This is a genomic window from Streptococcus sp. 1171_SSPC (assembly GCF_001069335.1).
Lineage (GTDB): Bacteria > Bacillota > Bacilli > Lactobacillales > Streptococcaceae > Streptococcus > Streptococcus xiaochunlingii.
On sequence record NZ_JWAK01000044.1, the window covers coordinates 70,901 to 114,069 of the forward strand.

44 protein-coding genes and 1 other annotated feature are annotated in these 43,169 nt (G+C 38.7%); of the genes, 10 read left to right on the plus strand and 34 right to left on the minus strand.

Annotated elements, in window-relative coordinates; genetic code table 11:
* Positions 1-132: 132 nt before the first annotated feature.
* From ADF75_RS09255 to ADF75_RS09330, 16 genes are all read right to left on the minus strand, one after another.
* Entirely contained in the window at positions 133-1,494 is a 1,362-nt protein-coding gene (locus ADF75_RS09255; RefSeq protein WP_048789912.1) for a bacteriocin secretion accessory protein, read from the minus strand.
* 27 nt (positions 1,495-1,521) lie between these two features.
* On the minus strand, positions 1,522-3,675 hold the full coding sequence (comA, locus tag ADF75_RS09260) for a peptide cleavage/export ABC transporter ComA (RefSeq protein WP_048789913.1): 2,154 nt from the start codon (positions 3,673-3,675) through the stop codon (positions 1,522-1,524).
* A 544-nt stretch (positions 3,676-4,219) separates the two neighbouring features.
* On the minus strand, positions 4,220-4,687 hold the full coding sequence (locus ADF75_RS09265) for a hypothetical protein (protein WP_048789914.1): 468 nt from the start codon (positions 4,685-4,687) through the stop codon (positions 4,220-4,222).
* Positions 4,680-5,234 carry an ImmA/IrrE family metallo-endopeptidase gene (locus tag ADF75_RS09270; RefSeq protein WP_048789915.1) on the minus strand — a complete coding sequence of 185 codons (555 nt, stop codon included), beginning with the start codon at positions 5,232-5,234 and terminating at the stop codon, positions 4,680-4,682. Before ADF75_RS09270 ends, ADF75_RS09265 begins: the two co-directional genes overlap by 8 nt.
* 542 nt (positions 5,235-5,776) lie before the next feature.
* Positions 5,777-6,088, minus strand: coding sequence for a hypothetical protein (locus tag ADF75_RS09275; RefSeq protein WP_048789916.1), 312 nt, complete (start codon positions 6,086-6,088; stop codon positions 5,777-5,779).
* A 152-nt stretch (positions 6,089-6,240) separates the two neighbouring features.
* On the minus strand, positions 6,241-6,657 hold the full coding sequence (locus ADF75_RS09280) for a sigma factor-like helix-turn-helix DNA-binding protein (RefSeq protein WP_048789917.1): 417 nt from the start codon (positions 6,655-6,657) through the stop codon (positions 6,241-6,243).
* A 74-nt stretch (positions 6,658-6,731) separates the two neighbouring features.
* Complete coding sequence (locus ADF75_RS09285) at positions 6,732-7,094, minus strand: phage replication protein (protein ID WP_239665215.1); 363 nt, start codon at positions 7,092-7,094, stop codon at positions 6,732-6,734.
* Positions 7,095-7,135: 41 nt separating this feature from the next.
* Positions 7,136-7,354, minus strand: coding sequence for a hypothetical protein (locus tag ADF75_RS09290; protein ID WP_048789918.1), 219 nt, complete (start codon positions 7,352-7,354; stop codon positions 7,136-7,138).
* 175 nt (positions 7,355-7,529) lie between these two features.
* A complete protein-coding gene (locus tag ADF75_RS09295) occupies positions 7,530-8,354 on the minus strand; it encodes an ATP-binding protein (protein ID WP_048789919.1) in 825 nt (274 codons plus the stop codon).
* A 15-nt stretch (positions 8,355-8,369) separates the two neighbouring features.
* Positions 8,370-9,161 (minus strand): DnaD domain protein, encoded by a 792-nt coding sequence (locus ADF75_RS09300; protein WP_048789920.1) that lies wholly within the window; start codon positions 9,159-9,161, stop codon positions 8,370-8,372.
* A complete protein-coding gene (locus ADF75_RS09305; protein WP_048789921.1) occupies positions 9,148-9,429 on the minus strand; it encodes a hypothetical protein in 282 nt (93 codons plus the stop codon). The genes ADF75_RS09300 and ADF75_RS09305 overlap by 14 nt, the downstream gene beginning before the upstream one ends.
* A complete protein-coding gene (locus ADF75_RS09310) occupies positions 9,422-9,763 on the minus strand; it encodes a DNA-binding phage protein (RefSeq protein WP_048789922.1) in 342 nt (113 codons plus the stop codon). The genes ADF75_RS09305 and ADF75_RS09310 overlap by 8 nt, the downstream gene beginning before the upstream one ends.
* Positions 9,744-10,073, minus strand: a complete 330-nt coding sequence (locus ADF75_RS09315) for a hypothetical protein (RefSeq protein WP_048789923.1) — start codon at positions 10,071-10,073, stop codon at positions 9,744-9,746. Before ADF75_RS09315 ends, ADF75_RS09310 begins: the two co-directional genes overlap by 20 nt.
* Positions 10,074-10,090: 17 nt before the next feature.
* Positions 10,091-10,576 carry a hypothetical protein gene (locus tag ADF75_RS09320; protein WP_048789924.1) on the minus strand — a complete coding sequence of 162 codons (486 nt, stop codon included), beginning with the start codon at positions 10,574-10,576 and terminating at the stop codon, positions 10,091-10,093.
* Positions 10,577-10,767: 191 nt separating this feature from the next.
* Complete coding sequence (locus tag ADF75_RS09325; protein WP_048789925.1) at positions 10,768-11,394, minus strand: Rha family transcriptional regulator; 627 nt, start codon at positions 11,392-11,394, stop codon at positions 10,768-10,770.
* 14 nt (positions 11,395-11,408) lie between these two features.
* Entirely contained in the window at positions 11,409-11,627 is a 219-nt protein-coding gene (locus ADF75_RS09330) for a helix-turn-helix domain-containing protein (RefSeq protein WP_048789948.1), read from the minus strand.
* A gap of 154 nt (positions 11,628-11,781) precedes the next feature.
* Here ADF75_RS09330 and ADF75_RS09335 point away from each other — a divergent pair, with 154 nt between their 5' ends.
* From ADF75_RS09335 to ADF75_RS09345, 3 genes are all read left to right on the plus strand, one after another.
* Positions 11,782-12,738: a helix-turn-helix domain-containing protein gene (locus ADF75_RS09335; RefSeq protein WP_048789926.1), complete on the plus strand. Its 957-nt coding sequence runs from the start codon at positions 11,782-11,784 to the stop codon at positions 12,736-12,738.
* A gap of 69 nt (positions 12,739-12,807) precedes the next feature.
* Positions 12,808-13,572, plus strand: a complete 765-nt coding sequence (locus ADF75_RS09340) for a type II toxin-antitoxin system PemK/MazF family toxin (protein WP_048789927.1) — start codon at positions 12,808-12,810, stop codon at positions 13,570-13,572.
* 306 nt (positions 13,573-13,878) lie between these two features.
* Positions 13,879-15,045, plus strand: coding sequence for a tyrosine-type recombinase/integrase (locus tag ADF75_RS09345; protein WP_048789928.1), 1,167 nt, complete (start codon positions 13,879-13,881; stop codon positions 15,043-15,045).
* 88 nt (positions 15,046-15,133) lie between these two features.
* Here the strand turns inward: ADF75_RS09345 and rpsD are convergent, their stop codons facing one another.
* The 9 genes from rpsD to ADF75_RS09390 form a co-directional block, all read right to left on the minus strand.
* The gene (rpsD, locus tag ADF75_RS09350) at positions 15,134-15,745 is read right to left on the minus strand and encodes a 30S ribosomal protein S4 (RefSeq protein WP_003009175.1); all 612 of its coding nucleotides are present in this window, start codon (positions 15,743-15,745) and stop codon (positions 15,134-15,136) included.
* A gap of 582 nt (positions 15,746-16,327) precedes the next feature.
* Positions 16,328-16,600, minus strand: coding sequence for a Veg family protein (locus tag ADF75_RS09355; RefSeq protein ID WP_006595358.1), 273 nt, complete (start codon positions 16,598-16,600; stop codon positions 16,328-16,330).
* Positions 16,601-16,603: 3 nt separating this feature from the next.
* On the minus strand, positions 16,604-17,959 hold the full coding sequence (dnaB, locus tag ADF75_RS09360; RefSeq protein WP_048690975.1) for a replicative DNA helicase: 1,356 nt from the start codon (positions 17,957-17,959) through the stop codon (positions 16,604-16,606).
* A gap of 24 nt (positions 17,960-17,983) precedes the next feature.
* Complete coding sequence (rplI, locus tag ADF75_RS09365; protein ID WP_048690977.1) at positions 17,984-18,436, minus strand: 50S ribosomal protein L9; 453 nt, start codon at positions 18,434-18,436, stop codon at positions 17,984-17,986.
* Complete coding sequence (locus ADF75_RS09370) at positions 18,433-20,409, minus strand: DHH family phosphoesterase (RefSeq protein ID WP_414716342.1); 1,977 nt, start codon at positions 20,407-20,409, stop codon at positions 18,433-18,435. The genes rplI and ADF75_RS09370 overlap by 4 nt, the downstream gene beginning before the upstream one ends.
* A gap of 213 nt (positions 20,410-20,622) precedes the next feature.
* Positions 20,623-22,536: a tRNA uridine-5-carboxymethylaminomethyl(34) synthesis enzyme MnmG gene (mnmG, locus tag ADF75_RS09375; protein WP_048690979.1), complete on the minus strand. Its 1,914-nt coding sequence runs from the start codon at positions 22,534-22,536 to the stop codon at positions 20,623-20,625.
* Positions 22,537-22,544: 8 nt separating this feature from the next.
* On the minus strand, positions 22,545-23,000 hold the full coding sequence (locus ADF75_RS09380) for an NUDIX hydrolase (RefSeq protein ID WP_048789930.1): 456 nt from the start codon (positions 22,998-23,000) through the stop codon (positions 22,545-22,547).
* Between the two features lie 137 nt (positions 23,001-23,137).
* Positions 23,138-24,259 carry a tRNA 2-thiouridine(34) synthase MnmA gene (mnmA, locus tag ADF75_RS09385; RefSeq protein WP_048789931.1) on the minus strand — a complete coding sequence of 374 codons (1,122 nt, stop codon included), beginning with the start codon at positions 24,257-24,259 and terminating at the stop codon, positions 23,138-23,140.
* 204 nt (positions 24,260-24,463) lie between these two features.
* Positions 24,464-24,991, minus strand: a complete 528-nt coding sequence (locus ADF75_RS09390; protein WP_048789932.1) for a LysM peptidoglycan-binding domain-containing protein — start codon at positions 24,989-24,991, stop codon at positions 24,464-24,466.
* Between the two features lie 230 nt (positions 24,992-25,221).
* On the opposite strand from ADF75_RS09390, the gene sdaAB reads away from it, so the two are divergent.
* From sdaAB to ADF75_RS09405, 3 genes are read left to right on the plus strand one after another with little or no spacing between them, the layout of a single operon-like run.
* Complete coding sequence (sdaAB, locus tag ADF75_RS09395; protein WP_048789933.1) at positions 25,222-25,893, plus strand: L-serine ammonia-lyase, iron-sulfur-dependent subunit beta; 672 nt, start codon at positions 25,222-25,224, stop codon at positions 25,891-25,893.
* A 9-nt stretch (positions 25,894-25,902) separates the two neighbouring features.
* Positions 25,903-26,775: an L-serine ammonia-lyase, iron-sulfur-dependent, subunit alpha gene (gene sdaAA, locus ADF75_RS09400; protein ID WP_048789934.1), complete on the plus strand. Its 873-nt coding sequence runs from the start codon at positions 25,903-25,905 to the stop codon at positions 26,773-26,775.
* 3 nt (positions 26,776-26,778) lie between these two features.
* Positions 26,779-27,405 (plus strand): HAD hydrolase-like protein, encoded by a 627-nt coding sequence (locus ADF75_RS09405; protein ID WP_048789935.1) that lies wholly within the window; start codon positions 26,779-26,781, stop codon positions 27,403-27,405.
* A gap of 165 nt (positions 27,406-27,570) precedes the next feature.
* Here the strand turns inward: ADF75_RS09405 and ADF75_RS09410 are convergent, their stop codons facing one another.
* The 7 genes from ADF75_RS09410 to yfmF all read right to left on the minus strand — a co-directional run bounded on the left by ADF75_RS09410 (position 27,571) and on the right by yfmF (position 33,992).
* Entirely contained in the window at positions 27,571-28,209 is a 639-nt protein-coding gene (locus ADF75_RS09410; protein ID WP_048789936.1) for a LysM peptidoglycan-binding domain-containing protein, read from the minus strand.
* 171 nt (positions 28,210-28,380) lie between these two features.
* A complete protein-coding gene (locus ADF75_RS09415) occupies positions 28,381-29,175 on the minus strand; it encodes an energy-coupling factor transporter transmembrane component T family protein (RefSeq protein ID WP_048789937.1) in 795 nt (264 codons plus the stop codon).
* The gene (locus ADF75_RS09420; protein WP_006595345.1) at positions 29,168-30,010 is read right to left on the minus strand and encodes an energy-coupling factor ABC transporter ATP-binding protein; all 843 of its coding nucleotides are present in this window, start codon (positions 30,008-30,010) and stop codon (positions 29,168-29,170) included. Before ADF75_RS09420 ends, ADF75_RS09415 begins: the two co-directional genes overlap by 8 nt.
* Positions 29,995-30,822, minus strand: a complete 828-nt coding sequence (locus ADF75_RS09425; RefSeq protein ID WP_048789938.1) for an energy-coupling factor ABC transporter ATP-binding protein — start codon at positions 30,820-30,822, stop codon at positions 29,995-29,997. Before ADF75_RS09425 ends, ADF75_RS09420 begins: the two co-directional genes overlap by 16 nt.
* Positions 30,823-31,362 carry a CDP-diacylglycerol--glycerol-3-phosphate 3-phosphatidyltransferase gene (gene pgsA, locus ADF75_RS09430; protein ID WP_006595343.1) on the minus strand — a complete coding sequence of 180 codons (540 nt, stop codon included), beginning with the start codon at positions 31,360-31,362 and terminating at the stop codon, positions 30,823-30,825. It lies immediately after the preceding gene.
* 96 nt (positions 31,363-31,458) lie between these two features.
* Complete coding sequence (gene yfmH, locus ADF75_RS09435) at positions 31,459-32,745, minus strand: EF-P 5-aminopentanol modification-associated protein YfmH (protein WP_048789939.1); 1,287 nt, start codon at positions 32,743-32,745, stop codon at positions 31,459-31,461.
* A complete protein-coding gene (gene yfmF, locus ADF75_RS09440) occupies positions 32,742-33,992 on the minus strand; it encodes an EF-P 5-aminopentanol modification-associated protein YfmF (protein ID WP_048789940.1) in 1,251 nt (416 codons plus the stop codon). The genes yfmH and yfmF overlap by 4 nt, the downstream gene beginning before the upstream one ends.
* A 152-nt stretch (positions 33,993-34,144) precedes the next feature.
* Between yfmF and yaaA the strand changes: the two genes are divergently transcribed.
* A complete protein-coding gene (yaaA, locus tag ADF75_RS09445) occupies positions 34,145-34,510 on the plus strand; it encodes a S4 domain-containing protein YaaA (RefSeq protein ID WP_048789941.1) in 366 nt (121 codons plus the stop codon).
* 1 nt (position 34,511) lies between these two features.
* The gene (gene recF, locus ADF75_RS09450; protein WP_048789942.1) at positions 34,512-35,600 is read left to right on the plus strand and encodes a DNA replication/repair protein RecF; all 1,089 of its coding nucleotides are present in this window, start codon (positions 34,512-34,514) and stop codon (positions 35,598-35,600) included.
* Between the two features lie 81 nt (positions 35,601-35,681).
* Here the strand turns inward: recF and guaB are convergent, their stop codons facing one another.
* Together guaB and trpS are read right to left on the minus strand one after the other, a co-directional pair.
* A complete protein-coding gene (guaB, locus tag ADF75_RS09455; protein WP_048789949.1) occupies positions 35,682-37,163 on the minus strand; it encodes an IMP dehydrogenase in 1,482 nt (493 codons plus the stop codon).
* 166 nt (positions 37,164-37,329) lie between these two features.
* On the minus strand, positions 37,330-38,355 hold the full coding sequence (trpS, locus tag ADF75_RS09460; RefSeq protein WP_048691007.1) for a tryptophan--tRNA ligase: 1,026 nt from the start codon (positions 38,353-38,355) through the stop codon (positions 37,330-37,332).
* A 51-nt stretch (positions 38,356-38,406) separates the two neighbouring features.
* Positions 38,407-38,632 (minus strand) — a binding site (T-box leader).
* A gap of 143 nt (positions 38,633-38,775) precedes the next feature.
* Here trpS and ADF75_RS09465 point away from each other — a divergent pair.
* Together ADF75_RS09465 and ADF75_RS09470 are read left to right on the plus strand one after the other, a co-directional pair.
* Positions 38,776-40,398, plus strand: a complete 1,623-nt coding sequence (locus ADF75_RS09465; protein ID WP_048789943.1) for an ATP-binding cassette domain-containing protein — start codon at positions 38,776-38,778, stop codon at positions 40,396-40,398.
* 61 nt (positions 40,399-40,459) lie between these two features.
* A complete protein-coding gene (locus tag ADF75_RS09470) occupies positions 40,460-43,048 on the plus strand; it encodes a YfhO family protein (RefSeq protein ID WP_048789944.1) in 2,589 nt (862 codons plus the stop codon).
* Positions 43,049-43,169: the final 121 nt, after the last annotated feature.

A 43,169-nucleotide genomic window follows, 5' to 3' on the forward strand; every position in this document is an offset into this window, starting at 1 on the left:
AGTTGAGTAGGGCTGTAAAAGCTGATGAAATCAGCGTGGTAGAGCCCAGTCAACCACTGCGTCTTGCTCGATAATCCAAAGACAATTGAGAGGCTAGGACTTTTGTCCCAGCCTCTTTTATGTTATGTTTCTTTAGTTCCCTGCTCCTAAAAATTGATCCACAAAGAAACTGAAGTAAGATTTTTCTCCTGTGATCAGGACACACTTCCCTTCCAAACCGTATCGTAGGAGTTTGGCCTCCTGATCCTTGAGACGAAGAACTCCCTCTATTTTGAAAAAGTTCCCCTGTTCTGTTCGAGTGGCACTCGAAGCAATTGAGCTAATACGGGCCTCTAGCGTAATTGGTTTTTGTTTACTTCCCTGTGTGCTAAAGCGAATCCGATCACCTACATGAATCGTTGCTATATCTTTTGAAGGAATATAGGTGACAATCTTGACTTCTTTTTCTTTCTGAATGAGAGGATAAACTTGAGCCAAAGGAGTACCTTCCGCTACAATACTTGCTCCTTTTGTTTCATCATTCAAATGAATCACCCCTTCATTCTTGGCTAGAATCCGAGTCTTCTGAAGAAGATTTTCTTGTGTTTTTAACTTACTGTCTAAATCTGCAATTTGCTGAGAAAGAAGCAGTAAATCTTGTCCAACTTTACTCAGCTGTTGAGCTTTCAGAGAGGCTATTTGACTATCTAAGCTGGTCGAAAAAGCTTGTTGGCTTCCAGATCCCGCATATTGGATGCGATAATTAGAAATACTCGCCTCTAACTGCTGGATTTGACTATCTAGCTGACTGATAAAAGAAGCTTGTGCTTGAGCGTTTTCTTCTCCATGTGGTTGCTGAGCGTAACTCTGGTAGAGAGAGTAAAGTGGATGAGTCGCATCCAGACTTCTTCCCTCTAGTAGAGCTGATTTTAGACTATGGTAATCAGTTAATCGCTTCTCTTGGTCTTGGATAGCTTGGCCAATTTCTGCTTGACTGGAACTTGCACTGGCATTTTGAGAAGCAATGGTTGCATTTTGTTGATGGGCTTGCGCTTGGAGAATCGCTATTTGTTGCTGGTAATCCTTAAACAGCTGGTCATACCCAAAATGCTCATTTCCTGTAAATTGGCTCTCCCCGGTCTCAATGCTCGTTTTCAACAATTTTAATTGTTCCTCCTGTTTCTTTAAGAGGTCGAGCTGTTGCGTTAAGCTCATCCCTTGTTGCTTTTCCTGATCCCCTTGGTATTCTACCAAGATTTCTCCCTTCTTAATCTCTTTATTTTCCTTCAAATGGTTGACTTGAATGGGAGAATTACTCGTTGACTGGATTTGGTCCACCACGCGCGTAGCTTCAATCGTCCCACGACTAGACAAGGTCACTTCCTTCTTGGCAAAGACAGAGAAGCCTACAACAAACAATAGTAAAAGAAAACAAGGGACTACCCATAAACTAGCAAAATTATGGAAACGTTTCTGATAGAATTCTGCACTTTCAAAATATTTTTCGTTCATCATACTTTCTTTTTTTCTCCTAGTCCTCTCTTAACAAGTAACCAAATGGCTGTAATAGCCATTCTTTTTCAGCAGTTCTTCATGGCTCCCTTCTTCTTTCAGACGACCTTGGTCCATGAGGAAGACTTTTTCAGACCGTTCTGCAATCGTTAACCGATGGGCGATAAAGATAATCGTTTTGTCTAAGGCCATCAAGCGGTCCACAATTTTCTTCTCCGTCAAGATATCCAGGCTGCTGGTCGCTTCATCCAAAATCAAAATCGGAGCGTCCGTTAATAAGGCACGCGCCAAGGCAATCCGTTGCCGTTGACCACCAGAGATTCCCATGCCATCCGTAGTCAATTCCGTTTGGTAATTGAGAGGCATACGCTCAATGTCTTCTCGAATTCCTGCGATTTCAACAGCGCGCAAGATATCTTCCTGACTAGTTCCTTCCCGCGCTCCCAGTAACAAGTTCTCTAAAATCGTACCATTAAAGACATAGGGCTGCTGGGGTAAATAATTGATTTGCTGGCGAAGCAAGGTCTTATCCACTTGCTGGATATCCGTTCCTCCCAGACGAATCGTCCCTTTATTGGGTTGGTAGAAATTCACCATCATCTTAGCTAGCGTGGTTTTTCCAGAACCTGAAATACCAACAAAACTTACCTTGCTCCCTTTTTTGATCGTGAGACTGATATCGGTAAGAACGTTAGCTCCAAAACCGTACTTGTAGTCCACTCCCTCAAAAACCAGATCACCATCGAGAGCCTCACGATCTTGAAGAGGCTTCTTCTCTGCGAACTCAGAGTCTATCAAATAGACTTCATTCAGACGGGTATTGGCCACTCGGGCTGCTTGAAGTTTGGTTTGGAGGTTGATCAAGTTCTCTAAAGGGCCTGTGAAATAAACAAGGAGAGTGTTGTAGGTGATCAACTGCCCCAAGCTCAATTCTTGCTTCATGACCAAATGAGCTCCCAACCACAAGACCAAGACATTCAAAATCAACTGGGCCAAGTGCTTGAGCCCCTTTTGTAGACTCTCCGCCTTGCTCATGGCAAAGGACTTCTTGAGATAGTCCACAAATTCTGAGTCAATCTTTTGATAGCGGCTCCGCTCACTGGTAAGAGACTTGATGGTTTCGATCCCATTGATATCTTCGATGATGGAAGAAGACAAAACACTATTAGCTTCCATGGTTTCATTATTTAAGCGCTCAAAAGGCTTCATAAAGGCAAAAATAATGACCGCATAAATCGGTAGCAAGAGAATAGTCAAGAAAAAGAGGTGAGCATTTTGGCTAAACAGGACTACTGATAAAATCAAAACAATAGACAGATCCAAAAAGATTGAGAGCAGCGTACTAGCCAGAGCATCGATAATGCGGTTGGCATCTGTAAAACGTGACACCACTTCTCCTGTCCGTCGAGTCGCAAAGAAACTCATAGGCAACTGAAAAACATGCTTAATATAGGATAGAATGACATCAATAGACAAGCGTTGGCCTAAAACAAGAAGCAAGTAATCTTGCGCATAGGTCAGGACTTGCTGTAAGATGTAAACCACGATCAACCCTAGTGAAATCACACTCAGCGTCTGCTTCATCTGATCAGGCACATAGGTATCAATAATCGATTGTAGGTAGTAAGAACCCACAATATTGATGAGGGTCACCAATAACGTTGCAAGAACAATATGCAGAACCAATTGCCGCTGTTTAAACAAAAGAGGGACAAAATCTAAAAGCCCATTTTTCTTTTCTTTACTTGGTTGATAGGCTGGAGTCGGGGCCAAGGCAATGACAATCCCTGTCCATTCCTTTTCAAACTCCTCGATCGTCAATTTGGTCATCTTTACCTTTGGATCTGGATCGGCTATGTAAAGATGCTTTTTATCTTTCTTATAGACTACGTAATAATGAGGGAGACGCCCATCCTTGATCACGTGGACAATCAATGGATAGGTCACTCCTTCCAAGTCAAAAAGTGTGCGATCTGCTCGGAAGGCGCGTGTCTCAAATCCCAACTCCTCAGCCACCTTGACCAGACCTAAGGCGGTCGTTCCATCTGCAGTCGTTTTTGCCTTCTCCCGCAGACTGGCCAAAGAATAGTATGAGCCATAGTAGCCAAAGACCATGGCCAAAGCAGCAACACCGCAGTCTCTCATATCAACTTGTTGGCGATAATGTTTTTTCTTAAATCCCATAAGAACCCTTTCCAATCGTTTGTTTCATCTTAACAAAATGGACAATCTGAGAAGAAAAAATCGCTATTTTGTTTATTATTTTAGGTATTTGGTCACAAAAATCTCCAAATCAGGAGAGTTGTTATTTATTTTGTAAAAGAAAAACCGCCTATTTTTACAGGCGGACATTTCTTTCTATGAAGTAAACTTAGGGAGCAAATAACTGAACAAACCCAGAAATCGAGGATTGAAGACAAAACAAAAAGCCCACTGTTGTAGGCTTTCTGCAAGTTTTTTCTTAAAATTAAAGCATTTTGTTGTATTGTAAAAATTTGATGGCGTAAGAGTTCTTTACAAGCCATTAACCCATGATACATAAGGGTTCTATGATAATTCTATTTTCTTCTATTCTCTTAGATTTTCTTGATATATAAGCAAAAGTCTAAGCAAAAATAGAGCTTTTCAGCTCTACTATTTTACGAGTTCAGCAGGCAAGATCTAGCACCCTCGCACGGTGCTTTTTTAGTTATCCTCTTAAAACAAAAAACCCCAACCTTGGTTAGGGTTAATCACTCACTCTTTTAATCGTTCTAATATAATCTGCCGTCTCCTTTGTACTGCTAAAGACATATTTGAAAACTATCGTAGCCAATCCAATAATATTAGCAACAAAAGTAACAGAAATTGCGATAAGCACTGGACTTTCAGGTATATACTTTCTGCAAACAACTAAATAACCGAATAACAGAGTGATAGCTACTATCGAGTAAATTACTGCTCCTAATGCTATATAAGTCGCTAGGGTTCGAAACTTCCTCTTCTGGTTTTGTTCCTCTTCTAGCACCTTTCTCATCTCTTTTATATGTGTTTCAAACGCCTGACGATCATCAAAAGTGTTATCAGAAGCATCGTTGTCAAGTATCTGCTGTCTTACATCTGCATCCGAAGGAAACTCACTCTGCTCTTGAGATGAACCAGCATCCTGATTTATTTGTTCTACCCACTCATAGTATTCTTGATTTTCATTACTCATTTACCGCCTCTTTCACTTTTTTCCATCGGTAATAGGCAGCGGGGTTTGAAATCTTGAATTTCTCAGATATTTCAGATATTTCTACTTCTTTATCTTTATTTTCAATCGTCGGTAGAAAATCCAATACATTTTTAAGGGGAGCTAAAAACTCTGCCGCGAAGTTATCTGCCTGTCTTTCACGTTGCTTTTCATCTTCTGTCAAATAAACTTCTTTACGATAAGATATTTCTACTAATTCATTTGGGAGCCTTTTCCCAGGAAGCCATCTCCAATGCAATAAAATATGTCCTAACTCATGAGCAATTGTAAAGCGTTGACGACGATCACTTTGCAATCCATTTACTACAATTTCTGGCAAACCATTCACTACATGCGCATAACCACTTACTTCCTCGTCACTTTTAATATGTGACATATCAGAATATTTTACTTTTATACCAAATTGTTCAACAGCAGCCTCAATATCGGTAATTACTTTGTCTAGTGCTAATGCTGGATATTTTTCTCTCAACAAATCAACAAATTGTTCATACAACTTTTCACCCATATATACCACCTCTTTTCTTAAGTTATAAGTAAAGTAATCCGCTTGTACAATAATTGTACATTATTTACGATGGTTATTCAATAATATTTCACCAAATTTATTCCATATTAATTCAGCAATGTCCTATATACTAATTTCGATCATCAGAAAATCCTTATTATTAATATTTCAAAAGATCATTAAAAAAATTAGAACATCTATCGGGATTAGTTCCTTTTTGTATTTCTAAAAATGGTAGGCTACCGCGCACCTATGGGTGCTCGATGTCCTACCACCTACTTGAATTATATCATATTTTATACACGTTTCACATTTTAAAAGTCTTTAAAAGAATTTTTAACACAAAAAAGGCGCGTGCTTTTGATATACCATATCAAAAAATGGTAGACAACCGCGCACCTATGGGTGCTCGACCGCCTACCACATAGTTAAATTATAGCATATCTTGACCGTTTTTTCATGTCTATATAAATTAGACCATATCACCCCCTGCTTTATTATTCGTAAAAGAAAAGAAAAAGCACTCAGATTTCTCTAGGTGCTTAATATTCATAGCCGATTTCTTTTTTTATTTTGTCAAATTCTTGCTTCACTTTCGTGTCGGATATATAGCTTTCAGCAAGTGGACCATAACCAACTCCTTGAGGGTTAGCTAAAATACTTTTTACATTATCAACATCTTCCTCAATGTAGTTATCCGAAAAGCTCATCCACTTATAAAAAGAATCTAAAAGGATTTCAACAACAAAAACTTTTCTCTCTTTATCAACTAGAGCGCAACGGCCGTCTGTTAGTGTAACTAGAATGTTGTTACGACTGTCGTCTATACCTATGATTTTATTTAACTCGAACAATTTGTAACCTTCTTTCACAACAAGATAAATAGAAGAGGTAATGGTGTTTCACAGTGTAATTATATCCTTTTTGATAGATTTTTGTTTCTCCAAAAAGGGAATTTTTCGTACAAAATAGGGCGCGTCCTCTTTCTGAATGAAGTATAGCCCCGTTATTTAATAACAGGGGCTAAAATAGCCTCTAAATTACGAATTGCGCTACTTTTAATATGGCTGATAGTGCTTGCCGAACGGTCTAGCGTTCGTGCTGTCCTTTCCCTTGAATAACCATGAATATAGAAATACCTTAATACAAGTTTCTCTAGTGGATCTCCCAGCCTCTCAATCGCTTCTACTGTTTCTGTTCGCTCATCTAGTAACTGCTCAAGTTTCTGATAGATTTGATCTGATTTATCGATTATACTGATATTTAATTCTTCCGTTTTGTTCCCTCTCTTTGTCCTTATTAGATCATGGGAAAGAACCTGTCCTTTTAGAACTAATGACTTTAACGCTATCAATTCATTATTTAACGTTTCTACGTCTGTCTCATAGTTTTTCAAGCGATCTAAGCGCTGTTTTGCGTTCATATTTCATCTCCTATCATAACCATTTCTCGTGGTTCGCTCTAGGTTCAAACCTAGACTACTAAAACAAAATGTTTTTAATATCCTTTGTTTATTTCAAGTTCTAGGGCTTCTATCCGTGTTTTAAGATCTTCTATCTCCATGCCCTTGTATGCCATCTCCAGAATCGTTTTACAAGCCTGTACCCTTGCGTATGGGCTTGCTTTTGTATTGTCTGCTACTTCATACAAAACCTCTACAGCCCTCCCGCTCGCTTGTAATAGCATACTTGTAGAACGTTTGAGCATTTCCTGTCTTAATCGTGAGTATTCTGCAGAAAAGTCTTTATTCTTCAAATACCTATAAGCGGTTTTCTTTGTTATTCCTGCTCTTTCTATCGCCTTATCCATAGTAGGCTCACTCACAAGTGCTATCAAGAACAACTCTTGTTTTGGTTTCAAGTTTGTAATATTTAACACCTCCTATCAATTCAAAATTTAGATTATTCTTCGCCTGTTACTTTTATAACGTCATTTGAGTTTATCCATTCTTTAAACTCATTCTCATTTTTAAAAACTATTGTCTTATCATGTGATCTTAAACTTTTTGGATAATCATTTTCTTTTTCGTCCCACTCTCCCAGCCATACCTCAATAGTTGTATGCTTGTTTTTATCTCGCTGTATGGTTTCCAGTCGTTTCAATCTCTTTGATAGATCCATTTTCTGCACCTCTTTTTTACAAACTAAGGCGATCACCAAAGATCTAAAGATCTAAGAGACCGCCTATTGTTTATATTCCTATTTTACGGTGTCATTTATACCCAGTTTGTAGTATTTCTTGCTATTCTTCATTTTTGGGATAAGCTCGATTTATTAACTCCTGCTTTGACTGCTTTTAGAAGTTGCGTTTCATTCTCTTATCTTTAATGCCTGTCATTTTGAATACATTTCCCTCTGACTGTTTACCTATTCGACTGACTAGCTTTTTATTATATATCCTCGCCAACTCTTGCCCGTTATGGTTAGTATTGATGATTGTTGTTTCTCGTTTGTCAAAGACTTTGAAAAGGAAAGTTTGAATCCAGTTATTCGCTTCGATCTTCTGACTGTTCATTGTACTTTCTGTTCCTAAATCATCAATGAAAAGGAAGTCAACCTCTGTCAATAGCTTTACAGCGTCATGCTCTGTAAAATCGCTATTTTTATATTGCCAGCCAGATTGAATACGAGTGACTATCTCTGATATGCTGACAAATAACACGCTCTTAGGCTCTCCCTTGGCCTTGTAACCCTCGTTTAAAGCTCTGGCCATGGAATAAGTCAAATGACTTTTTCCCGTCCCAGAATCGCCCATAAATAGCGTATTCCCTTTCATACCGTCTAGATATTGTTTAGCTTGATTGATAGCGAACTCCTTGGCCTTGTGTTCCTCTTTTGTCTCTACTTTGAAAGTGCTAAAAGAGGCCTCTCTCAGCTCATTTGACACCGTACTTTCACGCGCTAGCACATCATAGGTTGAATAGTCCAGATTATGCCCTAAGGCTTTTTCTATGCCCTCTATCTCTGTCTTTTTAATATCCTCCCTAGTACATTCCATGCAGTAGGAAGATGTACAACCATCTGGCTTTTTAAATTGTACAAGGTTAATCTGATGAGTTGGACAAAACTCATCAGTGACCTTTATCTTTTCATTGAGCTGGTCTGCATTCAGTAATTTCATTGTTTCCCCTCTCCGTCAGTAGGTAAACGGGTCTTGAATATCATCGTCAGACTGACCTTGTTTCTTTTTCTGAAACTGTCTCTGTTCGTCTTCGACTTGTACCATGGTTCTAATGCCGTTATTTCTCCAGTTCTTGAGTATTGAATTGATATAGCTAAAAGATCGCTTGCTGTTATCTGCCGCCTTGTCTATGGCAGTCTTGATAACCTCTAGCTCCATACCGTCAAGAGTGAGGTAGTCGATCAATATCTGGTACTGTTGTCCGTCTATAATCCCTATGCGCTTTTGGTAGTAACTAGAAATTTCAGTAGCAGAGGGTTTTTTATCTATCTCTTCTTCTAACTCTATCTCTTTCTCTATCTCTATCTCTATCTCTATCTCTATCTCTGTTGGACACGAGTTGGATTTTTTCCTTTTATTTTGGACAGTGTCCAATTTAGCTTGTTTTCTCTGTTCTCTTTTATAACCCGCCCAGTTTGTTTCACTTTCTATCATGGCTTTGGCTTGGAGTAGTTCAGCGTTTTTATCTCCATCTACTTGGATCAGACCGCATTTTGTAAAATAGGCCATAGTCATTTGAATATCATCTTCGGACACATCTAACTTTAAAGCCAATTCTTCAGTCAGTTCATTAAAGTACCCCTCATAGTACAGAATGCAGTCACTTTCTAAACTTTCTAGCATTAAGCGGATATATATCACTGTCATAGTATAACCGCCTGGCGTGTTTTTAAGCCGCTTGATAAAAATATTGTCAAAAAACTTTTTATCAACTTTCAGCCAAAAATAGATTTTAGTCTTTGCCATTTTCCACCCCCAAAAACTTCCAGATGTCAGAAACTCTATAATAGATCTTCCTAGTATCTTCTAGCGGGGGCTGGTAGCGTCTTAGACCTGCATTTTCCCACTTTTGTAACGTCTTATATTTTATGTCCAATTCTTCCATAGCTACCTGAGCCGAAATCAAACCCGTTAATCGTGGTTTGATTGTATCACGCGCCCCCAAGTAATTCTCAACAAGATCTAAAACGCCATGAGCTAGCTCTTGCTCGCTCTCTTTACTGAGACTAAACATATTCATTATCTCCTTTCAGTAATGGCTTATAGCTCTCTAAATCAGCATTTAAAAGGACAGTTAGACGCTTCTGCTCCTCTTGTACTTGGTTATAGAAGGCCTTTGCACCGTCCAATAGCTCTTCCTGATTGGCTGGGATAAAATACCCTCTAAAAGCTCCATTACGTACACCGACGATAGGAATGCTATAGCGCGTGATCAGACGGCTGATAATATCCTGTACTGTTCTTTCTGATAACTTGGTAATTAGGCTGATTTCTGCCCCTGTAATTGAGTGCTCAGCCCCTACTTTTATTAATTTTAATACTCGCTTGTCATTTACGGTTAGGCTCATTCATTTCCCCCTTACCAGCTTTATTTACAAAGGTTATTTGCCCATTCATTACGCCATAAAGTATGGTTTCTTGATTTTCCATGATTGTATCTATAGTACTTTGGATAATACCCATTACCTGTTGATCTATCTGTGTAAAAGATAATAAGCCTCTGGTTACTGCTAATTTTTTCGCATCACTCAAACACATATTTAGAAAAATCTCTTTAGTAAAATATGGCTCATCTGGCATTTTTTCAGGGTTAGGATACAATTTCAGGACGCTGTCTGAACCGTATCCATTCGTTTTATTTAGGTCTGTTGCTACCATAGCCTTAGCCTCGTTTCTTATCTCTTGTGTGTTGCATTGCTACTGATAACTGCTACAAATTGCCCTATATTTCGTTCACGTTTTTCTTGACGGTTTGAATTAGGTAAATTTTGATTAGTGTCTTTCATGATTTCTTTGAAAGTTTTTGTTGATTCTAAATATAGATTTTCTGTATAAGTTACATATTCCTGTTGCTCTTCTTCGGTCTTAAAGAATGTTTGTGCTTGTCTTTTGAAAAACGCTTGTCGCATTGCGTCCATTTCAAAAATACCCGCGTGGAAAACCATTCCTGTAGTGCTTTTAGAAATGTTCTCAATTTTTTTGCTATCGTTTAGTTCTGGCAATTCTAACCAAAGTAACCTTGCTAGATCTTCCTTTAGGTCTCCTAATTGACCTGATAAAAGTGATAATCTATGTAAATTATTCTCTTTCCCAATTTGACATAGTTCTTTACCGATATTGTTCATTTTATTGCTTAAAATTTCATAAGTTGTTTTTGTCATAATAGTTTTCTCCTCTTTTGTACCCTCTGTACATCTCTTTACGTCTTATACCCCAATATGCTATAATCTAGGTATAAATCTTTACTAAAACCTCTTTAATAATAGCTTGCCTGCTTTTTGTTGATTTCGTTTTAGTGATAGTGTGAAAGGCTCTGCGGTGTGGTTATTGCTAAGCCTTTTTTTTGTTGCGATCACGCGCTTTCTAGGCGTGTTTTTTTATTTCTGAATATCATGGCCTTTATTTCCTGATAGCTCATATTTAAGCTAATCATAGCTATCGCCATATCCTCAAATGCTTGGTACTGTTCCAACTCCTCGCTGGTCAAACTATCAATGCCATTGTAGCCCCCACGTTCTTCTACTAACTGCTTAGCGTTCCTGTCGGTCACTGCCTTTAGTAGTAAGTTATTCATGGTGCTGTGCGCGTGCTTTGGTGCTTGTTCCCAGTTTTCAATGCTATCATGCAGTGTTTTTCTTTTTGGCTTTTCTAGAGCCCTCTGCATACGAAACTTAGAAAGCTCCTCTCGCATTTCAAAGAATGCTTTGACTAGGTTCTTTTTAAACTCTTTGACGGGTTCGGTGTTTCGTAAATAAGTGATAAGCAATGTTGCTTGTTGCTCATTCAAAATATAGTCCCGTACATTTTGCCCGCTCTCTGAAGGTGAAATTTTAAATTGCACCTTTCCAAAGCTCTCAAAGTCCTCTCGGTGTTTATTCAGCAAAATTTTTAAATGTCTGTGCTTAACTTCTGCACATTCTGCCACAATACTGCTTAGCGTATACGGTTCTTTCTTGCCGTCCATGTAGACTAGTTCCATTGGTCAGCTCCTTTCTATTTTAGTACTATTTTTTTCGTACTTTTTCCTAAAAAAATAAAATCCATCGGAACATTATAAAGAGCACTCAACTCCTGTAATAGATCTAGCGGAATTTTAGTGCTATCTTTTTCGTACTTCGCTATAGTCTGAAAACTTCTGTTAATTGTTTCACCTACCTCACGAAGTGTGAAACCTGCTGATATACGTGCACCTCTTAAGGTTATTTGTTTCATGAAAAACATTTCCTCCTAATTTTTGTTATCTTAATTGTACTATTTTTTTCGTACTTTGTCAACGGATTTCAAAAAAAGTTTTATTTTTTTCGTACTTTGTGTATCTGTTTGTGTTATAATCTATGTATAACTTAGAGTTAAGGAGTTAGAAAAGATGGCTAAAAATAGTCCTCAAGATATTAAAAATAGAGAGTATTTCTCTAGTAGGTTAAACCTACTTTTGGAACAAAAAGGGATTAGACAAATTGACCTCCATAACTCTCTAAATATTCCCAAAAGCACAATCACTGGATATGTTAAAGGGAAATCATTACCTACTGCTGGAAATTTACAAAAAATAGCGGACTTTTTTAATGTCAAAAAATCTTTTTTGGATCTTAGATTTATCGATACTATATCTACCAGTTCCTTAAGTGAATTACTAGATAACGATAAAGAATCTGAAGTATTTGAAATGATCTTCAATAAGATTGATGAAATACTCAATTTTGACAATGACCAGATGGATATTGAATATATCGAGGGGAAATTAGCATTTAATCAAAGTGTTTTTGGTCGTGTTCTCCAGTCATCGATTATAAACCCTGGAATTGTTGAAATTTTCAAAGATCTCGATCTTTCTGACAGTTCAGAAAAGAATGAAATGCTATTGACAACAAAACAACGAGAAGCAAGAGAATACGCTTATAAAAACGTACTATCTTTAATCACGCATGAGTATATATCTCGCTTAAAAAATGTTATTTTTCGTGAAAAAGAATTGAATACCTCGTATATTCATTCAGAAATCTCTAACCTCATTAATAGCCTGAATAATAAAATTGATAGTTACGGTAATGTCATTCTTGAGGTGAATGAAATAATTGAAAAAATAGGTACAAAAGATCGCAATATCTTGGGGTATAGTTTACGAAAAAAAATCGCTTCTGCTCAATCTGAAATTAATCAGCTCATTTACAATCATGATCAAGGTGGCATAGGTATCTCTAAAAATCATATATATATTGAAAAAAATGATATTATCGATACTATTGAATATGATTATTATAAGGATATTCAAAATCACTTAAATGATTTAAGAAAAAATATTGAGGAACACTTTAGCAACTAACCCACGCTCCACAATATTTAAACCATCGGCGAAGTCGTAGGTCTAGGAGATTTAAAAAAAGAGGGATAAATGACAATACAAAACAAACAGATTTTAAAGGCTTCGAAAAACTTTGAAAAAGTTCATTCTACATTTCCCAAAAATAACAAATTCCGCTTTTTGCCTAATTGGCTAGAAAAAGAATCTAATCTATTCTTGTCAGAAACACAAAATACTAGCAAGAGTTACAATGTTCTGAAGCGTGGTTCTTTAATCTTTGTAGATTTTGGAATTAACATTGGGTCTGAATTATCAAATAGACACTGGGCTGTAGTCTTAAATAAAAATGATTCTCCAAAATCAAGAAATTTGACTGTACTTCCAATTAGTTCAAAAGAAAAAAAGTTTTCCGTTAAGATTGATGAAGTTATTCAAAGTAAATCTAACCCCTTTCTGATCTCTATTTTAGCAAAACTTGATTTTGACTATTTTTCAATATGTCACTATATATTGACTGAGATAACCTCTTTTGATTTAGGGGAATCCGAAGATATTTATAAAGAGTTATTTGAGGAATACAAAGATTACTACAACCCTGAAAAAGCCAAAAAAATGTATAACGATGGTACAGGGATGGAAGTTTTATCAGCTTCATTAAAAAAGCTAAAAAATCTATTTAAACATTATGAAAAATTCAACAAAGTTTCCTACGCAAAATGTGACCAAATAAGAACAATAAGTAAAGATAGAATCATCTATTTAAACGATTTAGATCCTTGTGGGAAAATCAGGGTTAGTAATGAAACTTTAGATAGAATTGATACAAAATTAAAAGACCTTTACCTAAAAGATTGACAGTAATATAAGTTTACTCTATAATTAAGTTACTTAGAGGTTTACCCTCATATTTTTAAACTTTGAGCCTTTGCGCTCCAGGGAAGTAGCTTAATTGTTGCTTCCCTTTTTTGAGTTGCAAATACTTGAAATAGACAAAACTCCCCCATATTCGCCTTGTTTTTTTATTCTGGTACAAATTTACCGTCCGACTCTTTAAAATCGAATACAGGGCAAACTGTGAAGCCCTAGCGTGATTTAAACCACAAACTAAAACCTTTTTAATAATAGCTTGCCTGCTGATGTATTTTAGAAAGGTTTATCATCATGAAAATAACGCAACATAGTAAAAAAGACGGGTCAATAGTCTATCGCTCTAGTATCTATCTGGGCATTGACCAGGTAACAGGTAAACAAGTCACAACAAAAATCACGGGCCGAACCAAAAAAGAGGTAAAACAAAAAGCGCAAGACGCCGTTATAGACTTTAAGATAAATGGATCCACTAGGTTTCAAGCCTCTACTATATCCACCTACGAGGAGCTGGCTAGACTATGGTGGGATAACCACAAGCATACAGTAAAGCCAAATAGTCAGGACGCTACTAGAAGGCTCCTAGAAGGTCATGTTTTGCCTCTCTTTGGCTCCTACAAGCTCGATAAGCTGACAACTCCACTCATTCAGTCCATTGTCAACAAACTAGCAGAAAAGACCAATAAAGGCGAACCTAGGGCTTATCTGCATTATGACAAAATCCACGCGCTAAACAAGCGTATATTACAGTATGGCGTAGTTATGCAAGCTATCCCATTCAATCCAGCTCGTGAGGTCTTGCTACCTCGAAACAATCAAAAAGCAAACCGCCACAAGATCAAACACTTTGACAATCAGGAACTTAAAAAGTTTCTTGGCTATCTAGATAGTTTAGACAGTAGCAAGTACCGCCATTTTTACGAGGTTACACTTTACAACTTCCTACTGGCCACTGGTTGCCGTATCAATGAGGCTCTGGCGCTTAGCTGGTCTGATATTGACTTAAACGGTGCCCTTGTCCACGTCACAAAGACCCTAAACTATAAGCAAGAGATCAATAGCCCAAAATCAAAGTCTAGCTATCGGGATATAGACATAGACCGCCAAACAGTCGCTATGCTCAAGCAATATAAACGTAGGCAAATACAAGAGGCTTGGCAACTCGGACGCTCTGAAACTGTGGTCTTTTCTGACTTCATACATGAGTACCCCAATAATCGAACCTTACAAACCAGGTTAAGAACCCACTTCAAACGTGCTGGCGTTCCTAACATTGGCTTTCACGGTTTCCGTCATACCCACGCTAGTTTACTGCTTAACTCTGGCATACCTTACAAGGAGCTTCAGCACCGCCTAGGTCATTCACAAATCAGTATGACCATGGATATATACAGCCATCTCTCAAAAGAAAACGCCAAAAAAGCCGTCTCATTCTTTGAAACGGCTATGGAATCAATCTAGCAAATATCTAAGCAAACCCAGAAATCAACGCTTTAAGACAAAACAAAAAGCCCACTGTTGTAGGCTTTCTGCAAGTTTTTTCTTAAAATTAAAGCATTTTGTTGTAGAATTCAACGACAAGTGCTTCGTTGATTTCTGGGTTGATTTCATCGCGTTCTGGCAAACGAGTCAATGAACCTTCCAATTTTTCAGCATCGAATGATACGAATGCTGGACGTCCAAGAGTTGCTTCAACAGCTTCAAGGATAGCTGGAACTTTAGCTGATTTCTCACGAACTGAGATCACTTGACCTGGAGTTACGCGGTATGAAGGGATATCAACGCGTTTTCCGTCAACAAGGATGTGACCGTGGTTAACGAATTGACGAGCTTGACGACGAGTAGTCGCAAGTCCAAGACGGTAAACAACGTTATCCAAACGACGTTCCAAAAGAAGCATGAAGTTAAAACCGACAGTTCCTTCTTTGATCTTAGTAGCTTGTACGAACAAGTTACGGAATTGTTTTTCACCAAGTCCGTAAGAGAAACGAAGTTTTTGTTTTTCAGCTAATTGCAAACCGTATTCTGACAATTTTGAACGGTTGTTTGGTCCGTGTTGACCTGGTACGTAGTTACGACGTGCCAATTCTTTACCTGTACCTGTAAGTGACAAGCCAAGACGGCGAGATTGTTTCCAAGATGGTCCTGTATAACGTGACATTTGAAATGTCCTCCTATAAAAATAATTTTTTGTAGGAAATAACGTTTTAGACAAACCTGATTCGTTCAGAAAGCCTTCGCCCAAACAGCAAAGGTTACTTTTCTAGCTGGCTTCCTGTTGACGAGCTTCATTTTGTCCTGCTGTCATTTCGCACAAATTCTATTATACCACTAATACCAGCCCTTGTAAAGTTGCTTTCTCATTTTTTTGGTTTCTTTCTATAAATGAAAAGCAAAATGAGGTTTTCTAGCTAGGGGCTTTCTAAATCCCATATTTTGACTTGGATATACATGTATCCACTTCCCTATCCTATCTGTTTACAGGAATCTTTACACCCTTATTTACAACCTGTCAATCATGATTGTTCTAATAACCTCCTAAGTCCCTCTATTTTAGTGATATGAAGAATATAGATGAGATTTCTCTTCAAAAGATCCCCCTGTCTAATATTGACAGATATGATTGTGAAATTGACATCTTTGTCAATAAATTTACACAACAAATCTTTATGATATGTTAAGGACATCAAAAAAACCATCTCCAAGAAGAGACGGTTGGAAGTTGTAGCTCACCCTAGCCAGATTAGTCTAAGTAATGAATCAGATTTTTCTCAGTCAAAATATCTGAGTAAGTATACGATTCAACATAGGTTGTTGCTGGTTCACCAGGTAAACTGTTTTCATTAGTGTATTCAATAATAAACAAAGAAGGATAGACTTCAATTAATCGACCAAACTTATTTTTTTGACGTTTACGACCATTTTCCAAGGTCATTTCCACAATTTGGCCTTCATGAGCCTTGATTTCTTCTTTGATTTTTTTCATTTTTGCTACATCTGTAAATGCATCACTCATCCATTATTCCTCTATTCTCTTTGATATGCTGGAGAACTTATTATATTCTTTCTGGAAGATTAACTCCACTGTTCCACGCGCTCCTGAACGGTTTTTTTCAATGATGACTTCAACCTTGTTATTCGGCAAGCCTTCTTCTTCCTCACCTGCACGTTCATAATAGTCATCACGGTATAGGAAGGCAACAATATCTGCATCCTGCTCGATGGATCCTGATTCACGGATATCAGATAGAACCGGCCGCTTATCTTGTCGTTGTTCGACTCCCCGAGATAGCTGACTAAGGGCAATCACAGGAACCTTCAATTCTTTCGCCAAAATTTTTAATTGACGAGAGATTTCTGAAACTTCCTGTTGCCGGTTTTCTCGTCCAGTCCCTGTAATCAACTGCAAGTAGTCGATAAGGATCAAGCCAAGATTACCAGTTTCTTGTGCTAACTTTCTAGAACGAGATCGAATTTCTGTAATCCGAATACCAGGAGTATCATCTATATAAATGCTGGCATTGGCTAGATTTCCTTGGGCAATGGCATATTTCCGCCACTCATCATCTGTCAACTGACCGGTACGAATAGAATGAGACTCAATCAAGCCCTCTGCTGCCAACATCCGGTCCACCAAACTTTCAGCCCCCATTTCCAGTGAGAAAATAGCAACTGTTTTATCCAACTTGGTTCCGATATTTTGGGCAATGTTTAGAGCGAAGGCAGTCTTACCAACCGCTGGACGAGCCGCAAGAATAATCAACTCTTCTTCATGAAGACCTGTTGTCATATGATCAAGATCTCGATAACCTGTTGCAATCCCCGTAATATCCGTTGTCTGCAATGAGCGAGTTTCAAGACTTCCAAAGTTGATATTTAGGATATCCTTGATATTCTTAAAACCACTTCGATTGGCATTTTCACTAACATCAATCAGGGCTTTTTCTGCGCCTGCAATAATCTCATCCGACGGACTCGCTCCATCGTATGCTTGATTAATGCTCTCCGTTAAACGAGCAATCAAGCGTCTTAGAACCGCTTTTTCGGAAACAATCTTTGCGTAATATTCCGCATTAGCTGAGGTCGGAACAGAGTTGATAACTTCAGCTAGATAAGAGAGACCACCGATATTTTGCAAGTCCCCTTGGCTATCTAAAATATTGCGAACGGTCGTCGCATCGATAGCATCTCCCCTATCTGCAAGGTCAATCATCGCCTTAAAAATTAACCGATGGGCATATTTAAAGAAATCTGCTGGCTCAATAAACTCACGAACAAAAACCAGTTTTCCCTCATCAATAAAGATGGCTCCTAAGACAGATTGCTCTGCTTGGATATCTTGAGGCTGGGTTCTTAATTCTTCTATCTCAGCCATAGTCATTCCTTTCTAACGATTTACTTAACCTTCGTTTACTCGAATTTGGATAATACCTGTAATATCCTGATAAATTTTAACAGGCACATCAATCAAGCCGACAGAGCGAATTGGAGAAGCCACTTGAATGTGACGCTTGTCGATTTTGATCCCAAATTGTTTTTGTAGTTCTTCTGCAATTTTTTTATTGGTAATCGAACCAAATGTACGTCCATCAGGACCAATTTTTTCTGTAAATTGGACAACGGTCGTTTCTTCTGCTAATTTCGCTTGAATATCTTTCGCTTCTGCAACTAGTTCCGCATGGGCTTTTTCTTCAGATTTTTGCTTACCGCGAAGTTCCCCAATCGCTTGGGCGTTAGCTTCTTTGGCTAAATTCTTTTTAATCAAAAAGTTTTGAGCATAACCTGTTGGGACTTCTTTAATTTCCCCTTTTTTTCCTTTTCCTTTTACATCTGCTAAAAAGATAACTTTCATTCTTCTTCCTCCTTATCCTTTTGGACCTCTTCTTGAATACAGTCAATCAATTGGGTACGAACTTGATCGATGGTTACATCTTCCAATTGAGAAGCCGCCGAATTAAAGTGGCCTCCGCCTCCCATTTGCTCCATAATTTTTTGCACGTTAACTTTGCTTCTGCTTCGAGCTGAAATGGAAATGCTTCCTTGTTCATTCAGAGCAATGACAAAGGTCGCCTCAATTTTAGACATGGCCAACATACTATCGGCTGCTTTACTAATAGTAACCGTTCCATAAGGAACATCTGCTGCTCCTGTTGCCACAATAATATGTGGGAATACCATTTGACCATTTAGGATCAACTCATTAACTTCGCGGTACTCATCGAAATTAATAGCTGAAATTTCCTGAATGAGGACACTATCACTGCCTCGGCTTCGTAAATAACTAGCTACATCAAATGTACGGCTCGTTACGCGAACAGAGAAATTCTTGGTATCCAACATAATTCCAGCCATCAAAACACTGGCTTGTATCTTATTCAAGCGGTTCTTCTTAGAATTCTGGAACTGAAGCAATTCCGTAACCAACTCACTGGCACTACTTGCGCCACTTTCAATATAAGTGATCATGGCATTTTCAGGGAAGTCTTCATCCCGTCTATGGTGGTCAATGACAATGACTTGGTGAAACTTCTCATACAAATCATTTGAAAGCGTGAGAGCTATCTTCGAATGGTCTACCATAATCAAAAGGGATTGATCGGTTACCATCCGTAGAGCATCTGAAACCGTTACGAGTTTAGTCGCTCCATCTGATTGAATTTTTCCAACCGCTCGTTCGATATCCTGAGCCATAGACGTATCATCATAAACTGCATAAGAGCGTTCGTTGATATTGTTTGCAAATAATTGCATCCCAATCGATGCCCCCAAAGCATCCATGTCTAATTTTTTGTGGCCAACAACAAATACCTGATCAACCGATTTAATTTTTTCGGAAATAGCTGTCATCATCGCACGAGTTCGTGTACGGGTGCGCTTGATAGCAGAGGCTGTCCCACCTCCAAAGAAAATAGGATCCTTACCTTCTTCTTTTTCTTTCACAACCGCTTGGTCGCCCCCTCGGACTTCAGCTAAGTTTAGATTCGATAAAGCAACTCTACCAATTTCATCATGATTGCCATCTCCGTATGAGAATCCCATACTTACCGTAATGGGTAATTCACGATTTTTCGCTTCCTCACGGAATTGGTCAATAATAGAAAATTTGGATTCGATTAATTGTTCAAGAACGGTATAGTCGGTAAAAAGATAAAAGCGATCCATCCCGACTCTTCGGTAAAACATATGGTATTTTTCCGAGAATTCTTCAACAAAGTTTGCAATAAAGCCATTGATGCTACTGATATCCGAATCAGATACAACATCTTCTAAATCATCATAGTTGTCTACGGACATAATCCCGATGACCGGCCTAGTCGTTACAAGACCAACGTTGGCTTCATACTCACTAGACGCATCAAAAAAATAAACGACACTGGCCTGGGAATCTAGATAAACAGAATATTTCTTATCTCCAATGGTTGCATAATGGCCTTTCCCTTCAAAAGGAATCGCCAACACTTGTTGCAGGTATTCCACATCGAATTGCCCATCCTCAGTAGAGAAAATCAACTCCGCATAAGGATTGAACCACTCAACTTCATTGGTTTCACCGTTTACCTTGATTACACCAACTGGCATTTTATCCAGTAGCGAGGCCAATCCATTTTCAGCCTGATGATTGACATATTGAATTTGTTCTAGCTCATCCAATTCTACTTGCTTTAATTGATGAAGAAAGAGATAGATGACACCGGAAAGAATCAACAGAATCACAAATAAATTTGCAATTGTGCCACCCAATAATCTGGAACTGATGGCTAATATAATAAATGCTAACAAACCTACCATACAATAATGGATAGGCGTCATACGAAATTTTTTCATTATAAACCTCTGTTGGGCCATTATACCATAAAACATAAGAAAAAGCGAGGCCAGTCAAGCCTTTCCACCAAAGAAAAAGCTGACAGGGATCCAGGTCCGGTCGCTCATTTGTTAAACAGTGTAAAGTATATTTACACTGTTGTAAATATACAGTAAAACGAGAAAAGAAGTAGCTATTTGGCTACTTCTTCCACATATTTACGTCCTAATAAGTTAGGATTCTTTTTCTTGATTCTTAGAAATGCTTCGACTCTTGCCTTCAAGATACACCATCAAGATAGAAATGTCAGCTGGGTTGACACCTGAAATCCGGCTAGCTTGACCAATCGTTTCTGGATTAATCAACTTGAATTTTTGACGAGCTTCTGTTGCGATGGAGTCAATATCGTCCCAGTCAATATTGGCAGGAATTCGTTTTTCTTCCATCCGCTTCATTTTTTCAACCTGATCTAAAGCTTTTGAGATATAACCCTCGTACTTAATTTCAGTTTCAATCAGCTCGATAATCTTATCATCTAGTTCTTCAGCTGCTGGTCCGATAAAGTTGACAACATCTTGATAAGATACTTCTGGTCTTCTCAAGAATTCTTTGGCTGTGACAGCATCTGTCAATGGTTTAAAACCTAGCGCTGCCACCTTCTCGTTCGTTTCCTTTACAGGTTTTAGCTTGATACTGTCAAGGCGCTTCATTTCATTTTCGAACTGATACTTCTTGGTTTCAAAACGTGCCCAACGTTCATCGTCAACCAAACCAACCTCGCGACCGATTTCTGTTAAGCGCATATCTGCATTATCATGACGAAGAATCAAACGGTATTCTGCACGGCTAGTCAACAGACGATAGGGCTCAACTGTTCCTTTGGTTACCAAGTCATCGATCATGACCCCAATATAACCATCACTCCGTTTCAAGATGAGCTCTGGTTTTCCTTGGATTTTCAGCGCAGCATTAATCCCTGCCACAATTCCTTGGCCAGCAGCTTCTTCATAACCAGATGTTCCATTGGTTTGGCCTGCGGTAAAGAGACCTGAGATTTTCTTGGTTTCTAAAGTTGCCCGCAATTGATGTGGGAGGACCATATCATACTCAATCGCATAACCCGTTCGCATCATCTCAGCATTCTCAAGTCCCTTGATTGAATGAACCAGATCTCGTTGCACATCTTCTGGTAAACTGGTTGACAAGCCTTGGACATAGACTTCTTCTGTATTGCGTCCTTCTGGCTCCAAGAATAGCTGGTGGCGTTCCTTATCCGCAAAGCGAACAATCTTATCTTCAATAGATGGACAATAGCGAGGTCCAACTCCTTTTACAACACCTGTAAACATTGGAGCCCGGTGTAAATTGCTGTTGATGATTTCGTGGCTTTGACTATTGGTATAGGTTAACCAACAAGGGATTTGATCCTTTAAATAATCCTCGTCACGCGAATTGTAAGAAAAGTGATTTGGATTCTCATCACCTGGTTGAATTTCCGTTTCTTCATAATTGATTGACGATGCCTTTACACGTGGTGGCGTACCTGTTTTGAACCGTCCAATTTCTAGTCCTAAATTTTTGAGATTTTCAGCCAAATTGATAGAAGCAAGGCTATGGTTAGGGCCTGATGAATACTTGAGATCCCCAATGATGATTTCTCCACGTAAAGCCGTTCCAGTCGTGACAATGACAGCCTTGGCCCCATATTCTTGGTGGGTCGCAGTTCGAACACCAATAACCTTCCCATCTTCTACCAAAATTTCATCAATCATGGTTTGGCGAAGGGTCAAGTTTTCTTGGTTCTCAACTGTCTTACGCATTTCCTTAGAATAGAGCTCTTTATCTGCTTGAGCACGAAGCGCACGAACAGCTGGTCCCTTTCCTGTATTCAACATCTTCATCTGAATATAGGATTTGTCAATATTCTTGGCCATCTCTCCACCGAGAGCATCTACCTCACGGACCACAATCCCTTTTGCAGAACCACCAATCGAAGGATTACATGGCAAAAACGCCAACATTTCGATATTGATGGTTGCAAGTAAAACTTTACAACCCATTCGGCTCGCAGCAAGGGAGGCTTCTACCCCAGCATGCCCCGCTCCTATTACAATAATATCGTATTCTTCTATAAAATTATAAGTCATTTTTTCTCCTATTCTTTAAGATGGATGTGTCGTAATTGTCCGTCCCAATCTGGTAAGGCGGTTTTTAAAAATGCCGGCTTCAGATTAACAGTATGTAGATCATCTAAAGCAAGCCACCGGCAAGGTAATGGCTTCGCATCTTCTTGCATGGTTAACGGTGCATCTTCCAGTAAGTCTACTAAATAATGGAACTCGATATTATGATAGTGGACCTCAGCTTGTTCAAATCGATTTTCAACAATGAAAGCTAACTGAACCGCTCTAGATGCGACCCCAAGTTCCTCTTTTACTTCTCGAACTACGGCATCTTCAGTAGCTTCATCCACTTGAATAGCACCTCCGATTGTATAAAAACCATCCTCATCTTCTACGACTAATAAGCGATTGTCTTTTACAATCAAAGCAGTCGCTCTCACACCAAAAACCGTTTGGTTTGACTTGGTCCGAAAATCCTGTTCTTGCATGTAACTTCCTTTTGAAACGACACAAAAATAGTCAAAACTCTGAGAAGTGCAGGACAAAAAAGCCTGCAACATCCATGAGCTTTGACCATCACTTCTATTGCTTTTATTATTGTAGCAAATTGAGAAAATTTGTCAATTTAAATATACTGACAAACTTTACCATCTCGATAAGCATTGTCAATTAGTCCACCACCGAGACACTCTTCACCATCGTAAAAGACAACAGCCTGACCTGGTGTAATAGCTCGTTGAGGTTCTGCAAAAATTACCTCAGCCTTGTCACCTTTGACATGAACCATCACCTTGGAATCTGGCTGGCGATAACGGAACTTGGCTGTACACTCCAATGTAAACTCTTCTGGCATCTCTCGTGTAAAGTGAACTTGACTAGCTTGTAAACTTGTTGACATCAGTGCTTCATGATAGAATCCTTGACCGACATACAGAATATTTTGACTCAGATCTTTACCAACGACAAACCAAGGAGCATTGTCCCCACCTTGTTGGCCACCGATTCCAAGTCCACCCCGCTGACCGATCGTATAATACATCAAACCGGCATGCTCACCCATATCCCGTCCATCTACGGTCATCATTCGGCCTGGTTGGGCAGGGAGGTAGTTCCCTAGAAACTCTTTGAAATTCTTTTCTCCAATAAAGCAGATCCCAGTGGAGTCTTTCTTTTTAGCCGTTGCCAATCCAGCCTCTTCAGCCAACCGGCGAACCTCAGGTTTTTCCAAATGTCCCAACGGGAACATGGTTTTTTGAAGTTGTTCTTGTGACAACTGGCTTAGGAAATAAGTTTGATCCTTCCCGTTGTCAACACCGCGTAGCATATGAACAATGCCATCCTCATCACGCGCCACACGAGCATAGTGACCCGTGGCTACATAATCGGCACCAAGTGTCATGGCATAATCTAAGAAGGCCTTAAATTTGATTTCCTTATTACACATGACATCCGGATTTGGTGTCCGGCCTGCACGATATTCTGCAAGGAAATATTCAAAGACACGATCCCAGTATTCTTTCTCAAAGTTGACAGAATAGTAAGGTATGCCAATTTGATCTGCAACCGCTGCTACATCTTTGTAATCTTCTGTAGCTGTACAGACGCCATTTTCGTCTGTGTCGTCCCAGTTTTTCATGAAGATGCCGATGACATCGTAACCCTGTTGTTTTAACAACAACGCCGTTACAGATGAATCGACACCGCCACTCATACCAACAACAACACGTGTTTTCGAGTTATCACTCATAGATTTCTCCCATCTTTTCGTTTCTCACGATTGAAGGTCGTGGTTTGCTTCAACGATTGAAGGTCGTTTTGAGCATTATCAATTGTAACACGCTTTATAGTAGAAAACAAGCATCTTGCCATTCTTCTTATTGGCTATCGTATCTATATGTTTACAAGTCTGTAAATCAAAAAAGAGTCCAATTGCTGAACTCTTTCATCTACTTTAATACCAGCCATTGGCCAGCCAGAAGTTTTTAGCCGCCGACCATGATCCATATCGGTTGACAACATATTGATTGGCTACTTTTTCCTGGTTTTCTGGTGACAAGTCACCGTTTAAATAAGAAAGCGATAACTGGTAACGACCATAGTATTGGCCATTTTGTGCTGTGTAACTGCCACTTGATTCCTTCTGGGCAATCCATTCTTTAGCCACTACATCTTCGGCACTCAAGCCATCTGAAGCAGATACCGTAGTTGTTGCTTTACTAGTGGTAGCTTGCTCTGTAGTATTGGTTGTTGCCTTCTCATCTTCAATCTCTAGAACTTGACCAACTGTAATGTGGTTGACGTTGCCAATCTTATTTTTCTGAGCAATCGCATCAACCGTTGTATTCTTCTCTTTAGCAATAGCTGATAAGGTATCACCTGACTTTACAGTGTAAGATTCTGCACTGGCAAGGATGGGAATAAACATTCCAGATAATAAGGTCAGTCCGATTACACGTTTTACAAATATTTTTTTATTCATGGTTTTACACTCCTTTTCTATATGTTCTTTATCTTACAGAAGAAATGTTTCAGAAACTTTATGAAATCACGTCAAATGTTTCAATAATATGTTAGCAAGAATAAAAAACACCTCAAATAAACTAGTTTTAAGTATCTTTTAAGTTTAAAACAAAATTTCCCTCTTAAATAGAAGAAAACATGCCCTAGATTTGTTATAATGAAAGAAAAGAAACCCTAAGGAGCTGACTGATGAATTCGCTTAAATTCCAATCCATATTTGATATTATTGGACCGGTTATGATTGGACCTTCTAGTAGCCACACTGCTGGAGCTGTTCGTATTGGAAAAATTGTCTCTTCTATTTTTGGAGAGGATCCTACAGAAGTTGAATTTCAGTTGTTTAATTCCTTTGCCAAAACCTATCGCGGCCACGGGACAGACTTGGCCCTTGTAGCTGGTATTTTGGGGATGGACACAGATGATCCAAGAATCCCCAATAGTCTTGAAATTGCTCATGAAAGAGGAATTCGAATCGTCTGGTCTATTCAAAAAGAGAGCAATGCGCCTCATCCAAATACGACGACCATCACGGTGAAAAATGAGCACAAAACCATCTCCGTCACAGGAATTTCTATTGGTGGGGGAAATATACAAGTCACCGAGTTAAATGGCTTTGCAATTTCTCTAAATATGAACACCCCAACTATTATTATTGTTCACCAAGACGTTCCTGGGATGATTGCCCATGTAACAGAAGCCCTTTCCCGCTATGATATCAATATCGCCCAAATGAATGTAACCCGCGAAAAAGCCGGCGAAAAGGCTATTATGATTATTGAAGTGGATTCTCGAAATTGTGACGAAGCGATTGAGTTAATCCGTCAAATTCCTCATTTACACAATGTGAATTTCTTTCAATAAGGAGACCCCATGTTTTATTCCATTACCGAACTAGTTGAGCAAGCGACCCTCCACTATGAAGGAAATGTCGCAGAATTAATGATTGCAACTGAGTTTGAACTAACTGGTCGCGAGCGCGAAGAAGTTCTGACTCTTATGACTCGAAACCTCGAAGTCATGAAAGAATCCGTTCATCTTGGACTCAATGACCAACTTTCTCGAAGTGGCTTGACTGGTGGAGATGCTGCAAAACTAGATCGCTATATTCGATCTGGAAAAGCCCTCTCTGACTATACTGTCCTAACCGCTGCCAAAAATGCTATTGCTGTCAACGAACACAATGCAAAAATGGGCTTGGTCTGTGCTACTCCCACTGCTGGATCAGCTGGTTGCTTACCCGCTGTTCTTACTTCAGCCATCGAAAAACTCCATTTAGATAAACACCAACAATTGGAGTTCTTATTAGCCGCAGGAGCCTTTGGACTGGTTATTGCCAACAATGCATCGATTTCAGGAGCCGAGGGAGGCTGTCAAGCTGAGGTTGGATCAGCATCTGCTATGAGTGCGGCTGCCTTGACGTTAGCTGCTGGGGGAAGCCCTTACCAAGCTAGCCAAGCCATTTGTTTCGTCATTAAAAATATGCTAGGCTTAATTTGTGATCCTGTTGCAGGACTGGTAGAGGTTCCTTGTGTCAAACGAAATGCTATGGGTGCAAGCTATGCATATATTGCGGCGGATATGGCTCTGGCAGGAATTGAATCCAAAATCCCTGTTGATGAAGTCATCGATGCTATGTACCAGGTCGGATCAAGCCTGCCAACTGCCTTTAGAGAAACGGCTGAAGGTGGTCTAGCAACTACTCCAACTGGGAAACGGCTACAGCAAGAAATATTTGGAGAATAATCTATGAAGTACATATTTTTCGACTTGGATGGGACCTTAGTCGATAGTTCTGAAGGCATTGAAACCACCTTTCTACACACTTTTAACCTGCTGGGGGTTCCGACACCTGATAAAGAGACTATTCGAACCTTTATGGGGCCTCCACTCGAGGTTACATTTACAAACCATGTCCCAAAAGAACTTGTTACAAAAGCTGTAGAAATCTATCGCACCTATTACAAAGAAACTGGCCAACAACAAACCTATCTCTACCCAGGTATCAAAGAACTCCTTCATCAATTGAAGGAATTGGGTTATCACTTATTCATCACCACCTCTAAGAATCAGGAAGTGAGTCTCGAAATAGCCCATTCACTAGGAATTAATGATTACTTTGATGGGATTTATGGTTCTATCCCAGGATTCATGCACAAAGCTGATATCATTCAGCGTGTACTGGTGGACCATCAAATTCCAAAAGAGGAAGCTTGCATCGTTGGGGATACTAAATTTGACATCATTGGGGGAAAAACCATTGGTATTCACACAATTGCAGTCAGTTGGGGATTTGCACCCCTAGAGCAATTAAAAGAGGAAACTCCCGATACCATCGTAGATTCCCCCCTAGCTTTACTCACTCATTTAAGTTAATAAAAGAGGTTTACAAATTTGTAAACCTCTTTTATGTATAAAATCACGTATGGGTAAGATCATCCATGGTTCACTAAGGTTGACTAACAAAGTCATTTTCTTTACAGCTCTTTCCAATACTTGTCAAGATAAGAAACAAAATAAAAAGAGGGTTTAACCTCTTTTTTAGTATCCCCAAGCTGAAAGCCCTTGGTTTGAATAGGCATTATAAGCTGCTTGGATTTGATCATCAACTGTAGCAGTTGAACCCCAACCTGGCATTGTTTGGAAAAGACCACTAGCTCCAGATGGATTTGCTGCGTTCACTTGACCATTTGATTCACGTGCAATAATGGCTTCCCAAGTTGATGCAGGAACTCCTGTCATTTCAGCCATACGAGCCGCTGCATAGGATCCAACTTCTCCAGCAGTATTCCCATTTGCAAGTACAATACCATTTCCAGAATTCGTAACAACAGGTGCTGCATTATAAGTGGCAGTAGTTGTTGTTTCTGCCACTACTTGATTTGTAGAAGCTTCGGCTGCTGGTTCTTGACTTACTGTGGCAGTATTTACTTTGTTGATCAATGATTTTGAACGTTCACCCAACTCAATAATTTGACCTGCATGGATCAAATCTTGGTTGCTGATTTGATTCAATTCAACAAGTTTTTCGATAGTAGTGTTATTCTTAATCGCAATTTCTGATAAAGTATCACCATATTTTACTTCATATGTTTCAGCATTCACTACCACACCAGAAACAAAAAGTGAAAGAGCTGAGATAATAGAAGTTAATGTCCATTGGACTTTTTTTGTGTTCATCAATACATTCTCCTTTCGAACATAATACTATCTTACACATTAAATGTTACAGTTAGTTATAATTTATGTTACAAAGGTTACAAAATCATGTATTTTTCATGCAAAAAACGCTATAAATAGCGTTTTTCTTCATTTTTTTAGAAAAATTCCCCTATATGTAGTGGTGGTATTCTAATATTTCAACCAAAAAATGATAGCACCAACTGCTACTACAGACAGAATAGCTACACTATCTAAAACTTGCCATTTTAACTGCCTATAACGGCTTCTTCCCTCTCCACTTTTATAACCTCTTGCCTCCATGGCAATTGCAAGAGCATCTGCACGTTTAAAACTTGATGCAAACAAGGGAATTAAAATCGGTATAAAAGAGCGGATCTTCTGAAGGAGATTCCCTTCTCCAAAATCAACCCCTCTAGCTCTCTGTGCATTCATAATGCGAATCGTATCATCCATTAGAGTGGGAACGAAACGAAGGCTCATAGACAACATGAGTCCAATTTCATGAGCAGGAACTTTGATGATTTTAAATGGAGTTAACAACTTTTCTACGGCATCTGCTAAGCTTAAGGGCGTTGTTGTCAGTGTTAAAATTGTTGAAAATACAACAATGAGAATAAAACGACAAAAGATCACACCAGCTTGAGCAAGTCCTTTATCCGTTACGGTCAAAAAATAAAATTGAACTAAAGTCTTACCGCCAGTCGTCGCAAACAACTGAAAGAGTGTGGTGAAAGCAATGATAAAAACCATTGATTTCAGGCCATTAATAAAAAAACGGAAGGGGATCTTGGCACTCAAAATCAACGCAAAGGCCAATAAAAACAACAGGGCATTCGTCAACACATTATTGGCCCAAAACAAAATAACAATTAACAAGAAAAGTCCTAGTAACTTTGCCCTTGGATCCATACGATGTAGAATGGAATTACCTGGTACATATCGTCCTAAAATCATACTATTCATGTCCAATTAACTCCTTAAACTCCTGTAAAGTGATTGGTAAAGTTGGCAAAGATAGTCCTTTTTGACGTAAGCGCCAAGCAAATTTCGTCACTTTCGGTACGCCTAATTGTATGTTTTCTAATCCTTCTACATCCTGAAATACATCCCTTGGATGCCCAGACCTCACAATTCGTCCTTTTTCCAAAACATAAACAAGATTTGCGTATTCTGCCACATCTTCCATAGAATGACTAACAAGAACGATGGTCATCCCAGCTTGATGAAGTGACGCAAATAGCTTCATTAATTCCCGTCTACCTGACGGATCCAAACCAGCTGTCGGCTCGTCCAAGACCAAAATTTCAGGTTCCATCGCTAAAATGCCTGCAATAGCGACCCGTCTCATTTGCCCTCCAGACAATTCAAAGGGACTCCGTTCAAACAACTCTTCAGAAAGACCGACTAAGCGTAATTTTTCCTTAGCAATGCTCTCAGCTGACTCTTGGTCTACTCCAAAATTTTGAGGCCCAAATGCGACATCTTTTACAACAGTCTCAGCAAAGAGTTGACTTTCTGGAAATTGAAAGACGAGACCCACTTTTTTTCGAAGATCCTTTAGCTCTTTTTGAGAAGACTCAGAACTAATGCGCATATCATTCATTTGCACTTCCCCTCGACTGGGCAAAAGCAAACCATTTAATAATTGGAGGATGGTTGATTTTCCACTTCCAGTATGCCCAATTAGAGCTGTATAAGAACCGCTTGGGATTTCTATATTCACATCAAAAAGAGCCGCTCCTTCAAAAGGAGTACCTTCTTGATAGGTATAACTAAGCTGTTTTAAAGCAATTCCCATAATAGTTTCTCTAGCTCTCCTTCAGTCTGATAGGTTTCTCCAACTGGAAAACCATTTTGATGTAACATGCTGCGCAATCGATTAGCGAAAGGCTCTTCTAATCCAATTTCATATAGATCATCTCGAGAAAAGAGTTCTCTTGGAGTCAGATCCAAGGTCGCTTTTCCTTTTTCAAAGAGAATAACCCGATCACTTAGGGAAACTTCCTCTAAATCATGGGTAATAGAAATAACGGTTAACCCATATCGTTCTTTGACTTCTCGAACCGTACGAATTAGTTCTAGACGCCCTTCAGGATCCAACATACTGGTTGCTTCATCTAAAATGATGATTTTAGGTCGTAAAGCAATAATTCCAGCAATGGCCACTCGTTGCTTTTGTCCACCAGATAATCTAGCGGGTTCTCGATCTTTGAATTCATCCATGTGGACCATCTTCAAAGCTTCGTCTACTCGTTGCACCATTTCATCTCTTGGAATTCCTTGGTTCTCCAACCCAAACGCCACATCATCTTCCACAGTAGCTCCAACAAACTGGTTATCTGGATTCTGAAAAACCATACCAATCTCACTACGTTTATCCCAAACATTTTTAGGAGTTAACAAATCTCCAGAAATATAGATTTGACCAGATTCCGGTTCCAACAAGCCATCAATCAAGCGTACCACTGTTGATTTACCACTTCCGTTATGTCCAATAATGGATAACCATTCACCATGTTTCACGTGAAACGAAATATCATTTAACTGATGGTTCTCATCTGTTTTTTGGTATTTAAATGTAAGATTTCGAACTTCTATAATATTATTCATTTATCTAAAGGTATCTTTAAAGAGGTAGGCACTGCCTTTAAAGTATTCATATCCAGAGTAGACTGTAAAGATTAGCGCAACATAAAGCGTAATTTGACCCAATAAATCCCAATGGAAGAGAAGGAAAATAATGGCAAACATTTGTGAGAAGGTTTTAATTTTTCCAGGCATAGCTGCTGGCAAAACAACTCCTCCTGTTTCAACCAATAAGAGACGGAGGCCAGTTACGGCTAATTCACGGCAAATTATAACTGCAGTAATCCAAGCCGGAACCATCTTTAATTCAATCATCATGATAAAGGCAGACATAACAAGAAGCTTATCAGCCATAGGATCCGCAAATTTTCCAAAGTTACTAACAACTTTCCATTTACGAGCTAAATAACCGTCCAAATAATCGGTGATACTAGCAACAGCAAAGACAATAGCTGCTGCTACATGCCAACCATAACCTTTACCAAATATTAGCATCAAAATAAAAATAGGAATAAACACAATTCGAATCAGTGTTAAGGCATTTGGGATATTTTCTTTTTTCATTCTAGTCTCCTTACTAGTTTACATGATCATTTACATCTAATTGACAAAATCAACGTCGATTTAATTCAACAAAAACATCATTCCACTATTATCCCGTTATTTAGGGAAAATGATAAAGTCCGTCATATCACAAGCGTTGACAAAATCTCGCCCAACCTTTACAACATCTTGTAAAGAAATACTTTGTAAAAGTTTTGGAAGATCAAATAGATTTTCACCCGTCTCAATTGGATTAAATTGAGTCGCAATATAATCCAAGGAATTCAAACCGTGTAGAAAATCACCAAACATTTCACTTTTAATCGTATCGAGATGTTCTTGGGTCACATCAGGATCTTTCTCAAAATTCTTAATGGCCGTTCTGAACTGATGGGATATACTAACAGGTTCCGAGGTGTCCATCGTTAACATCACAAAGTGAAACGAAGACTCTACTTCAATTTCTAGTGTCAAGGAGTTGTCAAGTTTACCAACTTCATAAAGTGACTGAAATCGTTTTGATGTCCATCCAAACATCATTGCAAACAATAATTTGAGGATAATCTTATAGCGATACTGGTAAAGAGGAGGAATCTGATTTCTTCCACGAATTCCAATTGCTAATTTCGGTGAAGCAACTTCAATCCGACTTGTCTCATTTTGAACAACTGGATTTAAGTCCACGGGTGAGATATGAGGAAGAGGATTTGAAGAGGTCTTCATCTCAAATTCAGAAACAAGGTTAACAAGACTGTCAAGATCAAAATTTCCGACAACCACTAGATGCATATTGGATGGTTGGTAAAAATAATCGAAATTTTCCTGTAAACTTTTTTCATCATTTTGAGCGAGAGAAGATACAGTACCTGCAATATCTTGGGCCAAGGGTGTATCTGGATAAAGATTTGCCAACGCCCTAAAGAATAATTGGTAGTCAGGACTATCTTGGTACATTTCGATCTCTTGTTGAATAATCAATTGTTCCTTCTTTAGAGAATCCTTTGAGAGATGAAGAGATTGTGTCATCTCCAGTAACAATCTCAGATTTTCATTGATATTCGAGGTGGTCGAAAAGAGATAGCTAGTTTGTGTAAAGCTAGTAAAGGCATTACTTTCAGCTCCCAGCTTTACAAAATGCTGTAAATAATCTTGACCGTCTTGATCTTCAAATAATTTATGTTCAAGAAAATGTGCAATCCCTGCTGGAAATTCTTTTATTCCCTCTACTCCATCCACTGTAAATCTTGTGTCAATAGAACCGAATTTAGTAGAAATGATTGCATAGCTTTCATTAAAATCCGCCTTTGGAATTAAATATAACTTCAATCCATTTTGGAGAGTTGTCTGATAAACACATTCTCCAACAGCTGGATAATCTATTTTCTCCAAATCTTTCTTTATCATTCTCTTCCTTCCATAAAATAGACCGCTTGTAATTTGAGTAATTTGGCAACAGCCATAATTTCTTCTTTCGTCACCAGTTGAATAGCTTGGATCCAATCATCAATTGACAAGAACTGATTTCCTAAAGTAGATTGTAAATAAGCTCTTTCAATCAAGGTGCCAGGTCGATCCTGCGACAATTTTGCTGCATTTATAATCATTTCTTTTGTCAAGCGCAGCTCTTCACTTGTAAACTTCCCTCTCTTCAAGTCACTTACTTGACGACTCATCAGAGTCATGGTCCGGGTTCTATTTTTTCGATCAATCCCTGCATAGATCCGCATAAAATGAGAAAAAATATCAAAATGGCTAGAGATCGTATAAGCCAATCCTTCTTTTTCTCGAATGACTGTAAACAATTTTGAGTGAGAGAAAGCACCCAGTAAACCATTTAAAACAATCAAAGCAAAATGCTCTTTTTCTCCATACTGAACAGGAAAATGATAACCTAACTCTAAAATAGATTGATGAGTTTCTCTTTGCTCAAGTCCTTCTCTGACAACATTTGAAAAAGATTGGGCATAAAAAAGGTTGACATGAGATTTACGAGGTTGTAAACCAAATTCACTAATCTTTTCAATGACCGCTAGTTCATTGAAATCACCCATAAAGAAAAAGTCAATCAGATTTGTTTGAAGCATTTCTTGAAATGCTTGATAAGCTGACCCTTCATCCTCATTCTGAATCTGCTGGACACTTCCATACTTACTTAGTTTCATATCAGCTTGATCATAAAACAAACGATTCAATTGTTGGTGAGCATAATAAAAATGATTTTCAATTTCTGCTTCTAGTTCTGTAACGAGATTTTTTTTCTCTACTGAAAAAGTTTCTGAATGAAAGCACCCGTTTTCTGCAAGAGGAGCATTCAGAGATACCTTTAATAAATCCAACATCTGATCTGTCAAGACATTTTTCTTGCTCAAAAAAGCATCACGGACATAAGATAAATTAATATCAATGTAGTGCATTTGACCGCGTTTTGAAACAGAAGTAGAAAAATTTGCTCCATACAAGTTCGCCAACTGCTCTCTAAATTGCTGGGAAGTTGGGTAAAGTTGATTGGCTGTTTCAATCATGCGTGAAGCTAGAACTCGTCCTGCTATTGTTTCTTCAGAAAGAGGGGCCGAGAACCGCACTTTTATCTCATTGGTCTTAAATTTTTCTGATTTCATAAAATGGATTTGAACACCAGTAACTAATTCCATCGTCATCCTCGTTCTAACAAATATTACTCTTCATTATATCATGAAATCCCAGTAAAATCTTTCCCAGACAGATTAAAAAACGTTTACACTGACTCGCCCTATTTTAGGTTTTTCATCCTTTTATGGTATAATAACTATCATTGAGGTGAACTATGAACTATAAACTTTTTGATGAATTTATCACACTACAAGCCCTATTTAAAGAACTGGGAATCATTCAAAGCGGTGGAGCTATCAAAGCCTTTTTACACGAAAATCAAGTAGAGGTCAATGGAGAAGTGGAAACCAGAAGAGGACGTAAGTTACGAGTCGGAGATACAATCGAAGTAATTGGTGAGAAGGAAGTCATAACACTGACAGAACCTAGTCCAGAAGAGATTGAAGACTATCAAGCGGACAAGCTGGAAAAAGAACGCGTTGCTCAATTAGTGAAGAAATTAAACAAAGAACAAAAAAAAGATTCTAAACCTAAAAAAGAAGAGAATAAGCGGAAGCCTGTTCGTTTCCCAGGAACATAATATGTGGCTTAAATCCATACACATTCAGAAATTTCGAAATTATAAAGAAGTAGATCTTCAATTCCACTCTGGTTTGAATATTTTCTTAGGCCAAAATGCTCAAGGAAAAACCAATCTCCTCGAATCCATCTACTTTTTAGCCTTGACCCGCAGCCATCGGACCCGTTCCGATAAAGATTTAATTCATTTTCAAGAGGAACAATTTACTGTTTCAGGGATCTTAGAAAAAAAAACCGGCTCAATCCCTTTAGAAATTTCCTTATCCTCAAAAGGACGAGTCACTAAAGTGAACCACTTAAAACAAAGCAAGTTATCAACCTATATCGGTAACATGAATGTGGTTCTCTTTGCTCCAGAGGATTTACAACTTGTTAAAGGCTCACCCGCTCTTCGCCGCAAGTTTATTGATATTGATTTAGGCCAAATGAAACCCGTCTATCTATCAGATTTAACAGCCTATCATCATGTTTTAAAGCAGCGAAACAGTTACTTAAAAACAGCCAACACAGTAGACCCAACCTTTTTAGATGTTTTGGATGAGCAATTAGCAGATTATGGTAGCCGGGTCTGCATCCATCGGAAAGATTTTCTTAAAAAATTAGAAGACTTTGGGCAAGAGAAACATTTTGAAATTTCCAATCAAACTGAAAAACTATCTATTCGGTATGATTCCTCCATTCCTTTTCAAGATGAGGAGACACTTCGCCAAACCTTTATCACCTTGCTTCGAGAAAATCGTACAAAAGATCTCATCAAAAAAACAACCAGTGTTGGTCCTCACCGAGATGACATTAGCTTTTACATCAATGATATGAATGCGACTTTTGGTAGCCAAGGGCAGCACCGCAGTGTTGTTCTTTCCTTAAAATTGGCAGAGATTTCATTAATTGAATCCTTGACAAATGAAAAGCCGATTTTACTCTTAGACGATGTTATGAGTGAACTTGACAACAATCGTCAACTACATTTACTAGAAGTTATCTCTCGTGACATCCAAACGTTTATTACAACTACAACTTTAGACCACCTAAAAGACTTGCCTGAGGACTTAAAAATCTTCAATATCCAATCAGGTCAAGTTGACGAATAATTAACAAAGTTGTCAATTTTGATTGACAACTTTTTGACACAATAAAAGTGTGAAATCATAAGATTTCACACTTTTATTTTTTTATTGAACAGAGTAGTTTGGTGCTTCATTGGTAATTTGGACATCGTGTGGGTGGCTTTCTTTCAAACCTGCCCCAGACATTTCAACAAATTGTGCATTTTCGTGCAATTCTTGAAGGTTGGCAGCTCCAACATAGCCCATACCAGAACGGATACCACCAATCATTTGGAAGACGATATCGGCTGCTGAACCCTTATAAGCAACCCGACCTTCGATTCCTTCTGGCACCAATTTGTTGGCTTCATTAACAGAACCTTGGAAGTAGCGGTCGCTTGAACCTTTTTTCATTGCTGCAATAGATCCCATACCACGATAAGTCTTGAACTTACGTCCTTGGAAGATTTCAGTTTCACCTGGTGCTTCATCTGTTCCTGCAAACATAGATCCAAGCATGACTGCATGACCACCAGCAGCAAGAGCTTTTACAATATCTCCAGAATACTTGATCCCTCCGTCCGCGATAATGGTTTTTCCATATTCACGCGCAACAGCGGCTGCGTCATAAATCGCTGTAACTTGAGGAACTCCGACACCAGCAATCACACGAGTTGTACAGATTGAACCAGGTCCAATCCCTACCTTAACTACGTCAACACCTGCATCATAGAGAGCACGCGCTCCCTCAGCTGTAGCAATATTACCTGCAATCAAGGTGCGATCTGGGAAATGAGCGCGAATTTCAGCGATTTTACGAAGAACACCTGCAGAATGACCATGGGCTGTATCGATGACAATAGCATCCGCACCAGCTTCAAACAATGCTTCCGCACGCTCAAAAGTGTCAGATGTAACTCCGACAGCACCTGCTACTAAAAGACGACCAAATTCGTCTTTCGCTGCATTTGGAAACTCAATAACTTTTTCAATATCCTTAATGGTAATCAAACCTGACAAACGACCATTTTCATCCACCAATGGTAATTTTTCAATACGGTGTTCTTGAAGAATCCGTTCAGCTGTTTCTAAATCTGTACCAACTGGTGCAGTCACAAGATTCTCGCTGGTCATATGGTTGGAAATCGGTTGATTATAATCAGAAATAAAGCGTAGGTCACGGTTGGTCAAGATCCCTACTAGTTTACGGTTTTCCATGGTTTCAACCACAGGTACACCACTGATCCGGTAACGTCCCATAAGTTCATCGGCTTCAGCAATAGTATGTTCAGGTGTTAAGAAAAATGGGTCAATAATAACGCCGTTTTCAGAGCGTTTTACTTTACGAACTTCATCTGCTTGTTGGGCAATGGACATATTTTTATGAATAACCCCAAGTCCTCCAGCACGGGCAATGGCAATAGCCATTTGGCTTTCAGTAACTGTATCCATCGCAGCTGTGATAATTGGGATATTCAACACAAGGTTATCCGCCAATTTTGTACGAAGATCTGCATCGTTTGGTAATACATGACTTTCAGCTGGAATGAGCAATACATCATCGAAGGTATAACCTTTTTTCAAAAATTTAGTGTCCCAATTTGACATTCCCATTTTCCTCTTTTCTTTCTTTTTGAGCCAAGCTCGTCTTTTTTGATTGATAATATCATACCATTCTACGATAATTTGTCAATCATTTGTACAATATTTCAAAAAGAGGTATTAAAACCTCTTTTGAATCATTTTTTTATTGAATCATCTCAATATCAAGAGCTTACTTGAAATAGTTTAATCCCATAGCAGATTTGACTTGATCAAGCGTTTCTGCTGCAACCGAACGGGCTACTTCACTACCTTTTTGAAGCATATCATAAACTTGACCCATATCTTTAGCAAATTCAATCCGACGTTCGCGAATAGGGCCCAACTCTCTTTCAAGAATCTCTAACAAATAGCGTTTGGTTTTAACATCTCCTAAACCACCCCGTTGGTAATGGTCTTTCATTTCTTGAATGGTCGCTTGATCTTCTTCTTTTCCAAACACATCTAAATAATGGAAAACCATATTTCCTTCGATTTTTCCTGGATCTTCGACACGAATATGCTCAGGATCTGTATACATACTCATGACCTTTTTCTTCAAGGTGTCCATATCATCGGCTAAATAAATACCATTTCCAAGAGATTTAGACATCTTAGCATTCCCATCCAATCCAGGCAAACGACCCGCGGCCTCATTTTCTGGGAAAATTCCTTCCGGTTCAACCAAGACATCACAATGATACGCATGATTAAAGGAACGAACAATTTCACGAGTTTGCTCAATCATGGGCTTTTGGTCAGTTCCAACAGGCACGAGATTGGCTTTAAAAGCGGTAATATCTGCAGCTTGGGAAACAGGATAAACCAAGAAACCAGATGGAATAGACTCTCCGAATCCTTTTTGGGCAATTTCTGTCTTAACGGTTGGGTTTCGTTCCAAACGTGAAACAGAGACCAAATTCATGTAATACATGGTCAATTCCGCTAGCTCAGGGATTTGACTTTGAATAAAAATAGTTGATTTCTTTGGATCTAAACCAGCTGCTAAATAATCTAGAGCAACATTTCCAATAGACTCAACAATGGTTTGTGGATCTTTAGCATGATCCGTTAGGGCTTGCTGATCGGCTAAAAAGACAAACATCTGGTACTTGTCTTCATTTTGCATAAGAACTCGATTCTTCAACGAACCGACATAGTGTCCAATATGGAGCTTCCCAGTCGGGCGATCTCCAGTTAAAATAATCGGCTTGGTCATTTTTCTTCCTCCCTGAAGTACAAAATAAAAGCCCACGCATAGCAAAAACTATGCGAGGGCGTCTGAGACACGGTGCCACCTCACTTAGAACAGCATATGCTGTTCTCTCTAACTCATCACAAATGAGCTGCACATAAGGCCTGCTAGCCGAATCTCTATTGGTTAAGATTCTATTTGAACATCAGTCCATTTCATTCTGTTTCGTTGCTTATTTTCAGCAACCATAAGCTCTCTAAAATACGAATACAGATTACTCTTCTGATTGCTTTTCATTATATAATGACATCAAAGGAAAGTCAAGTTCTTCACCCTTTTCTACAGACTAAATGACTTCCTCCAACGCATAAGGGTATTCATTGAAAAATCAAGCGTTTTCTAGTAAAATAGGCTTATATAGACAGAAAAAGAGGAGAACTATACGTGCTAACAGTTACAGACGTCTCACTACGTTTTAGTGATCGTAAACTTTTTGATGATGTCAACATCAAATTTACAGAAGGAAATACCTATGGTTTGATTGGGGCCAATGGTGCTGGAAAATCAACCTTTTTAAAAATCTTAGCTGGGGATATTGAACCGACAACTGGTCATATTTCTCTTGGACCAGACGAACGTCTTTCTGTTCTTCGTCAAAATCACTTTGACTACGAAGATGAGCGTGCCATTGATGTCGTTATCATGGGAAATGAAAAACTTTATAGCATCATGAAGGAAAAAGATGCTATCTATATGAAGGAAGATTTTTCAGATGAAGACGGTGTCCGTGCAGCAGAACTCGAAGGAGAATTCGCTGAACTAGGTGGTTGGGAAGCGGAAAGTGAAGCTTCACAACTCCTCCAAAATCTGAATATTCCAGAAGAGCTCCACTACCAAAATATGAGTGAACTAGCAAATGGAGATAAAGTGAAAGTCCTCCTAGCCAAAGCTCTCTTTGGTAAACCAGACGTCCTTCTTTTGGACGAGCCAACTAACGGTCTTGATATTCAATCCATTACCTGGTTAGAAGATTTCTTGATTGATTTCGAGAATACCGTTATCGTTGTATCTCACGACCGTCACTTCTTGAATAAAGTATGTACCCACATGGCCGACCTAGACTTTGGAAAAATCAAACTCTATGTTGGTAACTATGATTTCTGGAAAGAATCATCTGAACTGGCTGCCAAGTTGTTAGCAGACCGTAATGCTAAAGCAGAAGAAAAAATCAAACAATTACAAGAATTTGTGGCTCGTTTCTCTGCCAATGCGTCAAAATCAAAACAGGCAACGTCGCGTAAAAAGATGCTTGACAAGATTCAGTTAGAAGAAATTGTCCCATCTAGCCGAAAATACCCATTTATCAGCTTTAAAGCGGAGCGAGAAATTGGAAATGATCTGTTGACAGTAGAGAACTTATCTGTAAAGATTGACGGTGAAACTATTCTTGACAACATCAGCTTCATCTTACGTCCAGGTGACAAGACGGCTCTTATCGGTCAAAACGATATCCAAACAACTGCCTTGATCCGCGCCATTATGGGTGAAATCGAATATGAAGGAACTGTCAAGTGGGGAGTTACAACTAGCCGCTCTTACTTACCAAAAGACAATTCAGCTGACTTTGCAGGTGGCGAATCAATTCTTGACTGGTTGCGTCAATTCGCAAGTAAAGAAGAAGATGACAATACCTTCCTTCGTGGATTCCTCGGACGCATGCTCTTCTCTGGAGATGAGGTTAACAAGCCTGTCAACGTCTTGTCAGGGGGAGAAAAGGTGCGCGTGATGCTTTCAAAACTCATGCTTTTGAAGTCAAACGTTCTTGTACTTGACGATCCTACAAATCACTTGGATTTGGAATCAATTTCAAGCTTGAACGATGGATTGAAAAACTTCAAAGAATCGATCATCTTTGCCAGTCACGACCATGAGTTTATTCAAACTCTTGCCAACCATATCATTGTTCTTTCAAAAAATGGTGTCATTGACCGGATTGATGAAACCTATGATGAATTCTTAGAAAACCAAGAAGTTCAAGAAAAAGTTAAAGAACTTTGGAAAGACTAAGAATCACTCCAAATGATCAAAAACCCTGGAACCTTTGTTTCAGGGTCTTTCAATAGACTATATGAAATTTAAAAAATATCTATCACACCCCATCATTGTTTACTTTACAGCTTTTTTACTTCCCTTTACAATCTTATTTTTCGTCTACCTCAGTCAGGGCATTTATTGGGGGAGTGAAACTTCTCCTTTATTAGGTGATGGCTTTCATCAATACGTTATTTTCGACGTTACTTTACGAAATATTTTACACGGAACCGACAGCTTCCTTTACAGCTTTACAAGTGGGCTCGGGTTAAATTTCTACGCTCTTTCCAGCTATTACTTAGGAAGTTTTCTATCTCCCTTTGTCTTCTTCTTTGACAGTTTATCCATGGTTGATTCCCTCTATCTCTTTACACTGATAAAAATAGGATTGATTGGGTTGTCAACTTATTATTCCATTAAGGGAATCTATCCTCAACTGCAAACATTCTTGGTTCTTTCGCTGTCAACTTTGTTTGCGTTAATGAGTTTCTCCGTCAGTCAGATTGAAATCAAAACCTGGCTCGATGTCTTCATTTTGGCTCCTCTTATTCTGTTAGGTTTACACCGTTTGATGACTCAAAAGAAGCGGGTTCTCTACTTTACAAGCTTGACTATCCTCTTCATCCAAAATTATTATTTTGGATTTATGATGGCTATCTTCTTGACATTATGGTATTTCACGCAGCTTTCCTGGGACTTTAAAGAAAGAAGATCTTCTTTCTTTGACTTTACAATTGTGTCAATTTTAGCAGGGGTCACTAGCTTGATCATGATTTACCCCACCATATTGGATTTACGAACTCATGGAGAAAACTTTACCAAGATTACAAGAACCTTTACAGAAAATAGTTGGTACTTAGACGTTTTTGCAAAGAATTTAATTGGTAGTTTTGATACAACAAAATATGGGGCTATCCCTATGATCTATGTTGGTCTATTTCCATTCTTACTTGCCTTTCTATTTTTCTTTGTCAAATCGATTCGGTTTCACGTGAAACTAGCTTATTTGACTTTATTAGTCATTCTTATTGCAAGTTTCTATTTACAAGCTCTGGATTTATTCTGGCAAGGTATGCATGCTCCTAATATGTTTCTTCACCGTTATGCCTGGCTTTTTTCATTGACTATTTTGTTCATGGCGGCAGAAGCACTAAATCGGTTAAAAGAAATCAATTGGCAACGACTCTGCCTAACTTTCAGTTTAATTAGCATTGGATTTATCCTCACCTTTCTCTATCGCAAGCATTATTCTTTCTTGACAAGCAGTCATTTTGTCTTGACACTAGAATTCCTTCTTGTATTCTTTACTGTGACACTTGCCTTTACAGTTCGTAAACTTTCTTATCCAATTTTTTCTGCTGTTATTCTCTTCTTCTGTTTGTTTGAAATTAGTATAAACAGCTATTATCAGATCGATGGAATTGCAAATGAATGGGTATTTGCAGCTCGTTCTTCTTACCAAGGAAAGATTCCATCAATTGATAAATTGACATCAAGTTTACAGGATGATCAAGAATTTTACCGAACAGAGATTCTCCAACCTCAAACAGGTAATGACAGCATGAAATACAATTTTAGAGGGATCTCCCAGTTTTCATCTGTCAGAAATACAGATACCAGTTCGACCCTAGACAAACTCGGTTTTAAATCAGATGGAACCAACTTGAACTTGCGCTATCAAAACAATACATTACTAATGGATAGTCTGTTCGGGATCAAATACAATATTTCAGATAGGAATCCCCAAAAGTTTGCTTTTCATAAATTGGAAACGCAAGGAAATCAGACCTTGTATCAAAATGAAAAAGCTCTTTCACTAGCATTTCTAACCGCAAGTCCCTACAAGGATATCCCATTTTCTAATCTAACCTTAGATAACCAAAAGAACTTTCTCAATCATCTAACGGGGCAATCGTTGACTTACTATCAGCGATTACATCCACTGAAAACTGGTGCAGACGATCCTTCTCAAGGACCTCAAAAGGCTAAAGTTGAAGCAGATAGTTTTCTGACTTATGCCAGTATCGAATATGAGCTCTATGTTCAAAACGATAGTCAACTTTATGTAAACCTTCCTTCTTTAGAATTTGAGAATGAAGATTATACCGATGTTGAGATCATTACGAATGGCCAAGTCAACCGCTATACAACAGACAATGTCTTTCCATTCTTCACCATTGGTCACTTTACAGCAGGAGAAACTGTTAAGGTTCGAATTGCCTTCCCTGAAAATTCTACCGTAACCTTCCAAACTCCAGAATTTTTTGCTTTGAACCTTCAAGCCTACCAGGAAGCCTTTGAAAGGTTGCACCAACAAGAAGTTCATGTGCAAACCAAAGGAAATACCGTCACTGCAGATTTTACAGCAGACCACCATACAAGTCTCTTTTTCACCCTTCCTTATGATAAAGGGTGGACAGCGACGATCAATAATCAACCTGTCCCTATTCAAAGGGCTCAAAAAGGATTTATGACTGTTGATGTCCCTAAAGGAAAAGGACAGGTTGTTCTACAGTTCATTCCACATGGGTTAAAAGAAGGAACCATCGCTTTCCTACTCGGAATTCTTTCCTTCGCTTGCTACAATGCTATTCGAAAGAAATCTCAATCCTCAAAAAATCAGTAAATTCGCATCATAAAGAGCCCCATCAGTTTGAAGGGGCTCTTATTTTATACAAAAAAAGCATCCCTTAGGATGCTAGTTTAGCTCCGCCAGTAGGACTCGAACCTACGACATCATGATTAAC

Excerpts from the sequence above, each read along its gene's own strand:
- ADF75_RS09320 (WP_048789924.1), bottom strand. The coding sequence starts at position 10,576 with ATGACAAAAACAACTTATGAAATTTTAAGCAATAAAATGAACAATATC.
- yfmF (WP_048789940.1), bottom strand. The coding sequence starts at position 33,992 with ATGGAATTAGTTACTGGTGTTCAAATCCATTTTATGAAATCAGAAAAA.
- ADF75_RS09415 (WP_048789937.1), bottom strand. The coding sequence starts at position 29,175 with ATGAATAGTATGATTTTAGGACGATATGTACCAGGTAATTCCATTCTA.
- ADF75_RS09330 (WP_048789948.1), bottom strand. The coding sequence starts at position 11,627 with ATGAAACAAATAACCTTAAGAGGTGCACGTATATCAGCAGGTTTCACA.
- ADF75_RS09410 (WP_048789936.1), bottom strand. The coding sequence starts at position 28,209 with ATGAACACAAAAAAAGTCCAATGGACATTAACTTCTATTATCTCAGCT.
- ADF75_RS09340 (WP_048789927.1), top strand. The coding sequence starts at position 12,808 with ATGACAATACAAAACAAACAGATTTTAAAGGCTTCGAAAAACTTTGAA.
- ADF75_RS09295 (WP_048789919.1), bottom strand. The coding sequence starts at position 8,354 with ATGAAATTACTGAATGCAGACCAGCTCAATGAAAAGATAAAGGTCACT.
- ADF75_RS09315 (WP_048789923.1), bottom strand. The coding sequence starts at position 10,073 with ATGGTAGCAACAGACCTAAATAAAACGAATGGATACGGTTCAGACAGC.
- yfmH (WP_048789939.1), bottom strand. The coding sequence starts at position 32,745 with ATGATAAAGAAAGATTTGGAGAAAATAGATTATCCAGCTGTTGGAGAA.
- rplI (WP_048690977.1), bottom strand. The coding sequence starts at position 18,436 with ATGAAAGTTATCTTTTTAGCAGATGTAAAAGGAAAAGGAAAAAAAGGG.
- comA (WP_048789913.1), bottom strand. The coding sequence starts at position 3,675 with ATGGGATTTAAGAAAAAACATTATCGCCAACAAGTTGATATGAGAGAC.
- ADF75_RS09305 (WP_048789921.1), bottom strand. The coding sequence starts at position 9,429 with ATGTTTAGTCTCAGTAAAGAGAGCGAGCAAGAGCTAGCTCATGGCGTT.
- ADF75_RS09270 (WP_048789915.1), bottom strand. The coding sequence starts at position 5,234 with ATGGGTGAAAAGTTGTATGAACAATTTGTTGATTTGTTGAGAGAAAAA.
- rpsD (WP_003009175.1), bottom strand. The coding sequence starts at position 15,745 with ATGTCACGTTATACAGGACCATCTTGGAAACAATCTCGCCGTCTTGGC.
- ADF75_RS09405 (WP_048789935.1), top strand. The coding sequence starts at position 26,779 with ATGAAGTACATATTTTTCGACTTGGATGGGACCTTAGTCGATAGTTCT.
- ADF75_RS09310 (WP_048789922.1), bottom strand. The coding sequence starts at position 9,763 with ATGAGCCTAACCGTAAATGACAAGCGAGTATTAAAATTAATAAAAGTA.
- ADF75_RS09420 (WP_006595345.1), bottom strand. The coding sequence starts at position 30,010 with ATGGGAATTGCTTTAAAACAGCTTAGTTATACCTATCAAGAAGGTACT.
- ADF75_RS09380 (WP_048789930.1), bottom strand. The coding sequence starts at position 23,000 with ATGCAAGAACAGGATTTTCGGACCAAGTCAAACCAAACGGTTTTTGGT.
- ADF75_RS09425 (WP_048789938.1), bottom strand. The coding sequence starts at position 30,822 with ATGAATAATATTATAGAAGTTCGAAATCTTACATTTAAATACCAAAAA.
- ADF75_RS09255 (WP_048789912.1), bottom strand. The coding sequence starts at position 1,494 with ATGATGAACGAAAAATATTTTGAAAGTGCAGAATTCTATCAGAAACGT.
- mnmG (WP_048690979.1), bottom strand. The coding sequence starts at position 22,536 with ATGACTTATAATTTTATAGAAGAATACGATATTATTGTAATAGGAGCG.
- ADF75_RS09290 (WP_048789918.1), bottom strand. The coding sequence starts at position 7,354 with ATGGATCTATCAAAGAGATTGAAACGACTGGAAACCATACAGCGAGAT.
- ADF75_RS09325 (WP_048789925.1), bottom strand. The coding sequence starts at position 11,394 with ATGGAACTAGTCTACATGGACGGCAAGAAAGAACCGTATACGCTAAGC.
- ADF75_RS09390 (WP_048789932.1), bottom strand. The coding sequence starts at position 24,991 with ATGAATAAAAAAATATTTGTAAAACGTGTAATCGGACTGACCTTATTA.
- pgsA (WP_006595343.1), bottom strand. The coding sequence starts at position 31,362 with ATGAAAAAAGAAAATATCCCAAATGCCTTAACACTGATTCGAATTGTG.
- sdaAB (WP_048789933.1), top strand. The coding sequence starts at position 25,222 with ATGAATTCGCTTAAATTCCAATCCATATTTGATATTATTGGACCGGTT.
- recF (WP_048789942.1), top strand. The coding sequence starts at position 34,512 with ATGTGGCTTAAATCCATACACATTCAGAAATTTCGAAATTATAAAGAA.
- ADF75_RS09370 (WP_414716342.1), bottom strand. The coding sequence starts at position 20,409 with ATGAAAAAATTTCGTATGACGCCTATCCATTATTGTATGGTAGGTTTG.
- ADF75_RS09280 (WP_048789917.1), bottom strand. The coding sequence starts at position 6,657 with ATGAACGCAAAACAGCGCTTAGATCGCTTGAAAAACTATGAGACAGAC.
- sdaAA (WP_048789934.1), top strand. The coding sequence starts at position 25,903 with ATGTTTTATTCCATTACCGAACTAGTTGAGCAAGCGACCCTCCACTAT.
- trpS (WP_048691007.1), bottom strand. The coding sequence starts at position 38,355 with ATGACCAAGCCGATTATTTTAACTGGAGATCGCCCGACTGGGAAGCTC.
- guaB (WP_048789949.1), bottom strand. The coding sequence starts at position 37,163 with ATGTCAAATTGGGACACTAAATTTTTGAAAAAAGGTTATACCTTCGAT.
- ADF75_RS09470 (WP_048789944.1), top strand. The coding sequence starts at position 40,460 with ATGAAATTTAAAAAATATCTATCACACCCCATCATTGTTTACTTTACA.
- ADF75_RS09355 (WP_006595358.1), bottom strand. The coding sequence starts at position 16,600 with ATGAGTGATGCATTTACAGATGTAGCAAAAATGAAAAAAATCAAAGAA.
- ADF75_RS09265 (WP_048789914.1), bottom strand. The coding sequence starts at position 4,687 with ATGAGTAATGAAAATCAAGAATACTATGAGTGGGTAGAACAAATAAAT.
- ADF75_RS09335 (WP_048789926.1), top strand. The coding sequence starts at position 11,782 with ATGGCTAAAAATAGTCCTCAAGATATTAAAAATAGAGAGTATTTCTCT.
- dnaB (WP_048690975.1), bottom strand. The coding sequence starts at position 17,959 with ATGGCTGAGATAGAAGAATTAAGAACCCAGCCTCAAGATATCCAAGCA.
- ADF75_RS09345 (WP_048789928.1), top strand. The coding sequence starts at position 13,879 with ATGAAAATAACGCAACATAGTAAAAAAGACGGGTCAATAGTCTATCGC.
- ADF75_RS09300 (WP_048789920.1), bottom strand. The coding sequence starts at position 9,161 with ATGGCAAAGACTAAAATCTATTTTTGGCTGAAAGTTGATAAAAAGTTT.
- mnmA (WP_048789931.1), bottom strand. The coding sequence starts at position 24,259 with ATGAGTGATAACTCGAAAACACGTGTTGTTGTTGGTATGAGTGGCGGT.
- yaaA (WP_048789941.1), top strand. The coding sequence starts at position 34,145 with ATGAACTATAAACTTTTTGATGAATTTATCACACTACAAGCCCTATTT.